53 protein-coding genes and 3 pseudogenes (1 of these 56 cut by a window edge) are annotated in these 55,393 nt (G+C 72.1%); 35 read left to right on the forward strand and 21 right to left on the reverse strand.

Features of this window, described 5'->3' with window-relative positions:
* The first annotated feature begins 676 nt into the window (after positions 1–676).
* A complete protein-coding gene (locus AB0M92_RS32850) occupies positions 677–826 on the forward strand; it encodes a hypothetical protein (RefSeq protein WP_366105998.1) in 150 nt (49 codons plus the stop codon).
* Between the two features lie 77 nt (positions 827–903).
* Positions 904–1,038, forward strand: a complete 135-nt coding sequence (locus AB0M92_RS32855) for a hypothetical protein (RefSeq protein ID WP_366105999.1) — start codon at positions 904–906, stop codon at positions 1,036–1,038.
* A gap of 23 nt (positions 1,039–1,061) precedes the next feature.
* Here the strand turns inward: AB0M92_RS32855 and AB0M92_RS32860 are convergent, their stop codons facing one another.
* Together AB0M92_RS32860 and AB0M92_RS32865 are read right to left on the reverse strand one after the other, a co-directional pair.
* Entirely contained in the window at positions 1,062–2,048 is a 987-nt protein-coding gene (locus AB0M92_RS32860; RefSeq protein WP_366106000.1) for a hypothetical protein, read from the reverse strand.
* Positions 2,049–2,089: 41 nt separating this feature from the next.
* Positions 2,090–3,325, reverse strand: a complete 1,236-nt coding sequence (locus AB0M92_RS32865) for a hypothetical protein (RefSeq protein ID WP_366106001.1) — start codon at positions 3,323–3,325, stop codon at positions 2,090–2,092.
* A gap of 261 nt (positions 3,326–3,586) precedes the next feature.
* Between AB0M92_RS32865 and AB0M92_RS32870 the strand changes: the two genes are divergently transcribed.
* Positions 3,587–3,808, forward strand: a complete 222-nt coding sequence (locus AB0M92_RS32870; RefSeq protein WP_366106002.1) for a hypothetical protein — start codon at positions 3,587–3,589, stop codon at positions 3,806–3,808.
* 591 nt (positions 3,809–4,399) lie between these two features.
* Here the strand turns inward: AB0M92_RS32870 and AB0M92_RS32875 are convergent.
* The 5 genes and pseudogenes from AB0M92_RS32875 to AB0M92_RS32895 all read right to left on the reverse strand — a co-directional run.
* Positions 4,400–4,945, reverse strand: a pseudogene (locus AB0M92_RS32875) (hypothetical protein); the annotation flags it as partial.
* Between the two features lie 262 nt (positions 4,946–5,207).
* A complete protein-coding gene (locus AB0M92_RS32880) occupies positions 5,208–5,633 on the reverse strand; it encodes a hypothetical protein (RefSeq protein WP_366106003.1) in 426 nt (141 codons plus the stop codon).
* 176 nt (positions 5,634–5,809) lie between these two features.
* Complete coding sequence (locus AB0M92_RS32885) at positions 5,810–6,331, reverse strand: peptidylprolyl isomerase (RefSeq protein ID WP_366106004.1); 522 nt, start codon at positions 6,329–6,331, stop codon at positions 5,810–5,812.
* A gap of 558 nt (positions 6,332–6,889) precedes the next feature.
* On the reverse strand, positions 6,890–7,282 hold the full coding sequence (locus AB0M92_RS32890; RefSeq protein WP_366106005.1) for a nuclear transport factor 2 family protein: 393 nt from the start codon (positions 7,280–7,282) through the stop codon (positions 6,890–6,892).
* Positions 7,283–7,336: 54 nt separating this feature from the next.
* On the reverse strand, positions 7,337–8,554 hold the full coding sequence (locus AB0M92_RS32895) for an alpha/beta fold hydrolase (protein WP_366106006.1): 1,218 nt from the start codon (positions 8,552–8,554) through the stop codon (positions 7,337–7,339).
* 91 nt (positions 8,555–8,645) lie between these two features.
* Between AB0M92_RS32895 and AB0M92_RS32900 the strand changes: the two genes are divergently transcribed.
* Entirely contained in the window at positions 8,646–9,263 is a 618-nt protein-coding gene (locus AB0M92_RS32900; protein WP_366106007.1) for a TetR/AcrR family transcriptional regulator, read from the forward strand.
* Positions 9,264–9,305: 42 nt separating this feature from the next.
* Here AB0M92_RS32900 and AB0M92_RS32905 read toward each other — a convergent pair.
* Together AB0M92_RS32905 and AB0M92_RS32910 are read right to left on the reverse strand one after the other, a co-directional pair.
* Positions 9,306–9,458: pseudogene (locus tag AB0M92_RS32905) on the reverse strand (cold shock domain-containing protein); the annotation flags it as partial.
* Positions 9,459–9,588: 130 nt separating this feature from the next.
* Entirely contained in the window at positions 9,589–10,542 is a 954-nt protein-coding gene (locus AB0M92_RS32910) for a hypothetical protein (RefSeq protein ID WP_366106008.1), read from the reverse strand.
* 129 nt (positions 10,543–10,671) lie between these two features.
* On the opposite strand from AB0M92_RS32910, the gene AB0M92_RS32915 reads away from it, so the two are divergent.
* Entirely contained in the window at positions 10,672–11,226 is a 555-nt protein-coding gene (locus tag AB0M92_RS32915; RefSeq protein ID WP_366106009.1) for a GNAT family N-acetyltransferase, read from the forward strand.
* Positions 11,223–12,017, forward strand: coding sequence for a methyltransferase domain-containing protein (locus tag AB0M92_RS32920; RefSeq protein WP_366106010.1), 795 nt, complete (start codon positions 11,223–11,225; stop codon positions 12,015–12,017). The genes AB0M92_RS32915 and AB0M92_RS32920 overlap by 4 nt, the downstream gene beginning before the upstream one ends.
* A gap of 52 nt (positions 12,018–12,069) precedes the next feature.
* Here AB0M92_RS32920 and AB0M92_RS32925 read toward each other — a convergent pair.
* A pseudogene (locus AB0M92_RS32925) lies at positions 12,070–12,450 on the reverse strand (response regulator); the annotation flags it as partial.
* Between the two features lie 927 nt (positions 12,451–13,377).
* On the opposite strand from AB0M92_RS32925, the gene AB0M92_RS32930 reads away from it, so the two are divergent.
* From AB0M92_RS32930 to AB0M92_RS32940, 3 genes are all read left to right on the forward strand, one after another.
* Positions 13,378–14,487, forward strand: a complete 1,110-nt coding sequence (locus AB0M92_RS32930; RefSeq protein ID WP_366106011.1) for a bifunctional DNA primase/polymerase — start codon at positions 13,378–13,380, stop codon at positions 14,485–14,487.
* Entirely contained in the window at positions 14,484–16,163 is a 1,680-nt protein-coding gene (locus AB0M92_RS32935) for a phage/plasmid primase, P4 family (protein WP_366106012.1), read from the forward strand. Before AB0M92_RS32930 ends, AB0M92_RS32935 begins: the two co-directional genes overlap by 4 nt.
* 183 nt (positions 16,164–16,346) lie before the next feature.
* Complete coding sequence (locus AB0M92_RS32940) at positions 16,347–16,724, forward strand: DUF6009 family protein (protein WP_030872546.1); 378 nt, start codon at positions 16,347–16,349, stop codon at positions 16,722–16,724.
* Positions 16,725–17,004: 280 nt separating this feature from the next.
* Here the strand turns inward: AB0M92_RS32940 and AB0M92_RS32945 are convergent, their stop codons facing one another.
* From AB0M92_RS32945 to AB0M92_RS32965, 5 genes are all read right to left on the reverse strand, one after another.
* Positions 17,005–17,559 (reverse strand): XRE family transcriptional regulator, encoded by a 555-nt coding sequence (locus AB0M92_RS32945; protein WP_366106013.1) that lies wholly within the window; start codon positions 17,557–17,559, stop codon positions 17,005–17,007.
* A gap of 6 nt (positions 17,560–17,565) precedes the next feature.
* Entirely contained in the window at positions 17,566–19,866 is a 2,301-nt protein-coding gene (locus AB0M92_RS32950; RefSeq protein ID WP_366106014.1) for a helix-turn-helix domain-containing protein, read from the reverse strand.
* Positions 19,867–20,002: 136 nt separating this feature from the next.
* Positions 20,003–20,965: a ParB/RepB/Spo0J family partition protein gene (locus AB0M92_RS32955; protein WP_366106015.1), complete on the reverse strand. Its 963-nt coding sequence runs from the start codon at positions 20,963–20,965 to the stop codon at positions 20,003–20,005.
* Complete coding sequence (locus AB0M92_RS32960; protein WP_366106016.1) at positions 20,962–22,233, reverse strand: ParA family protein; 1,272 nt, start codon at positions 22,231–22,233, stop codon at positions 20,962–20,964. Before AB0M92_RS32960 ends, AB0M92_RS32955 begins: the two co-directional genes overlap by 4 nt.
* A 180-nt stretch (positions 22,234–22,413) precedes the next feature.
* The gene (locus AB0M92_RS32965; RefSeq protein ID WP_366106017.1) at positions 22,414–23,097 is read right to left on the reverse strand and encodes a ScbR family autoregulator-binding transcription factor; all 684 of its coding nucleotides are present in this window, start codon (positions 23,095–23,097) and stop codon (positions 22,414–22,416) included.
* 276 nt (positions 23,098–23,373) lie between these two features.
* Here AB0M92_RS32965 and AB0M92_RS32970 point away from each other — a divergent pair, with 276 nt between their 5' ends.
* Positions 23,374–24,675 carry a cation:proton antiporter gene (locus tag AB0M92_RS32970; protein WP_366106018.1) on the forward strand — a complete coding sequence of 434 codons (1,302 nt, stop codon included), beginning with the start codon at positions 23,374–23,376 and terminating at the stop codon, positions 24,673–24,675.
* 251 nt (positions 24,676–24,926) lie between these two features.
* Entirely contained in the window at positions 24,927–25,433 is a 507-nt protein-coding gene (locus AB0M92_RS32975) for a DinB family protein (RefSeq protein ID WP_366106019.1), read from the forward strand.
* Between the two features lie 13 nt (positions 25,434–25,446).
* Here AB0M92_RS32975 and AB0M92_RS32980 read toward each other — a convergent pair whose 3' ends face one another.
* Complete coding sequence (locus AB0M92_RS32980; protein WP_366106020.1) at positions 25,447–25,998, reverse strand: flavoprotein; 552 nt, start codon at positions 25,996–25,998, stop codon at positions 25,447–25,449.
* Positions 25,999–26,228: 230 nt separating this feature from the next.
* Between AB0M92_RS32980 and AB0M92_RS32985 the strand changes: the two genes are divergently transcribed.
* From AB0M92_RS32985 to AB0M92_RS32995, 3 genes are all read left to right on the forward strand, one after another.
* The gene (locus tag AB0M92_RS32985; protein WP_366106021.1) at positions 26,229–26,444 is read left to right on the forward strand and encodes a DUF4287 domain-containing protein; all 216 of its coding nucleotides are present in this window, start codon (positions 26,229–26,231) and stop codon (positions 26,442–26,444) included.
* Between the two features lie 105 nt (positions 26,445–26,549).
* Positions 26,550–27,383, forward strand: a complete 834-nt coding sequence (locus AB0M92_RS32990; protein WP_366106022.1) for an NAD(P)H-binding protein — start codon at positions 26,550–26,552, stop codon at positions 27,381–27,383.
* A 34-nt stretch (positions 27,384–27,417) separates the two neighbouring features.
* Positions 27,418–28,455, forward strand: coding sequence for an AraC family transcriptional regulator (locus AB0M92_RS32995; RefSeq protein ID WP_366106023.1), 1,038 nt, complete (start codon positions 27,418–27,420; stop codon positions 28,453–28,455).
* On the opposite strand, the gene AB0M92_RS33000 is transcribed toward AB0M92_RS32995, so the two are convergent.
* A complete protein-coding gene (locus tag AB0M92_RS33000) occupies positions 28,452–28,928 on the reverse strand; it encodes a GNAT family N-acetyltransferase (RefSeq protein ID WP_366106024.1) in 477 nt (158 codons plus the stop codon). The genes AB0M92_RS32995 and AB0M92_RS33000 overlap by 4 nt on opposite strands.
* Before the next feature lie 156 nt (positions 28,929–29,084).
* Positions 29,085–29,579 (reverse strand): anthrone oxygenase family protein, encoded by a 495-nt coding sequence (locus AB0M92_RS33005; RefSeq protein ID WP_366106025.1) that lies wholly within the window; start codon positions 29,577–29,579, stop codon positions 29,085–29,087.
* Positions 29,580–29,737: 158 nt separating this feature from the next.
* Here AB0M92_RS33005 and gdhA point away from each other — a divergent pair, with 158 nt between their 5' ends.
* From gdhA to AB0M92_RS33055, 10 genes are all read left to right on the forward strand, one after another.
* Entirely contained in the window at positions 29,738–31,147 is a 1,410-nt protein-coding gene (gene gdhA, locus AB0M92_RS33010; RefSeq protein WP_366106026.1) for an NADP-specific glutamate dehydrogenase, read from the forward strand.
* A 128-nt stretch (positions 31,148–31,275) separates the two neighbouring features.
* Positions 31,276–32,628, forward strand: coding sequence for an AMP-binding protein (locus AB0M92_RS33015; RefSeq protein WP_366106064.1), 1,353 nt, complete (start codon positions 31,276–31,278; stop codon positions 32,626–32,628).
* A gap of 237 nt (positions 32,629–32,865) precedes the next feature.
* On the forward strand, positions 32,866–33,390 hold the full coding sequence (locus tag AB0M92_RS33020; protein WP_366106027.1) for a hypothetical protein: 525 nt from the start codon (positions 32,866–32,868) through the stop codon (positions 33,388–33,390).
* Between the two features lie 96 nt (positions 33,391–33,486).
* Positions 33,487–34,329, forward strand: coding sequence for a DUF4097 family beta strand repeat-containing protein (locus tag AB0M92_RS33025; RefSeq protein WP_366106028.1), 843 nt, complete (start codon positions 33,487–33,489; stop codon positions 34,327–34,329).
* 74 nt (positions 34,330–34,403) lie between these two features.
* Complete coding sequence (locus tag AB0M92_RS33030) at positions 34,404–35,390, forward strand: ATP-binding cassette domain-containing protein (RefSeq protein ID WP_366106029.1); 987 nt, start codon at positions 34,404–34,406, stop codon at positions 35,388–35,390.
* On the forward strand, positions 35,387–36,175 hold the full coding sequence (locus AB0M92_RS33035) for an ABC transporter permease (protein WP_366106030.1): 789 nt from the start codon (positions 35,387–35,389) through the stop codon (positions 36,173–36,175). Before AB0M92_RS33030 ends, AB0M92_RS33035 begins: the two co-directional genes overlap by 4 nt.
* A gap of 658 nt (positions 36,176–36,833) precedes the next feature.
* Entirely contained in the window at positions 36,834–37,859 is a 1,026-nt protein-coding gene (locus AB0M92_RS33040) for a bifunctional DNA primase/polymerase (RefSeq protein WP_366106065.1), read from the forward strand.
* Between the two features lie 215 nt (positions 37,860–38,074).
* Entirely contained in the window at positions 38,075–39,481 is a 1,407-nt protein-coding gene (locus AB0M92_RS33045; RefSeq protein WP_366106066.1) for a phage/plasmid primase, P4 family, read from the forward strand.
* On the forward strand, positions 39,478–39,867 hold the full coding sequence (locus tag AB0M92_RS33050) for a DUF6009 family protein (RefSeq protein ID WP_366106031.1): 390 nt from the start codon (positions 39,478–39,480) through the stop codon (positions 39,865–39,867). The genes AB0M92_RS33045 and AB0M92_RS33050 overlap by 4 nt, the downstream gene beginning before the upstream one ends.
* Positions 39,868–39,990: 123 nt before the next feature.
* The gene (locus tag AB0M92_RS33055) at positions 39,991–41,514 is read left to right on the forward strand and encodes an FAD-dependent monooxygenase (protein ID WP_366106032.1); all 1,524 of its coding nucleotides are present in this window, start codon (positions 39,991–39,993) and stop codon (positions 41,512–41,514) included.
* A gap of 107 nt (positions 41,515–41,621) precedes the next feature.
* On the opposite strand, the gene AB0M92_RS33060 is transcribed toward AB0M92_RS33055, so the two are convergent.
* Positions 41,622–42,290, reverse strand: coding sequence for a ScbR family autoregulator-binding transcription factor (locus AB0M92_RS33060; RefSeq protein ID WP_366106033.1), 669 nt, complete (start codon positions 42,288–42,290; stop codon positions 41,622–41,624).
* A gap of 125 nt (positions 42,291–42,415) precedes the next feature.
* Between AB0M92_RS33060 and AB0M92_RS33065 the strand changes: the two genes are divergently transcribed.
* Positions 42,416–43,258: an NAD(P)H-binding protein gene (locus AB0M92_RS33065; protein WP_366106034.1), complete on the forward strand. Its 843-nt coding sequence runs from the start codon at positions 42,416–42,418 to the stop codon at positions 43,256–43,258.
* A 39-nt stretch (positions 43,259–43,297) separates the two neighbouring features.
* Here the strand turns inward: AB0M92_RS33065 and AB0M92_RS33070 are convergent, their stop codons facing one another.
* Entirely contained in the window at positions 43,298–44,251 is a 954-nt protein-coding gene (locus AB0M92_RS33070) for a ScbA/BarX family gamma-butyrolactone biosynthesis protein (RefSeq protein ID WP_366106035.1), read from the reverse strand.
* Positions 44,252–44,732: 481 nt separating this feature from the next.
* On the opposite strand from AB0M92_RS33070, the gene AB0M92_RS33075 reads away from it, so the two are divergent.
* The 7 genes from AB0M92_RS33075 to AB0M92_RS33105 all read left to right on the forward strand — a co-directional run bounded on the left by AB0M92_RS33075 (position 44,733) and on the right by AB0M92_RS33105 (position 52,215).
* Positions 44,733–45,410 (forward strand): ScbR family autoregulator-binding transcription factor, encoded by a 678-nt coding sequence (locus tag AB0M92_RS33075; RefSeq protein WP_366106036.1) that lies wholly within the window; start codon positions 44,733–44,735, stop codon positions 45,408–45,410.
* A 318-nt stretch (positions 45,411–45,728) separates the two neighbouring features.
* On the forward strand, positions 45,729–46,577 hold the full coding sequence (locus AB0M92_RS33080) for an AfsR/SARP family transcriptional regulator (RefSeq protein ID WP_366106037.1): 849 nt from the start codon (positions 45,729–45,731) through the stop codon (positions 46,575–46,577).
* A 103-nt stretch (positions 46,578–46,680) separates the two neighbouring features.
* Entirely contained in the window at positions 46,681–47,400 is a 720-nt protein-coding gene (locus AB0M92_RS33085) for a ScbR family autoregulator-binding transcription factor (RefSeq protein WP_366106038.1), read from the forward strand.
* 100 nt (positions 47,401–47,500) lie between these two features.
* Positions 47,501–48,445: an acyl carrier protein gene (locus AB0M92_RS33090; protein WP_366106039.1), complete on the forward strand. Its 945-nt coding sequence runs from the start codon at positions 47,501–47,503 to the stop codon at positions 48,443–48,445.
* Positions 48,446–48,473: 28 nt separating this feature from the next.
* Positions 48,474–50,300 carry a polyketide synthase gene (locus AB0M92_RS33095; RefSeq protein WP_366106040.1) on the forward strand — a complete coding sequence of 609 codons (1,827 nt, stop codon included), beginning with the start codon at positions 48,474–48,476 and terminating at the stop codon, positions 50,298–50,300.
* The gene (locus AB0M92_RS33100; RefSeq protein ID WP_366106041.1) at positions 50,297–51,118 is read left to right on the forward strand and encodes a 4'-phosphopantetheinyl transferase superfamily protein; all 822 of its coding nucleotides are present in this window, start codon (positions 50,297–50,299) and stop codon (positions 51,116–51,118) included. The genes AB0M92_RS33095 and AB0M92_RS33100 overlap by 4 nt, the downstream gene beginning before the upstream one ends.
* A 188-nt stretch (positions 51,119–51,306) precedes the next feature.
* On the forward strand, positions 51,307–52,215 hold the full coding sequence (locus AB0M92_RS33105) for an MBL fold metallo-hydrolase (RefSeq protein ID WP_366106042.1): 909 nt from the start codon (positions 51,307–51,309) through the stop codon (positions 52,213–52,215).
* Here AB0M92_RS33105 and AB0M92_RS33110 read toward each other — a convergent pair.
* On the reverse strand, positions 52,141–53,118 hold the full coding sequence (locus AB0M92_RS33110) for an AfsR/SARP family transcriptional regulator (protein WP_366106043.1): 978 nt from the start codon (positions 53,116–53,118) through the stop codon (positions 52,141–52,143). The two genes, AB0M92_RS33105 and AB0M92_RS33110, sit on opposite strands and share 75 nt — an antisense overlap.
* 213 nt (positions 53,119–53,331) lie before the next feature.
* Between AB0M92_RS33110 and AB0M92_RS33115 the strand changes: the two genes are divergently transcribed.
* From AB0M92_RS33115 to AB0M92_RS33125, 3 genes are all read left to right on the forward strand, one after another.
* The gene (locus AB0M92_RS33115) at positions 53,332–54,153 is read left to right on the forward strand and encodes an AfsR/SARP family transcriptional regulator (RefSeq protein ID WP_366106044.1); all 822 of its coding nucleotides are present in this window, start codon (positions 53,332–53,334) and stop codon (positions 54,151–54,153) included.
* A 159-nt stretch (positions 54,154–54,312) separates the two neighbouring features.
* Positions 54,313–55,077 (forward strand): alpha/beta fold hydrolase, encoded by a 765-nt coding sequence (locus AB0M92_RS33120; RefSeq protein WP_366106045.1) that lies wholly within the window; start codon positions 54,313–54,315, stop codon positions 55,075–55,077.
* Positions 55,074–55,393, forward strand: the beginning of a protein-coding gene (locus AB0M92_RS33125) for a beta-ketoacyl-[acyl-carrier-protein] synthase family protein (RefSeq protein WP_366106046.1). Its footprint extends 946 nt past the window's final position; only the first 320 of its 1,266 coding nucleotides appear in the window; its start codon is at positions 55,074–55,076; its stop codon lies off the right edge, out of view. The genes AB0M92_RS33120 and AB0M92_RS33125 overlap by 4 nt, the downstream gene beginning before the upstream one ends.

The following is a 55,393-nucleotide window of genomic DNA, read 5'->3' on the forward strand; positions in this document are numbered from 1 at the left end:
CGATGCCCGGCCCTTCAAGTGGACCAAGACCGCCGACCAGATCCTCGACCGCATCTGCCGCTACTGCGACAGGATCTCCGAACCAGGTCACTAGGAGAGACAGGGAGCGCTTCGCGCTCCCGCAGCTCCCTTCGGGAGCTGACCCTCCGCTTCGCTACGGGTTCCTGAGCGCGCAGCGCTCAGGAGAGAACGGCCTCACTGCGCTCGGCCGAGGCGCCTTCGGCGCCTGCTCCTCCGCTTCGCTCTGGAGCAACGACCGCCTCGCTGTGCTCGGCGGGGCTCGGCTTCGCCGAGCCAGGGCTGGCCCTTCGGGCCGGTGTCCTGCGCTTCGCTCCGGACTGGTTCGGGGTTCCGCTTCGCTCCACCCCGAACGGCCTGCTTTGCAGGCCTGGGTGACCCCGTTTCACGGGGTTCGGGCCTACGGTCCGTTGGGCGGGTCTGCTCCGCTCCCCACCCGGGTCCTTTAGGCTCCGCCTCCAGGACCAGCCCGCTCCGCGGGCGGCTTCACCACCATCACGGCACACCTGCAGCAGCCCAGGCCTGCGGCCACCTGGCCGAGCCCGAAGCCATCGTCTTCAGCACCAACTTCGAGGGCGTCCTGAACGAACAGCCGCCCGAGACCAAGGCGGTCATCCGACTGACCGGCGCCGGATACGCGCCCACCGAAATCTCGGACATGTTGAAGATCAGCTACGGAGCCGTGCGCATGCGCAAGACCCGTTTCTGGGGTGTCCTGTACCAGGCTGCCCGGGACCGGCGGAGCTGGATCCCCAAGCAACTCCACACGAAGACCACCGCGGACAAGCCGCTGCGGGGTGCCGCGTGAGCGCGCCCACCACCCCTGTCCTGTCGAGCCCGACCGTCGGCGCCGCGGCGGAGGGGCCCTCCACGACCATGAAGGTCATGGCTATCCTCATCGCCCTCCTCTGCGGGGCGGTCGCCGCGCGGAGCCGCTTGGCGGCTTCCTCGTACCCGGCCGCGATCTCCTCGGCGACGTGGTCGGGCGCTCGATGCCTCGCCGGCGCCTGCCGGGGATGACTCTCGACATCCCCGGGCCCGGCTCAGCAGACCGGAACTGACCAGTCTGTATTGGTCGGAGGGCTCTGCCCGGGGGCGTCTCCGTTCATGAACGTGTTCGCCACCGCGTAGTAGCTGCCGTTCCACGGGGTGGTGGCGATCCGGTACCACCAGCCGTCCGGGTTCGCCGAGTCGATCTCGGGCGCGTACACCCGGCATTCCACGTCGACCCAGGTGTGGGCGGGGACTCGTTCACCGGGGCCTTTGGCGCCGTGCGCGTTCAGGAAGGTGGGCGAGCCGTGGCTGCCGCTCTGCTCGCGGACCGTGCGCTTGGCGGGCTGCGGCGGCTCGGCCGGGGCCGACTTGGCGGGTGTCGGCTCCGGAGCCTTGGCTGTGGGTGCCGCCGGCTGCGGTGCCGGAGACGGGGGCACCGGGGCCGGGGCGGGGGTGTTGGTGGGCTCCGGTTCGGGGTCGGGCGGGGCCGGGGGCAGGGGGTGGAGTTCGAGCAGTCGCTGGGTGGTGCACACCGGCGTGATGATCTGCTCGGAGACGGGGATGAGGGCGGAGTAGACGTATCCCTCCTCGCCGGGTTCGGGGCTGCCGGGAGCCTGGATGACGTAGAACCAGCGCTTGTGGTCGGACGGGTATCCGTCCGGGGCCATGCTGTCGGTCCAGCACCACATCTGCACCGGGGTGCCGTCGGGCACGGAGACGATGGTCGATTCGGGGCAGTCGTGGCTGCCGTACGGGTTCGGGCCCGGGCAGGGGCGGATCTTGACGGCGTCGCCGCGGCTGTCGGACTTCACCCGGCTCACCCCGGAGTTGCGGGTGACCTCCGGGTGGGGGTTGGCGCCCGGCTTGCCGGCCATCTCGACGTTGACGTCGCCGGCCGGGGCCGGAGCCCGGTCGGCGGCCGCGTAGCCGATGCCCGCGGCGGCGGCCGCGATCGCGGTCACCGCCGCGGCGCTGAGCGCGATCCTGCGCCGCTGCCGTGGGGGTGGGGGTGGGGTGGGGCGGGATTCGGGGAGCACGTGCGTTCCCTTCGCTGGTGGAGCTGTGCGGGAGCGAGCGGTCAGCAGGCGGGCAGGGAGTCCTTGCCGGTGTCGACGTAGATGGCAGGGATGTACTCGCCGGTGGACATGCGGTACCACAGGCCGTTGCGCTCGGCCGGGCCGTGGTAGTTGCCCAGCGGGACGGTGCGCCCCGGGACCTGGCACAGCACGACGATGTCCTGGCCGATGTCGTACCCGTGGCCCGTGGCCGACGCCCTGCCGGCGTCGGTGTCGGCGTAGATGGCGTAGACCTGTACGACCGTGGAGCCTCCGTTGTCGGACCAGGCGATGCGCGAGACGTACCGGCCGGGCTTCGAGTCGGTCGCCGGGTCCATGCCGGGCGGCTTCGGGCTCGGGGGTGAGATCTTCGGAGTCGGGGGTGCGGGAGTGGTGTTGCTGCCGCCTCCTGCGGCACCGGCCGTGGCGTAGCCGGGGTTCCCGCCGGTGCCGGGACTCGCGGCAATGTCGGTACCGCCCGCGCCCGCGCCGGTGGCGGAAGTCGCCGGTGTGGAGGCCGTGGCCTGCGAGCCCGGCGTGGCCGACGCCGAGGTGCCGGCGTGCGAGGGCGCCCCGGCGGAGTCCTTCGAGTCGCCGAAGCCCTGCAGGACCAGGAGCCCGCATCCGATGGCTACCACGCCGGCAACCGCCGCGGCTACGAGGGCGTGCTTACCCCTCCTCGCCGTAGCCGTAGCCGTAGCCGCATCCTCGGCCGTCTCGCCCGCGGTGGCCTCGATGGATTCCGTCTCTCCCGCTTCGTCCTCGGCCGCAGTGGGCACGGGAACGGAGACCGGCACGGACTCCGGCGTCGCATCGGGTCCGGGGTCCGGGGCGGGCTCGAAGACCAGCTCCGCCTCCGTCTTGGACCCGGGCCCGGGCTCGACCGCGAACGCTGGTGCTGGGTCCGGCTGCAGCTCCGGGAAGCGCGGGCCGGGGTCGCCTCCGCACAACCGGTAGGCCGCGGCCCAGTCGGCCACGATCGTGCTGGCGTTCTCATAACCCTGGTGGGCGAGGCAGATACGAACCACCAGCTCGACCTTGAGCCAGTCCGGCCGCGTGTCGGGCAGACGCGGGTCCAGCAGGGTGCTGAACGTGGACGCGCTCGAATACTCACGGAGGCCGGGGTTCTTCTTGGCTATGTCGCGGCTCAGCTTGGGCAGGTCCTCGAAGACCGGCCCTGCCTCCCGCAGCGTGCGCAGAGCCCTCCGGTAGTCTTTCCAGCCGCGCGCCGTCTCCAACTCTTCCCGCCAAGTGCCCATCAGTGCCGCCCCTTTCGCGACCGTGTCGAGCAACCAGCATCCCGTACACCCTGGATGTCGCGTTCAGTGGGCTATACACCCTGATGTCGATCTTGTGCATCTGGCGTGCATTTACTTCTCTGACCTGGGTGAACGGCCTGCACGGCAGGCCAGAAAAATACAAGAACGATCTTGCTCTCGAAGTGCACGGAACGGCGCGTTTGGCTGTGGTCAGGCCGTTTCGCACGGGGCGGCCAGGGGACCAGAGAGGACCAGCCACCGATGGCCGTCACCAACCCGCCCGCCACGGGCCCGACGAAGACCGAGAAGGTGATGGCGATCATCATCGCCATCCTCAGCGGGATCGTCGCCGCCCTCGTCGCCTACATGCTCACCCGCCACCTCGGCGGCACCCCGCTCATGGGCGTCGGCTTCTCCGGCGGCTCGTTCACCGCGACCCTCGGGATCGTCGGGACCATCGAGAAGGAGCTCGGCGTCCTCTGACCGCCCACGCATCCAGCGGCGCTCGGGACCCCGAACGGGGTCTTGAGCGCCGCTGTCTTTTCAGGCCCGGTCCCCGACAGCCCTCGCAGGGTCCGCCGGGGGCCGCCCGTCCATGGGCGATGGGTTCCCTTGCGTACGACCTTGGGGTCGTGGCTGCCCTTGCGGTCACGGTGGCGGCGTCGGAGCCGGTGACCACCGTGCCCAGGCTGCTGTCCCCCGCGCCCTGCTGGACCGTGAAGTTGAACCCGAGGCCTCCCGTCTCCAGGTAGGGCAGCAGGCCCACGTCCGGGTTGCGGATGGCCGCTTCCACGGACTGCGTGTAGAAGTCGGGCTTTCCGTCCGGGGCCTCCGGAGCGCCGGCCAGGGCCCCGCCTTCATTTCGGGATGCTTGCCCACCTCCTGGGCGAGCGCCTTGAACTGCGCGCTCACTGATCGCATGGTGGTCCACGGTGGCCGCGGACACCGGCGCGACACCAGCCACCTGAGGGACAACAGGACTGCCGACGACCCAGTGCCCCAGGCTGCGCAGACCAGACACTCGGACTCACAAACGGGGTAGGAGGCATCCCCCGCCAGGCCGTTTCCTTGGGATCACCTCGCTGACCAGATGAAGACGGCGGTGAGGTGGATGGTGGCGGTCTTGTCGTAGCGAGTGGCCAGGCCACTCCACTGCTTGAGCTTGTTGATGCACCGCTCGACGGTGTTCCGCTGTGTGCAGACCTCGCGGTCGAAGGCGGGCGGGCGGCCGCCGAGCCGGCCGAGCCGCTTGCGGTTCGCGGCCTGATCGGCCCGTTGCGGGAACGCCAGCGCGTCGCCAGCCTGGCCAGCGGCCGGCAGTGGGCGTCGGCAGCGAGGTGGATCTTTGTGATCAGTCCGCTGCGGGAGCGGCCGAGGACATCGTTGTGCGGCTCGCCGGCCAGGGTCCCCTTTTGACGGCCCCCGGTCGCGTGCTGGTGAGCACGGACGATCGTGGAGTCGACCGCGACGACCTACTCGAAGGTCGCCTTCGGCGTCAGCCTGGGCAAGCAGGGCAGTGAAGACCTTCTCCCCAGTTCCGCCGGCGGCCCACTTCCTCAGCCGGTTGTGGGCGCCCTTCCACGAACCGAAGCGCTCGGGCAGGTCCATCCACGGCGTCCCGGTGCGGTACTTGAGCGAAGCGGAACCACCCGAGTGCTTCCGGCTCCGCCTCCAGGGCCAGCCCGCTCCGCGGGCGTCAGCAACGGGGCCGCGCCCCCGGCCCTGGCAGCGGAAGCGCGGTCAGGGGGCGCGGACCTGCTCGGCTCGCGGGCGCTTCGTTTTGCGGGGGCTGGGCCTCACGCTCGTTCGGGGTGTCCGATTCGTTCCCGCTCCGCCCGGGAATGTCCGCCAAGAATCCGCCGACTGCCGTGGAGACCGGAGGTCAATTCACCTGGAGCCCGCTTCCGATATTGTAATTTCCGGAACTCGTGAGCTGAATCGCCTTGTTGAACACGGCCGCCGGGAGACCCTGGGTTTTCAGCGAGCATTTCTCATAATAGAAACCGTCCAACGGGGTGAGAGTGCAGTCCCAGGAATACCAGCCGGGCTTCAGATCGATGTCCCTCCCAGGATCGATGCAGCTCCAGCCCACCTGGCAGGTGAATACCTGCCAGTTGTACGACGCACCCATGAGGTTGATGTCCCGGTGGAGGGGTATCGAGTCCATTCCGGAATTCGGGTTGGCGGTGAGCCAGCGGACCACCTCCAGAGAGGCCGGTGCAGGCGCAGCCGTTGCCGGAGCCGCACCAAATGCCAGAACAGTCGCGCAGATTGCGGTAATGGAGCCGAGCCTGAATCGCTTGCCCATGTGCGGTAATCCCCCGTCAGATTTACGTGTAGGTGGCTGAGACATTAGCTCTGGCGTTCGATACTGTCCATCGTTCCATCGGCGCACGAGCTGCTTCATTTTGAGTTGTGGCTACACCTTGGAGGGCAGCGGTGCCACCCCGTCCCGCCCCCTGCAAGGCGCGCTCATCCAGGACGTCAATGTGGGCAGGGCCGGACGCGCAGCAGTTCGGTCCGCAGGGTAGGTGTGCCGTCGACCGGTGCGGGGTCCTCTGCGGTCGGCTCGATGCCTCCGGCGGCGACTTCGTCGAGTGTCGTCAGGCCCTCGGGGCCGACCGTGCCGAACACCGTGTAGTTCGGTCGCAGCGCGGAGTCTCCGTAAACGACGAAGAACTGTGAACCGTTCGTGTCCGGACCGGCGTTGGCCATCGCCAGCAGGCCTCGTCCGTAGAGGCGGCGCGCGCCGGTCGGATCGGTCGGTGCCGGCGGCAGGTCCACCGGGAGCTCGTCCTTGTACTTGTACCCGGGCCCGCCCTCACCGGTAGCGGTCGGGTCGCCGCACTGCAGGACCTTCAGCGTCGGATACGCCGTCAGACGGTGGCACACCGTACGGTCGTAGAACCCGTGCCGTGCCAGGTGCAGGAAACTCTGGACCGTGCACGGCGCCTTGGCCCGGTCCAAGCGCAGCGGGAGCGAGCCCTGGCTGGTCGGAACGGCCATGTCAACCGTGCCACGACTGGGGGTGCGGCGCGGGTCGGGCGGCAGCTGGACAGGGCGCGCCGGCGGCTCGTCGGGGGTCTGCGTGTACTGGCAAGGGCCGTGTGTGGTGCGCGGTGGAGCGCCGTCGGAAGCGGTGGCGACGCTCCCGCCGGACACGACTAACGCCACGGCCCCGAATGCGCTGATGAGTGCTCGGTTCATCTTGCACGCCCTCCCGATGATCTCCAGGTTTTGGAGCGGTCGCAGTCTAGGGCGTGCGGTGGTCCGCGGGAATGGTTGACGGCAGGAGGCTTGCGCGGCTGGTCCCGAGGTCTTGGCCCTGCAGCTGACGTCCGCGCTCGACGTCGCCACCTGGCGGTGTGGGCGCCCGCAAGCGCTTCCGCGGCACTCGGTCGAGCAGATCAGAGACCATCGTGGGTTTCCTGAGTCGCGGCGCCGCACTCCGCTTTCCAGCGCCGCCCGAAGAGCGGTCCGGCACCTGGGCCCGCAGGCACGCCGCCGTGACCCTCTTCGGCTGCCTGACGGGCCTCCGGTGGCTCCGGGGGCGGGGGGAGGGGGTCAGCGGGCGCTGCCCATGTTGCGGTCGGCTTCGGAGCCGCTGAGCAGCAGGGTGGTCTCCTCGATGCGGTGGAAGCGGCCGTCGGGGGCGAGGTCGGCGAAGACGTAGACCTCCATGGTGACCGTGGTGCCGTCGGTCTTGGTGATGCGGCAGGTGTGGCGGTCCGCGTACTTGGTGCCGTCGTAGAGCTCGTCGTGGACCTCCACCGTGCCGCCGGCGACTACGCCGCGCAGGTGGCTGATGTGGTCGAGGAACTCGGAGCGGTCGGCCCACTCGCCGTCCGTGCGCTGGCGGTACCCGGGGGTGAAGTGGCGCTCCGCGGCCTCCTCCAGGGTGATGTCCCGGTTGAAGAGCAGGTCGTTCAGGGCGGCTTCGATTCCGGTGCGGGTCATGGTCGTGGCTCCCTTGGGTGGGTTGGTGGGTGGGTTGGTGGGTGGGTTGGTGGGTCAGGCGGTGGCGAGGGTGTCGTCGAGCCAGTCGTAGATGCGGGCGAAGGCCAGGCGCATCGCGCCGGGGTGGCAGTGGGCGCCGGCGCCTTCCTCGGTGGTGAAGGGCATGAGGGTCTTGGGGCAGGTCAGGTGCTCGTAGAGCTGCTCGGGCTGGCCCTGGAAGAACTCGTCCTCGGCGGCGTCGCACACGAGGGTGGGGCACTGGATCTTTTCGGCGATGCCGTCGGCGAGGGTGTAGTCGAGGTAGGCGGCGTTGAAGGCCCGGGGGGTTTCGACGCCCATCACGTACATGCCGTGGTTGAACGCCCAGCGTGCGGTGGCGTTCTCGGCCATGAGCTGCTCGAAGCGTGCGTCGAGTTCGGGGGCGGAGTCGGCGCGCAGGAGCCGCTCGGCCTCGGCCCGGTCGCCGGGGATGTTGCGGGTGGAGACCTGGCCGAGGTCGTAGACGCCGTCGACGGCGATCAGGGCGGCGAGGCGGTGCTCGAAGGCCGCCGCCCTGGGGGCGAGTATGCCGCCCATGCTGCTGCCGAGGAGCGCGATGCGGCTGTTGTCGACCTCGGGGAGGGTTTCGACGAAGTCGATGACCGGGGTGATGACGTTCTCCCAGTCCGGGCGGAAGACCAGGCCCTGGCGGTGGCGGGGGCCGGGCTGTCCGGGGCCGTCGAAGGTCAGGACGGTGTACCCGCGCTCGACGGCGGCCAGCGCGCCGCTGAAGTGGAGTTCCTCGGCGGTGCCGTCGAAACCGCTGTGCATGATCAGGGTCGGGCGGGGCGTGCCGCTGTCGTCGGCCCGGTAGAGGTAGCCGGGGAGGGTGGTGTCCTCGTACGGGATGCGGACCGGCTCGATGCGGGGGGTGTGGAGCGCGGCCGCGGCCTGGAAGCAGGCGACGCTGCGGTCGTAGGCGTGGTCGTGGCGGGGGTCGCACGGGTGGCCGTGCTGGAAGAACTCCGCCGAGCGGTAGTAGTTCGAGGCGCGCAGGAAGCCGTCCCGGGCGCTGATGGTGTGGCCCGCGTCGAGGGCACGCCGGGCTTCGGCGGCGACCCGGTCGGCGGTCGCCATCCACTGCTCGTGCCAGCTGTCGTAGTCGCCTTCCTCGATGCGCTCGCTGGTGGTGACGACCTCGCCGAAGTCGGCGCCGCCGTAGGCGATGTGGCTCATCGAGCGCAGGGTCTCGTACCAGAACTGGGTGTTTTCGGGGAACAGCAGCGGCTTCATCGATCTCTCCTTAAGCACAGATCTGTGCGTACGAGAGGACTGTAGACCGCGCCGGCCCGATTAAGCAAATAATTGTGCTTACGATGTGGGGGTGACTTCGAAACAACCGGCCCAGCGCCTTCGCAAGAGCCCCGAGCAGGTCCGCGCGGCGGTGCATCAGGCCGTCATCGATCTGCTGTCCGACCCCGAGGGTGCGGACCTGACCATCCCCGCCGTCGCGCAGCGCGCCGGGGTGAACCACACCAGCGTCTACCGGCGCTGGGGCAGCAGGGAGGCGCTCCTGGCGGATGTGGTCGTCACCCGCCTCGAACGGGACTGGCCGCTGGCCGACACCGGCACCCTGCGCGGTGATCTGACGGCGTGGGTCGAGGGCGGCGTCGCGAGCATCCGCACCGCCGAGGGGAGGCTGCTGATCCGGGCCGTCGCCCTGTCCATGCCGGGGAGCGCATCGGCTCAGGGGGAGCGTGCGCAGCAGTTCGAGCGCCGCCTCGGCGCCATCGAGCGCATCCGTGACCGCGCCGTCGCGCGCGGAGAGGTGCCGCCGCCGCTCGACCAGATCCTCGACCAGCTCGTCGCGCCGCTCTACCTGCGGGCGATCTTCGGCATCGATCCGCCGGCCTCCGGCTATCCGGAGCTGCTCGTGGACCGTCTGCTGGGTGGCGCGGGCACGGGCGCGTCGCGGCCGGCGCACCCGGACGTCGGGCGTTGACGGGCCGGGTGCGCCGATCGTGGGCCCACGGTGAGGTGGGCGTCAGACGGCGTGGACCTGCTGGGCCTGCGGCCCCTTGTTCCCCTGCCCGATCTCGAACTCGACCCGCTGGCCCTCGTCCAGGGACCGGTAGCCGTTCCCCTGGATCTCGGAGTAGTGAAGAACCGCAGGCCGGGCCTCAACGGCAAGGAATCCCGGTGGGGAGGCCGGACCGCCGGTCGCCGTCCTGACCGGCGGGAGGACCGCCAGCGCCCGTGAGGCCCTCCTCGTCGCCGCGGCCCGGTGGCTCCTCGGCCAAAACGCCTGCCGCGGGCTGTGAACGAGCTCATGCGGCGCCGGGGTGGCGAAAGGGGTGGCCGGAGGGGGCTTCGGTGAGCCAGGTGCCATCGCCCAGGGGGACGAGTTCGTACGGGCTCCTGCGGACCTCGACGGCCAGCTCGCCCCCGACCTTGCCCGTGCGGACGTCGACGAGGTGGTGGCGGAACCACTCCTCCTGGGTGTCCGCGTCCTCGCCGCCCAGTGTGACCACGGCCGTGTCGGGGGTGAGGTAGCCGCCGGCCCATTCCACGAAGTCCGCCTCGGGGTCGTGGCCGAAGGCCTCCACGGGGAGGGTGAAGAGCAGCTCGCCGGTGGGGTGACGGTGGAAGGCGACGTCGTTCTGCCCGTGGTCGACGGTCATGAACTGCTCGCCGCCCGGAGCCATGGCGATGAGGCAGCGGTCGACCCACGGGTACGTGGTGAACTCCGGCCCGGCGCCGGCCGGGGCCGCAGCGCGGAAGACGACGGTGCCGTCCTGGCCCTCGCCCACGTCGAGGTACACGCTGCCGTCGGCCGGGTGCACGAGGTGGGTGCCGCCGTGGCCGGACGTCTCCAGTTCGTGGCGGGCGAGGACGGTCCCGCCGTCCGCGTCGTACGCGACCCACTGGTCCGACCGTCCGCGGCCCGCCATGACGTCCGGGCGGTAGACCCACACCGTACGGGCGTCCAGGGAGAGCGCACAGCCGGGACGGTGGCCGTAGGGGGTGTCCGAGTGCGGCTCGAAGGACGAGGTCCACGCCACGTCGCCGGCGGGGTTGAGGCCGACGATCTCGTTCAGGGTGGTGTACACCGCCCTGCGGAGGTCGGACGAGACCGCCGAGGACACCACCTCGTCACCGGCGCGCGGGCGGAACACGGCGGCGGGCGCCAGTTCGCCGAAGCCGGCGGAGGCCGGGTCGTAGGCGTGGATCCGGCCGTCGAGGTGGCGTGTGATGACCTGGGGAGTGCGCGGCGCCAGCATGCGGCGAGGCTAGCGGCCGGGGTGGGGTGGACGGCGGGTGGGTGGGCGGCGGGTGGGTGGGCGGCGGGTGTTGCTCGGCAGTCGTCAATCCTGTCGACATGCGGCGGGTGATGGCGTTCGCTGGGCGGTATGCCAGAGCTGCGTACCGATCGCCTTCTGCTCCGCCGGTGGCGGGAATCCGACCTCGGACCGTGGGCGGCGATGAACGCCGATCCCGAAGTCCGCGAGCACCTGGGGGCACCGCTGACCCGGGAGCGCAGCGATGCCTCGGTGGCGGCCATGACGGCCGCGTTCGACGCGCGGGGTTTCGGGTGGTGGGCGCTCGAAAGCCGGGAGAGCGGCGAGTTCGTCGGCCGCGCGGGCCTGGACGTCGTGGACCCGGGCATGCCGTTCACGGGGGTGGACGTGGGGTGGCGGCTGAGGCGTTCGGCGTGGGGGCACGGTTACGCCACCGAGGCCGGTCTGGCCTGTCTGGCCTTCGGTTTCGAGGCCCTCGGACTGCCGGAGATCATCGCGACGACGACCGCCGCCAACCTCCGTTCCCGGGCGGTGATGGCCCGGATCGGCATGACGCGGGATCCGGACGGCGACCACGAGGATCCGGGCGCGCCCGAGGGGCCGCTGCGCGGTTGTGTGCTGTACCGGATCTCGGGGCCGGGGCCTGCGGGGACAATCGCCCCATGACGCGTGACGACGGCTACCTTCTGGACAATGCGCAGGTCGAAGCCGGTGCGCGCTTCGACGCGCTGGGTGAGCTCTTCGATCCGACGACCTTCCGGCACGTCGAGCGGCTGGGGATCGCGGCGGGGTGGCGGTGCTGGGAGGTCGGGGCCGGAGGGCCCTCCGTGGTGTCGTGGCTCGCCGGTCGGGTCGGGCCGACGGGGCGGGTCGTGGCCACCGACATCGATACGTCCTGGGCCGCGCGGGCCGCGGGTGGCGTCGTCGAGGTGCTGCGGCACGACGTGGGCCGGGAGGAGCCGCCGGGGGGCGGGTTCGACCTGGTCCACGCGCGGTTGGTGCTGGTGCACGTGGCCGACCGGGAGCAGGCCCTGCGGGCGATGGTCGGCGCTCTGCGGCCCGGTGGGTGGTTGTTGGTGGAGGATGCGGATCCGGCCTCGCAGCCGTTGATCTGCTGGGACGAGTACGGTCCCGAGCAGGTGTTGGCCAACAGGCTGAGGGCCGGTTTCCGCTCGCTGCTGGCCGCTCGCGGTGCGGATCTCGCGTACGGGCGCAAGCTCCCCCGGCTGCTGCGGGGCGCGGGGCTGGCGGACGTCGCCGCGGACGCGTACTTCCCGGTGACCTCCCCGGCCTGCGATGTGCTGGAGGCGGCGACGGTCAGGCAGGTGCGCGGCCGGCTGGTCGAGGCGGGGCTCGCGACCGACGAGGAGATCGACCGGCATCTGGCGAGCGTCGGGTCCGGCCGCCTCGACCTCAGCACTTCCCCGATGGTCTCGGCGTGGGGCCGCCGCCCGTGAGCGGCTGAGGTCGCGCACCCTCTTCGGCCGGGGCGCCGTCCGTGGCGAGGGCCGGGTCGATGCGGCGGTGCCCGGCGTGGACCTGGCGGATGACGGCGGCCAGTTCGCGGGCGGAGACCGTCTTGAGGACGAAGCCCCTGGCTCCGTGGGCGAGGGCGCTCTCGACCTGGCCGGGCAGGGCGTGACCGGTGACGATCATGGTTTTGCAGGCCGGGAGGAGCTCCGTCAGCCGCTCGATCACCGCCAACCCGTCCTTGCCCGGCATCCGGAGGTCGAGTACGGCCACGTCCGGCCCGTGGTGCAGTGCCAGCTCGATCGCTTCGGGGCCGGTGGCGGCCTCGGCCACGATCTCCAGGTCCTCTTCGAGCGAGAGCAGCGCGGCGCACGCGGCTCGGATGAGGTGGTCGTCGTCGGCGAGGAGGACGCGGATCATCGGGTTCGCGGGCAGATTTTGCCCGGCCATGACGTTCATGACTAGATCTTTGAGTCCCTGTCCCGGTTCGGGCAGTGCGCGGGCTCACCGGTTCGCATGACGGATGTCATGGCACCCGGGCGGGCTTGCCGGTGCGCGGCAGCCGCCTTCGGCCGGTTGGGGCGCAAACGCGGGGTTTTCCGGCGTGGTCGAGGTGGCGGGTCCGGCCCCTCCCGGAACCTGGGGTGTGCGGGCCCTGCCCCCTCCCTCGGTACTCCCTCCCCCGACAGGTACTGAACGCCGGTGGATCGGCTTCGGTCCCTGTCCCTTCAGTCACTACATGAACCTGCAGGTCAGCGGGGTGCCGCCGGTGGTCCAGGGACTGAAGGGACCCAACTTTCCAGTTATGAGCCGGATATGAACTACCAGGCTTCTTATATGCCTGCGCGTATACACACACGCACGTAAAGAGCGGAAGTAGTGATTCTGAGTCCCTTCAGTCCCTGTTCGGTCAGGCGGAGGGCTCTGACCTGCATGTTTGCGGAGGGACTGAAAAGGGAGGGACTGAACGGGGGTCGAGGTGGTTCAGTACCTGTTCCGGGGGGACCTCCGTCGGCATGCCGTCCTCGTGTCGCGCTGGAGGGCGGCTGGAGGCATGAGGCGGGGCGCGGGGTAGCGCCGCGACACGCCCGGGGCGGCAGCGGATTCGAAGACGGAACTTTTCCGGACGAACCAGGGTAGAACTTCAGGGACTGAGGGACTGAAGGGACTGAATTCTCGATATGGCGATGCCTGCGACCCGAGGCCCGGTGGTCCCTGCGGTAATCTCCGCGATAGTGAATCTTCAGTCCCTCTGGTCCCTGAGGCGCAGGTCAGCCAGCCTGTACGTCAGGGACCGGGCCCGGGGACACGAATAGCCGCCCCCGACACCGCGTCAAGGAAGAGCCAGTGCTGGTCCAATCCGAGAACCCGCGCCCCGGCGCGACCGGAGGGACGGCCCTGGACGTGGCGGCCTGGCTGGCCTCACGGGGCTATCCGGTGCACCCCCTGGCGCCGGGGGCCAAGACGCCCGCCGCGAACTGCCGCGAGTGCACGGACCGTCGCCACTCCCCCGAGGCCTGTCCCTGTCATGCGCAGGGCCGTTGGTGCCACGGGTTCCACGCGGCCACCACCGACCTGGACACCCTGCGCGAATGGTGGCGCAGGGAGCCCGAGTTCGGCATCGGCGTGGCCTGTGGGGCCGCCGGACTCGTCGTCATCGACGTGGACGCCCATGCCGGCGAGCTGCCCGACCGGCAACGGCTGCTGCCGGGCATCCCCATCGACGACCGCGTCGACCTGACCGGACTGCAGAGCGGATTCGACACCTTGGCGCTCCTGGCCGCCCACCGGTCCCGGCCCGACCCGTGCGAGGACGCCTCGACGCTGAGGGTCCGTACGCCCTCGGGCGGGATGCACATCTGGTACCGGGCGCCCAAGGGCGGTCCTCGGCTGCGGTGTTCCAGCGGGTCGAGCTCCCGGGTGGCGCTCGCCTGGCAGGTCGACGTACGGGCCGAGGGGGGCTACATCGTGGCGCCGACGACCCGGACGGCGGCCGGTGTCTACCAGGCGCTGCCGGGGGCCCGGCAGCCGGCGCCCCTGCCGTTGTGGCTGACCGCCGAACTCGTCCGCACGGGGCACGGGGACTCCCACGTCTCCCCCGTCTTCACCGCGCCCTCCGCAGGCCCTTCAGGCGTCGGCGGAACCCGGGCGGGGCTTCCCCTGCCGGGGAAACCCCGGGAGGCCGGGAGGCGGCTGCTGAGCGGCCTTCTGGAGGAAGTCGGCTCCTGTGGGGCGAGCCCGTCCGGAACGGCCTTCAGCGAGAAGCTCAACCGCGCGGCGTTCACCGCGGGCGGCCTCGTCGCGGGCGGTCACCTCGACGCGGCCCAGGGGCGTTCGCTCCTGCTCGAAGCGGCGGACCGGGCGCGGCCCCACCAGTCGCGCCGCAACGTCCTCATCGTCGACTCAGGGCTGCGCGCCGGAAGCGATCGGCCGATCCACCCCAAGGAACGCACATGAGCAGCGCCAAGAGCACGGGGTTCAACGCCCAGGCGGCGGCGGAACAGCTCGCCGCGTTCGGCGCCGAGACGGCGGTGGGGCCGGACGTGTCCGCCGACCCTGTCGCGGGGGCCCCGGCGCAGCCCGCGGCCACGGCTTCCGCCGTGTTCGCCGCCGCGGCGGCGCGCGGCAAGCGCCGGCTGCCCGCCCAGCAGAACGCGGGTCCGGTCCCCGGGGGCGGGGGCGCCGCCGACTTCGTTCAGACCGGCCTGCTGCACAACCTCAGCGACCGCGGCAACGCCAAGCTGTTCGCGCACCTCCACCACGACCGGTTCCGGCACGTGGAGGGGCTCGGCTGGTACGTCTGGGACGAGTACCGCTGGAAGCGCACGGGTGGCGAGAAGGCCGCCATCTGGGCCGCGGGCGACATGGCGGAGGAACTGCCCGTCCACGACCCGCGCGGGATCTTCACCGACCGGGAGCTGGCCCAGCACCGCAAGCGCTCGATGTCCACCTCGGGCGTCAAGGCGATGCTCACCCAGGCGAAGGCCTCCCCCGAACTCGCCCTGGACCCGGACACCTTGGACGGCGACAAGTACGCGCTGTGCACTCCGGCGGGCGTCGTGGACCTTCGTACGGGTGACCTGCACAAGCCGGATCCCACGCGGGACCTGCACTCGCGGGCGACCCACCTGGCGCCCGAGGCGATGCCGACGCCCCGGTTCCACCGCTTCCTCGACGAGACCTTCGGGGACGACGAGAAGGGGCAGGAGATGATCAACTTTCTTCATCTCCTGCTCGGGTACTCCATCACCGGCGACGTCGGCGGGCAGGTCCTGCCCTTCCTCTACGGCGTCGGCGCGAACGGCAAGTCCGCCCTCCTGGACGTGGTCATCAAGATCCTCGGGGACTACGCGGACGTGGCGCCGCCCGGTTTCCTGATGGAGCGCGGCAAGTTCAACGAGCACTCCACCGAACTCACCGAGCTGCACGGGCGGCGCCTGTTCGTCTGCAGCGAGCTCAAGCCGCACGACAAGTTCGACGAGGCCCGCGTCAAACTGCTGACCGGTGGTGACCGGCTCAAGGCCCGGCGGATGCGGCAGGACTTCTTCAGCTTCGAGCCGACCCACAAGCTCTGGCTGCTCGGCAACCACCGTCCCGAGGTGGGCACCGGCGGACATGCGTTCTGGCGCCGGATCCGGCTCATCCCGTTCGAGAAGGTCGTCCCCGACCACCGGAAGATCGACAACCTGGCGGAGACGCTCGTACAGGAGGAGGGCGCAGGCATCCTCCACTGGATGATCCAGGGGGCCAAGGCCTACCTGGCCTCCAAGCCGGCGCTGACCGGGCCGAGCGTCGTGCGCAGCGCCACGCAGGCGTACGCGACGACCGAGGACCACATCGGGCGGTTCCTCGCCGAGTGCTGCACCACGGGTGGCGCCGACCTGCCCGATCCCCGCGACCTCAAGGTCGAGCAGGGAGCCCTGTACCGGGCGTACAGTGCCTGGTGCCTCGACGGCGAGGGGCTGCGGCCCGCGACCACGCGCGCGTTCGCGACACGCATCCGCGCCGAGGTCGGCGTCGCCTCGCCGAACGAGATGCTCCGTTCGAACGGGCAGAAGTTCTACCCCGGACTGGCTCTCCTGGCCGATGAGGAGCAGACTCCGCGCGAGGCGAACAGGGCAACCACGACGTGATCGGACGATGGGTGATGTCGCCCCGGGGTGGGCACGCCTACGATGGACAAGGACGATGAACAGATCCACCACCCGGCAGCGGCCAGCAGGGCCGTGTCGTATACCGGCATCGGCGCCGCCGCCCGCGGCGTGGAGGGACCAGGGGCCCCACCGGGCCCATGTGATCGAGGAGGGACCCAGGCCATGAGCTCGCTACTGACATCAAGCGATCTCGCCCACGAGGACAAAGTGGTGTGGCTGGAGGACCCCGAAGAGCTCGACTACGTGCGCCAGGCCCTGGACAAAACGCCCCGCCGCCGGGGCAAGCCGCGCTACCACCGCGACGGGCGCATGATCGGCTTCACCGAACTCGGCGACACCGCCGAGGCGGACCCGGACAGCGGTCTGCAGAAGCGGCGCGTCTTCTACCTGCTGCCGCACGACCGGGATGCCGAGCCGCACGGTCTGTACCGGGAGGGCGCGCCGGGCGAGGCCGTCGACCCGCGGACGATCGGGCCGCGGCAGGTGGGCAGGAAGACCGAGCGTTCGCAGCGGGGGCTGTCGGCGCCGACGGTCGCCTGACGTCCGGATTCCCGGCTGCGGGCTTCGGGCTCGGGCTTCGTTCGGGCTCCGGGTTTCCGGACTGCTCGTTTCCGTTTCTGTTTTCTGATTCCGTTTTTCAGTCCCTTGAGTCCCTCCGGTCCCTGTTCGGTCCTTGTTCAGGCCTCTGATCGGGGCCGGGACGGGCGGGGAAGCAGAGCTCGTGGCCTTCCGGATCGGCCAGCGGATCTCAGTCCCTTCAGTCCCTTCAGGCCCTTCGGGCGTCCCCCGGCCTCGGCGGTCGAGGCGGTCGCGGCGGCCCTCAGAAGGCGAAGTCGACGTAGTCGATGTCGGTGAACTCCACCAGCAGGCCGCCGGCGCGGGCGCCGTTGTCCTTGAAGTAGATCTCCTGGAGGCCTTCCGCGGCGATGGCGCGCAGCTGTGCCTCGCCGGCGCCGGCCTCCTGGGCGGCGAAGAGGCGGCCCGCGTACTCCGGCGGCAGGTGCTGGGTGATGCGGCGCATGCGGCCGTCGTCGGTGGTGCCGGGGGCGGCGGTGAAGCCGAAGCGGGCGCGGGTCTCGATGACCAGGCCCGTCGTCTGCGCGGCCTTCGTACGGGCGCGCTTGCGCACCAGGGGCTGCCAGCGGCGGCGTACCTCGGACTCCAGTCGGGCGGCCAGGGCCGGCTTGGGCTGCCTGAGCTGGTCCTTGACGTAGCGCTCGATCGTGCGCTGGGAGACGCCGAGCAGGCGGGCCGCCTCGCGCGTGGACTTGAGCTGCTTGACGAGGAAGCGCATGCGGGCACCGGCCGACCTGGGGAGGGGGCGGGTGAAGTGCTGTTCGTCGGCGCGGGTGAGGCTGTCGTCGATCTCGGGCATGTCCGGCTACTCTCCGTCGGCCGCGGCATCGTGGCCCTTGATGTGGCGGGCGGGGTTGAGTCCCTGGTCGAGCATCTCGACGGCCCACAGGAGGGACTGGGTGCCCTCGTGCTTGACCATGCCCGGGCTGACGCCGAGGCGGAAGCCGCCGGGGAGCGGCTTGCCCTCCGGGGTGCGGGGGAGGAAGTCGAGGGGGCCGGGGCCGTCGGACAGGTACACCGCGCAGTCGGAGAGGACGGCGATGGGGTGCAGGCCCGCGGCGGCGAGCTTGAGCATCTTGCGGTGCATGTTGACGCGGGCCGTGGAGATCACGGCGGCCCGGATGTCGGGGCGCCAGGTGGGGCGTTCGAGGGCCGGCCAGGCTTCGCCCGGGCGGTACGCGGCGCCCTGGGGGCGTTCGCGGAGCTTGCCGATGCCGCCCTTGACGGTGGACTTGATGGCGGAGAGGACCGGCTTCAGGACGGGGTCGGGATGCTCCTGGAGCTCGGCCATCGCAGCCAGGAACTCGGGCTCGGGGAGCCCGGAGGTGACGCCGAGGTCCGCCATGGTGGCCACGTACGCGTCGCGCAGGCGGGTGTACCAGGCGTCGAGGTACGGGCCGTGGTCCGGGCGGAGCCAGGCTTCGGTGGGGTGTACGGGGTGGCCGAGCTCCTGGGCGTAGGCGAGGGTCGGGGTCGCGTACCAGGCCGGCCCGGTGGGCCGGTGGCCGCCCGGGGTGAAGGGGCTGGGCAGGCGCGGGTCCAGTTCGAGGGAGGAGAGGTCCGCGAGCCAGCAGCCGGGGAGCTTCGGGTCGAAGCGGGGGGCGGGGGTGTGTACGGCGGGCCCGATGCCGACGGGGAGGCGGTTGGCGGCCGCGGCGAAGGCCATGTTCACGTCGATGCCGACGGCGTGGGTGCGGGCGCACTCGGCGTCGGTGAGGAGCTGGGGGTCGCGGATCCAGTCGTACGCCTCTTCGTCGAGGACCTGGTCCGGGGTGCGCTGGTGGGAGCGGGGGTAGAGGGCGGCGACGACCGGGTGCTCGTCGGGGGCCTCCGGGGGAGCCGGGTCGACGGGGCGGGTGAGGGAGCCGGGGACGGGGGCGGACTCCCAGACGTTGGTCTCGGGATTGCGGGCGGCGCGGGTGGGCGGGCGCAGGGCCGTCATGAGTTCGAGGCCGGAGACGGCGGTGGAGCCGCGGGGGGTGAGGACGCGGTTGGCGTACGTGGTGAGGAGCGCGGCGAGTTCCGGGGCGGGGAGCTCGGCGGTGTGTTCGCCCCAGGCGCGGGCGTCGAGGGCGCCCCAGGGGAGGACCGCGAGCTGGACGCACTGGCGGCCGGTGGTGGGGGAGGCCGGGCGGTAGATGCGGGGCCAGGGGCCGAAGCCGCGGCGGGTGAGCTGCCACTTGGCCTTGGCGAGGAGCTTGAGGGTGGGGTGGTTCTCGGGGAGGCGGAGGGTGCGGCGGTCTTCGAGGGCGGGGGGGAGGCCGAGGGCCTCGGCGGCGGCGGGGGTGAGGACGAGGAGGGGGTCGCCGTCCTTGCCGTTGCGGTGGAGGCGGGGGGAGCGGAGATCGGCTTCGGGGCCGAGGGCCCAGGCGATGAGGGTGGGGAGGTCGGTGCGGGCCTTGGGGGGGAGGGGGAGGAGGAGGCCGTGGGCGGCGTGGGCCTTGTCGGTGCCGTCCAGGACGACGAGGGGGCCGTTGCCTTCCAGGGGGGTGGGGTGGGGGGCGGGGCCCTGCGGGGGCGTGGCCTTGGTGGGGCGCGGCCGGGTGGGGGCCGGGGCGTTGACGGCGTTAACGGCGTTAACGGTCGGCAGGGCCGTCGGGGCCGGTGTGGCGGGCGGTTCCGCGGCCGCCTGGTCCGAGGGCGGAGGGTTAACGGCGTTAACGGTCGGCTCGGGCGGGGCCGGAGCGTTAACGGCGTTAACGGTCGGCGGGGCCGTCAGGGCCGGAGGTTCGGGCGATGTCGCGGTGGGCTGGTTCGGCGTGGGGGCGTTAACGGCGTTAACGGTCGGCTCGGCGGCGGTGGGGGCGTTAACGGCGTTAACGGTCGGGTCTGGCGGAGCCGGGGCGTTGCGGGGGTGGAGGGTGGAGAGGCCTTCCAGGAGGCGGGCGTAGGCGGCGCGTTTCGGGGCGCGGGGGGCCGTACGGCCGGTCTCCCAGGACGTGATCGTTTCGCGACGGACGGAGAGGGCCTTGGCGATCTGGTCCTGGCTGAGACCCGCGGCTTCGCGCAGGCGCTTGCGCTCGTCCGGGTGCGGGAGCGGGTCCTGGGAGGCTTCTTCCAGCAGGGCGTCGACCGCTGCGAAGAGGCTCTCTTGTTCGTCGGGCATTGGTGCTTACCTCCGGGTGCAGCCTAGGTGAACCGCACCGTTGAACGCACATGAAGCGCACGTGGGGGCGTTGACGGTATTAACGGCGTTAACGCCGTTAACGCCCCCGGCGTGGGGTGCTGCATCGGATGCCCGCTCAGAGGCGCTGCATCAGGAGTTCCGTGACGGCCTTGAGGTCGTCCGGGGTGAGGTGGGCCGTCAGGGCGTCCGCGATCGTTTCCGGGGAGTCCGTCGCGATCGTGATCCGGGGGGCGGCCGCGGGTGCGGGAGCGTTAACGCCGTTAACGGCGTTAACGGCGTTAACGGTCGGACGGGCCGGGGCCGGGGTCGGGGCCGGAGCGTTAACGGCGTTAACGGTCGGCGGGGGAGTGTGCGTGCGCTGGCGCGGCGGGTTGGGGGATTGCAAGGTGTCCTCGGCCGCCTCCTCCTGCTGCTCCTGGGGCAGCCGCCCGATCCGGCGGGCCGGCTCCACCTTGAGCTCTCCCGTGTCGACCATCTCCTGGAGGGCCGGGGTGAGGTTCAGGAGGGTCAGGCGCTGCGAAACCCAGGCCGCCGTCTTGCCCAGCCGCTTCGCGACCTGGGCCTGGGAGCCGTGGACGTCGACGAGCTCCTGGAGCGCGCGGGCCTGGTCCATGGGGGCGACGTCCACGCGGTGGACGTTCGCGATCAGGGCCGACTCCAGGATGTCCGCCGCGGAGGCGGAGAGGGCGTCGTTCACGTGGATGTGCATGGTCTTGAGGCCGGCCAGCTGGGCCGCGGCCAGGCGGCGGTTGCCGTCGATGACCACGTACGGGGCCCGGCCCAGGCCGTCGGTCTGGCCGGGGTGGGCCTCCATGAAGGCCATGCGGGTGGCGACCGCGAGGGGCTGGAGCTGGCCGCGTGAGATGAGGGACTGGGCCAGCTCGTCGAGCTCGGTGAGGTCCTCGCGGAGGTTGAACGGGTTGTGGGCGAGCGCCTCGATGGGGACCTCGGACGGCGCGGCCATGCCCGAGGTGGGGGCCCCGGTGGCCTCGGCGATCGCCGCGCGGCGGGGGCTGACGCCCACGGGCTGGGCCCGTGCGAAGGAAGCGGAGACTCCGAGTTTGTCGGCCTTGCTCATGAGATCTCCCTGGCGAGGGCGCGCAGCGCGATGGCCTGGTCGCCCTTGGGCGAGTAGACGAACAGGGGCTGCTTCACGCGGACCGCCTCGCGCTGTTCCTTGAGGTCGGGTACGACGGCGACGACGCGCGGATCCTTTATGTCCATCCAGGCCTGGAGCGACGAGGTCGCGATGTAGCCGCGGCGGCCGTCGTAGAGGTTGACGACGAGACCGAGGTAGTCGATGTCGAGGCTGAGGTCGTCGCGCAGGTCGTTGATCTGGGAGGTGAGGAGGTCGTACGCGTCGGCCGACGAGTCCTCCGCCTGTACGACGATCAGCGCGCCGGAGGCGCCCGGCTGCTCGGTGTCGCGGCGGCGCCCGTAGTAGATGGCGGCGTCCATGCTGAGGCCGAGGCTGGGCGGGCAGTCGATGAGGATGACGTCGTACTCGGACTCGACGGGGGACAGCGCCCGTTCGAGGGCGGCCTCGCGGGCGCGGACGGTGGAGAGGCGGACGTCGAGGAGGAAGGCGTCCGTGCAGGCGGGCAGGAGGTGGAGGCGGTTGCCGAAGCGCTGGTCCGGGACGGGGACGATCAGGTCGGCGAGCGGGCCCTTGGCCTCGCCGGCCATGTGACAGGTGAGGCTGTCGCCGCCGATGGGCAGCGGCTGCTGGCCGAGCTGCTTGGTGAGGTGGCCCTGGGGGTCGAAGTCGATGAGCAGGACGCGCATGCCGAGGCCCGGCAGGTCTTCGAGGTCCAGGGGGGAGGACGGCTCGGGGTGCTGCTGCTCCCCGCCGGCGGCGCCCTCCTCGGATGCGGCGCGGGCCAGCTGGCGGGCGATGCGGACCGGGTGGAGGCTGTCCGGGTCCTCGGCGAGGGCCTCGGCGGTGCCGGCGGTGATGGCGGTCTTGCCTACGCCGCCCTTCTGGTTGCACACGACGATGCGGCGTACGACGGAGGGCCGCTTGACCGTGGGCGCCGGGTTCATCTCCAGCCAGAGGCGGACGGCCTGGGCGAGCCCCTGGATGAGGGAGACGCCGCGGTCCTTGGAGCCGGCGCGGAAGGACTCCCACTGTCCGGCGGGCAGCCAGGTGGAGAACGATTCGGCGCCCGAGGTGTCGACGGGGGAGGGGGCGGAGGCGAGGGCGCTCCAGTGGGAGATCCCCTGGTGGACGGCGTCCTGGATGTCGACCCGCAGTTGGGCGGTGCGGATTTTCAACTCCTGGCGGAGCCACGGGGGGAGCTTGGAGACGACCTTCTCTCGGTCGCTCTGAGACGAGGGCGAAGTCATGAGAGGGACTTTACTAACGTTCGTGGGCCGATGTGCGCGCCACGCTTGGGTTTTGCTAACGAAATGGCGCCAGAGATGGCGCGATGGGCTCCGGGAACGCCACAGGGCGGCCTCGCACACGCCGTAGCGAGCACCCCCGTGGTTCACCACGGCGTGTGTGAGGCCGCCCTGTATACGCCGTCAGCCGACCGGTACCGCCACGGAGTCCGGGTCCGGGATGGTGGTCAGCGCGATTTCGGCCCGGCACGCGGGCGAGCCGGCCGGGTCGAAGTGGGGGAGGCGGTCGGCGGGGACGATGCCCGGGAGGATGAAGTTCCACAGGTCGACGACCCGCGTGTGCAGGTCGCCCCGACCGGTGCGGACGTGTGAGGTGACCTGGATCCCGGTGAACGAGCCGACGAGGAGCGTCGAGAGGTCGTACAGGTCCAGCGACGGAAGGACGTCGCCGCGGTCCTGGGCCGGCTTCAGACAGCCGAAGGCGGTGTCGATCCAGGCGTTGTACGGGGTGGGGTCGGGGTTGGTGAACGAGCCGAACTCGATGACGAGCCGGATGGCGGCCCGGATGCGGACGTTGGAGCGCAGTCCGTGGGCCATCTGGTGCGTCAGGTCGATGACCGTCTGGAGGCCGGGCTCCTCGATGGCGGGGACGCCTTCGGAGACCTGGAACTGCTCGTCCATCAGGGTGCGGGCGAGGGCTTCCTTGGACTGGAAGTGGAAGTAGAGCGCGCCCTTGGTGACCCCGGCGTGCTTGACCACGTCGCTGAGGCTGGCGGCGCCGAAGCCGAAGCGGTCGAAGGCGATGGCTGCGCCGTCGAGGATCGCTTGCCGGGTGATCTCGGCTCGTTCCTGCCGGGCCCTTGCCATGTGGGGATCTCCTGCTGTGTTGGCGCTCGCCGCTTGCTGGTTGCCCTCGGCGGTGTGCGGGCCCCGGGGCGACTGCTGCGACCAGGACTCGTACAAGGTTCAATCTAGTCGGGCGATGCCAAAGAAAACCAGTCGACAAGTACTTTTAAGTGGGACGCGACTGACGGTTCGTGGGAGCCGACGGCGTTAACGGCGTTAACGCCGTTAACGGTCGGACCCCTGGAAGTGTGGGGCGGTTCGTTGCCGCGGCGGGGGCTTCGGCGGAAGCCTGTGGTGGTGGGAGCGTCACGTGATCCGCTCGAAGCCGTGCTGGTGGCCGTGCCCGTGGTCGTCCTCGCGTGCGGCGTGGCCGCCGCGCTGATGCGCAGGCTCGGGCAGACGGCCGTGGTCGGGGAGATCCTGGTGGGGATCCTGCTCGGGCCCTCGTTGCTCGGGTGGATCTGGCCTGCGGGGAGCCGGTGGTTGCTGCCGGGCGAGGTCCTCCCGTACCTGGGGGTGCTGGGGAACCTGGGGCTGTTGGTCTTCATGTTCCTGGTCGGCCTGGAGCTTGACCCTCGGCTGCTGCGGGGGCGGGGGAGGGCCGTGGTGGTGGTGAGTCAGGCGAGTGTGTGGATCCCGCTGGGACTCGGGAGCCTGCTGGCGCCGGCGATGTACGGGACCCTGGCACCGGAAGGGGTCGGGCGCACCGAGTTCGTGCTGTTCGTCGCCGTGGCGATGAGCGTGACCGCCTTCCCCGTGCTGGCGCGGATCCTGAAGGACCAGGGGCTGTACGGAACGCCGGTGGGGGCGCTGGCGATGGCGTGCGCGGCGGTGGCGGACGTGGTGGCCTGGTGCCTGCTGGCGTTGGTGGTGGCCCTGGCTCAGCCGCGGGGGAGCGCGGACGGGGCCGTGGGAGGGGCCGGGTGGGGGATCGCCGGTACGGGGGTCCTGGCCGGGGTGTTCCTGGCGGGGATGTGGTGGGGGGTGCGGCCCTTGCTGGTGTGGGGTGTGAAGCGGTGGGCTCCCCCGGGGGAGCCCGGTGCCGGGATGGTGGTCGGTCTGTGCAGCGGGCTCTGCCTGTCGGCGTACGCGACCAACGCGATCGGGGTGCACGCGCTGTTCGGGGCGTTCGTGTTCGGGGCGGTGGTGCCGAGGACGGCGGTGGTCGAGGCGGCGGCGGAGCGGTTGCGGGCCTTCGCGGTACCGGTGCTGCTGCCGCTGTTCTTCGTCGGGAGCGGACTGAGGACGGACGTGGGGCTGCTCGGCGGCGGCTCCGCATGGCTGTGGGCGGTGGCGGTGCTGGTGGTCGCGGTCGCCGGGAAGTGGGGCGGCGGGGCGGGGGCCGCGCTGCTGGCGGGGCAGCCGGTACGGGACGCGGTGACGCTGGGGGCGCTGATGAACTGTCGGGGGGTGACGGAGCTGGTGGTGCTGAACGTGGGGCTCGGGCTCGGGGTGATCGGGCCGGAGCTGTTCACGGCGCTGGTGCTGATGGCTTTGGTGACGACGGCGGTGACGGGCCCCGTCGTGCGGGCCCTGTGGGGGCGGGAACGGGAGGGGGCCGGGGACGGTGCGGCCGCTCCGGTCGGTCTTCGGCGTTAACGGCGTTAACGCCGTTAACGGTTCCCGCCTCTGGGGGCGCCGGGCGTTAACGCCGTTAACGGTCCCGGCCCTCCGGGTCGCCGGGCGTTAACGCCGTTAATGATCCACTGGGTCGGTTCCCGTCGACGGCGCCGTGGTCTGCCGTTGGACGGGCCGGGGGGCGTTAACGGCGTTAACGGCGTTAACGCCGTCAACGGTCCGGGATGTGGAATGGGCGGCGGGGGGAGGCGGGCGGCTGTGATCATCGGGTGATGATCGATGAGCAGCGGACCCGGCCCGTGCTGGTGGGCGATGAGCGTGCCACCTTGACCAGCGTTCTCCAGCGGCAGCGGGACACCTTGATGATGAAGTGTGCGGGGCTGACCGACGAGCAGCTGCGGTGCAAGGCGGTCGTGCCGTCCGGGCTGAGTCTCATCGGGCTCGTGCGCCACCTGGCGGAGGTGGAGCGGGGGTGGTTCCGCAACGTCCTGAACGACGAGGACGTTCGCGGCTACTTCCCGAAGAACGCCGGCGGGGAGTGGACGGAGTTCCACGTCGAGGACGCCGACCCGGCGGAGGCGTTCAGGATCTGGGAGGCCACGTGCGCACGGTCCCGGGCGATCGTGGACGCCGCCGAGTCGCTCGACGTGACGGGGCGGTACGGCGACGAGAAGTACTCGCTGCACTACGTCCTGGCCCACATGATCGAGGAGTACGCCCGGCACAACGGGCACGCCGATCTGCTGCGCGAGGCGATCGACGGGGCGACCGGGGAGTAGCCGCCGCCGGGCCTCACGGGAGGTGCGGGGCGCTCGCGCCGTCCAGGGCGCTGAGGGCAGCCGGCCAGGGGAAGTGGGGCGGTGCGTCGGGGCCGGCCGGGCCGGGGACGAAGCCGCCCTCGCCGTAGAGGACGGAGACGCCGGCGCCGCGCAGGGTGGCCAGGGACTGGTCGAACTGCGGGTGGGCGGCGAGGGCGGCGTTCGTGCACGGCATGGTGACGACGGGGGTGCCCTTGCCGATCGCCTCGGCGGCGACGCCGACGGCGAAGCGGTCGGTGAGGCCGAGGGCCCAGGCGTTGAGGGAGTTGAAGGTGGCCGGGGCGAAGAGCACGGCGTCGGCCGGCGGCCATACGTCCGGCTCGCCGGGGAGTTTGTACTGCCAGCGCACCGGGTGCCCGGTCAGGGCTGCCAGGCCGTCGAGGCTTCCGGCGACCCAGTGCGCGGCGGTGGGCGTGAGGCCGAGACAGACGTCCCAGCCGCGGGACTGGGCGTCCTCGATCACGTGGGCCACGTCGAAGACGGGCGGGGCGGCGGAGCAGAGCAGGTAGAGAGTCCTGGGGGTCATACCGACATGTGATCACATTGCTTGATCTCGGCCCTAGTTGAGGGAACGTGATCGGCCGCTTTGGGCGGGTGTACCTCGTTTTCGGCCGACTTGGCGAGGGGTCGATGATGCAGCGCCCAGGTGGCCGGGGGTCTTCCGAGATTTCCGCGGGAGCAGCGATGAGTTCTGGGAGCGGTCGGCGTCTGCCTTCCACCAGAGAACGACGGTTCAGTACGGCAGGAGAAGCAGAGATGAGCGAGCCGGTGAAGGGCCCCGCCAGTTACTTCCCTTCGATCGAGAAGAAGTACGGGCGCCCCGTCACGGAGTGGAAGGACCTGATCCGGTCCTCGCCGCTGACCAAGCACATGGAGCTGGTCTCCTGGCTCAAGAGCGAGCACGCAGTGGGCCACGGGCACGCCAACGCCCTCGTCGCCCACACGCTGAAGGAGGATGCGGGGCCGGTCTGAGCGGGGCCGGGAGCCGGGCCGGTCTGAGCCGCGCGTGGACGCTCGCGCATGGAGTTGAGCCTCTCGGCGATGTCGCGTCTCGTCCGGGCGGGCTTGACTTGAGCCATGACACGGACAACGAACGACATCTCGCCCGCAGCCGCCCTCCTCATCGGTGGGAACGGCAAGACCGGTCGGCGCGTCGCGGAGAAGCTCCGCGCCCAGGGGCGCCCCGTGCGGATCGGCTCGCGCACCGGCGCTCCCGCCTTCGACTGGAACGTGCCCGGGACCTGGGGGCCCGCTCTGGAGGGCGTCGACCGGGTGTACGTCACCTACTACCCCGACCTCGGCTTTCCCGGGGCCGCCGAGCAGGTCGGGGCGTTCGCGGAGGTGGCCGTGGCCGCCGGGGCGCGCCGGCTGGTGCTGCTCTCCGGGCGGGGCGAGGCGGCCGCTCAGCGCGCCGAGGAGTGCCTGAAGGCGTCCGGGGCCGACTGGACGGTCGTCCGGGCCAGCTGGTTCAACCAGAACTTCGACGAGGACTTCTTCCTGGAGCCCGTACGGGCCGGGGAGCTCGCCCTGCCGACCGCGGACGCCGTGGAGGCCTTCGTGGACACCGACGACATCGCCGAGGTGGTGGTGGCCGCGCTGACCGACGACCGGCACGCCGGCCGGACGTACGAGCTGTCCGGGCCCCGGCTGATGAGCTTCGCCGACGTCGCCGCCGAGCTGTCGAAGGCGACGGGACGCGAGATCTCGTACGTGCCCGTCTCGGACGAGGAGTACCGGGGCGTGCTCCGCGAGGTCGGCCTGCCGCAGGAGTTCGCCGACCTGTTCACGCAGATCCTCGACGGGCGCAACGCGCACCTGGTGCACGGGGTGGAGGAGGTGCTGGGCCGGGAACCCAGGGACTTCGCCGACTACGCCCGTGAGGCGGCGGCGAGCGGTGTCTGGGAGGTTTGAGCTCCTGACGCGGGGGCGGGGAGAGGATGGGGCCATGGACACGCTGACCGGTCTCCTCGACGGCCCCAAGGCCCGGGGCGCATTCCTCCTCAAGGCCGTCTACAACCCGCCCTGGGCGGTACGGATCGAGGACCGGGCCCCGCTCTCGGTGGCCACCATGGTGCACGGGACGAGCTGGCTGCTCCCCGACGGCGGCGAGCCGGTGCTGATCGGCCCCGGGGACGTTGCCGTCGTACGGGGGCCCGCGCCCTACACGATCGCCGACTCCCCGCGGACGCCGGTGCAGGTCACCGTCGATGCGGACCAGCGGTGCAGCACCGCGGACGGCGAGGACGTCACCGACAGCATGGCGCTGGGTGTGCGCACGTGGGGAGCGGAGTACCAGGAGGCAGGGTCGGCGGTGATGCTGAGCGGCACCTACCAGGCGCCGAGCGAGATCGGTCGCCGGCTGCTGGCCGCGCTGCCGACGATCGTGGTCCGTCCGGCGGCGGACGCGGACGCCACGCTGATCGGGCTGCTGGCCTCGGAGATCTCCCGGGACGAGCCGGGCCAGGAACTGGTCCTGGACCGGCTGTTGGACCTCCTGCTGATCGGGGTGCTGCGCACGTGGCTCGCGGATCCCGGCTCGGGGGCCCCGGGCTGGTACCGGGCGCAGGGCGATCCGGTGGTCGGGCGGGCACTGCGGCTGCTGCACGAGAACGCGGCCCACGGCTGGACGGTGGCGGAACTCGCGCACAAGGCCGGGGTCTCGCGGGCCTCGCTGGCGCGGCGGTTCACGGAGCTGGTGGGGGAGCCGCCGATGGCGTACCTGACGGGGTGGCGGCTGGCGCTGGCGGCCGATCTGCTGCGGGAGCCGGACGCCACGGTGGCGACGGTGGCCCGGCGGGTGGGGTACGGATCGGCGTTCGCGCTGTCGACGGCCTTCAAGCGGGTACGGGGTGTCAGCCCGCAGGAGTTCCGTACGGGGGCGGGGGCGGGGGCGGGGGCGCGGGCGGGGGCGGGGGCCGCGCCGACGGCCCGGCCGGAGGCCGCCGGGCCCTCGCGCACGGTGGTGCTGCCGGGCGACCGCTAAGCCGACAGGTCCAGTACGCCGACGCTCTGGCCGCCGCTCAGCTCGCCGGTGAGGCGGAAGCCCAGGCCCAGGTAGAACGGCTCGGGCGTGCCGGGGCCGGGTTCCCACGTGACGTACGCGTGCTCGCAGCCGCGGCGGCGGAGCTCTGCGGTGACGGCCCGGACCGCGAAGCGGCCGTAGCCCTTGGCCTGGTGGGCGGCGGAGACGTTCAGGCGCCAGATGCCCGAGCGGATGTCGGTGGGGTCCCGCTCCGGGTTCCAGGCGATGTCGACGAAGGCCATGACGAAGCCGACGACCTCGTCGCCGTCGACGACCGCGCGCGGCCAGGCGACGTCCCCGTGGACGTAGGCCTCGGCGAGGGACTTGACCACGGGGGAGACGAGACGGGCCTGGTCGGGCCGCACCTGGACCGCGCACACCGCATCGAAGTTGGCTGCGGTGACCGGCTCCAGGCGGAGTGCGGGGCTGTTCATGGCCGCACCCTAACGGAGGGCCCGTCCCGCGCCGACGGCGGATGTTCCGAGAGGGGATCGACTGCCGTGGAACTGCGCAAGGCGGTCGAGGGGCCGCGCGGGCGCCCGTGCTGTACGGGCGGGCCACCGCCCGGTGACGAAGGCGCCGGGGCCGCGTCAGAGACGGCCGCTGAGGACCAGGGCCCAGGCCAGGCAGCCGAGGGCGATCGTGCACAGCAGCGTCCGCCAGTGGTTGGCCGGCACCCAGCGGGACTCGAAGGCCTGACGGACGGCGGCCGGGTCGGCGACGCGCTCGGCGGGACCGGCGCGGTCCAGCGCGTTGTTGAGCGGGATGTTGACCCGGCCCGTGACCGCGAGCTGGAGGACGTACGCGACGAGCGCGGCGATCAGCGGCGGCGCCACGGAGCCCGCGCCGGAGGCGAGGTGCAGGGCCAGCGCGAGGGCCGTCAGCACCAGGGAGCCGAGGAAGGCGGTCATGAACAGGCCGTTGACGATGGCGACGTTGACGCGCTGCATCACCTCGATGAGCGTACGGTCGTCCGAGCGCCGCAGCGCCGGCATCACGGACACGTCGAAGGCGAAGAACAGGCCCGCCGTCAGGCCCACGAGCACGGTCGCGGCGACGAGTACGGCGAGTCGTGCGGTGTCCACGCCCTGTTCCCCCTGCTGATCGGATCGGCCGCGCGCGGTCGTTCACGGGTCAGCCGATCGTAGGCGCACACGGGGCGTCCGGGGGGTGGACGGTGCTTCGGAAAAGTGCGCGTGTGCGTACAGACTCTGCTCGGAAGCGATCGGTACTCGCGGACCTGATGGCACCATGCACCTGCCGTCGTCTACGCACCCGTACTCCCAGGAGGACATACGTGAAGGACTCGAAGGACACGCTGGAAGCACTGCGGGCCGAGATCGAGCGCCGCAACCCCGCGCAGCCGGAGTTCCACCAGGCGGTGCGCGAGGTGCTGGAGACCCTCGCCCCCGTCTTCGCCGCGCGGCCCGAGTACGCGGATCCGGCGGTGGCGTTGGTGGAGCGGCTGACGGAGCCGGAGCGGCAGATCGTGTTCCGGGTGCCGTGGCAGGACGACCGCGGCCGGGTCCACGTCAACCGGGGCTTCCGCGTCGAGTTCAACAGCGCGCTGGGCCCGTACAAGGGCGGCCTGCGCTTCCACCCCTCCGTGGACATCGGCGTGGTGAAGTTCCTGGGCTTCGAGCAGATCTTCAAGAACGCGCTGACGGGGCTCGGCATCGGCGGCGGCAAGGGCGGCAGCGACTTCGACCCGCGCGGCCGCTCGGACTCCGAGGTCATGCGGTTCTGCCAGTCGTTCATGACCGAGCTGCACCGGCACATCGGCGAGCACACCGACGTGCCCGCGGGTGACATCGGCGTCGGCGGCCGCGAGATCGGCTACCTGTTCGGCCAGTACCGGCGCATCACCAACCGCTGGGAGGCGGGGGTGCTGACCGGCAAGGGCGCCGGCTGGGGCGGCTCCGCGATCCGGCCGCAGGCCACCGGCTACGGCAGCGTTCTGTTCGCCGCGGAGATGCTGAAGGTCAGGGGCGAGTCGCTGGACGGCCTCTCCGCGGTGGTCTCCGGTTCGGGCAACGTCGCCCTGTACACGATCGAGAAGCTCCAGCAGCTCGGCGCGAACCCGCTGACCTGCTCGGACTCCCAGGGCTACGTGATCGACGACAAGGGCATCGACCTCGCACTGCTGAAGCAGATCAAGGAGGTCGAGCGCGGCCGGGTGAGCGAGTACGCGCAGCGGCGCGGCTCCTCGGCGCGGTACGTGCAGGGCGGGCGGGTCTGGGACGTCCCGGCGGACGTGGCGTTCCCGTCCGCCACGCAGAACGAACTGGACGGCCAGGACGCCCGTACGCTCATCGCGAGCGGGGTCAAGGCGGTCTCCGAGGGTGCCAACATGCCGACCACGCCGCAGGCCGTACGGCTGTTGCAGGAGGCCGGGGTCGCGTTCGGGCCCGGCAAGGCCGCCAACGCGGGCGGAGTCGCCGTCAGCGCGCTGGAGATGAGCCAGAACGCGGCGCGCACCGCGTGGAGCGCGGAGCGCGTCGAGGACGAGCTCGCGGGCATCATGCGGTCGATCCACGCCGTCGCGCACGAGACCGCCGAGCGGTACGGGGCCCCGGGCGACTACGTGACGGGCGCCAACATCGCGGGCTTCGAGCGGGTCGCCGACGCGATGCTCGCCCAGGGCGTCATCTGACCGACCGCGGGAACGCGGGCCGGGGTCCGGGGCTCGCGCCCCGGGCCCCGTCGCTCGACCCCCGGTGGAGGTGGCGGGCCGTAGCCTGGGGCCGAGCTGCCGGAGTGAACACCGAGGGGGACGTGAGCGTGCTGACGGCGTTGGACGGGGTCTACGGGGACAGGGCGGACGCGGTCTGCGTCGCGGGGCGCAGCGCCTCGTACGAGGAACTGCTCGGCGCGGCGCGGGCGGTGGCCGCCGACGTGGCCGGCGCGAAGGCCTTCGCGATGACGGCGACGGCCTCCCTGGAGACCGTCGCGGCCGCGGTCGGAGGGCTGCTGGCCGGGGTGCCGTTCGTACCGCTGCCGCCCGACGCCGGGCCCGCCGAGCGGGAGCACATCCTGCGGGACTCCGGGGCGGAGGTGGTGGAGGTGGACTTCGCCCGGCGTTCCGACCGGACCGGGCCGGCCGCCGCTCCCGAGGACCCGGCGCTGGTCCTGTACACCTCCGGGACCACGGGCGCGCCCAAGGGCGTGGTGCTGACCGGCGCGGCCCTCGCCGCCGACCTGGACGCGCTGGCCGGAGCCTGGCAGTGGAGCGCCGAGGACACCCTCGTGCACGGGCTGCCGCTCTTCCACGTGCACGGACTCGTCCTCGGCGTGCTCGGGGCGCTGCGCACCGGCAGCCGCCTCGTGCACACCGGGCGGCCGACGCCGCAGGCGTACGCGCGGGCCGGCGGGAGCCTGTACTTCGGGGTGCCGACCGTGTGGTCCCGCATCGCCGCGGACCCGGAGGCCGCGGGCGCCCTGTCGGGGGCGCGGCTGCTGGTCTCGGGCAGCGCGGCGCTGCCGGCGCCGGTGTTCCGGGACCTGGAGCGGCTGACCGGGCTGCGGCCGGTGGAGCGGTACGGGATGACGGAGACGCTGATCACCGTCAGCGGCCGGGCGGGCGGCGAGGTACGGCCCGGTACGGTCGGCACCCCGCTGCCGGGTATCCGTACGCGCATCGCGGCCGAGCCGGGCGCCGGGATCGGGGAACTCCAGCTGACCGGGCCGACGCTCTTCGCGGGGTACCTGGGCCGGCCGGAGGCGACGGCGGCCGCGTACACCGAGGACGGGTGGTTCCGTACGGGCGACATCGCGGCCGTGGACGAGGCGGACGGGGTGCACCGGATCGTGGGGCGGGCTTCGGTCGACATGATCAAGACGGGCGGGTACCGGGTCGGCGCCGGGGAGATCGAGAACGCGCTGCTGGACCATCCCGCGGTGAGCGAGGCGGCGGTGGTGGGGGTCCCGGACGCGGATCTGGGGCAGCGGATCGTGGCGTTCGTGGTGGCGCAGGGGGTGACGGGGGAGGAGCTCACGGACTTCGTCGCCGCGCACCTGTCCGTGCACAAGCGGCCGCGGGAGGTGCGGTTCGTGGCGGCGGTGCCGCGCAATGCGATGGGCAAGCCGCAGAAGAAGCTGTTGCTGACGGGGGAGTACGGGCCGCAGGCGGGCTGAAGGATGCGGGTGGTGCCAAGCGGCGCCATGCGGTGCCACGCGGCGCCATGTGGCGCCACGTGACGCCGTGCGGTGCCACATGGGGCCTTCGGGGGCGTGTTAGTAGGGACTGTGACCTCGAAGCCTCGGTGAGTTCCTTGATGTTTGTGCAGGTGGGAGGCTGTTAGGAGGGTCCGGCGCCACATGTGGTGCCATCAAGGCTTGCGTGTGGCGCCATTGTGGTGCCATCATTGAGCCATGGACCTCACGCCCTATGTCGACAACCTTCGCCGCGAGCTCGCGGTGGCCGCCGAAGCCGGCGGGGAAGAAGCGCGCAGCCTGGCCGACCGGCTCACGGCTCCTCTGGAGTCGGCGACCCGGCTGACCATGCTCAACGTGCTTTCCGCCGCGATGGACGAGATCACCCGCGAGCTCGCGCCCGGTTCGGTCGACGTACGGCTGCGCGGCCTGGACCCGGACTTCGTGGTGACGCTGCCGCCCACCGAGGGCGGCGCCCCCGCCTCGCCGGCGGCGCCCTTCGAGCCGCTCCCGGCCCCCGTCGCGGCCGACGGCGACGAGGGCAGCACCGCCCGCGTCAACCTACGCCTGCCGGCCCACCTCAAGGCGCGCGCCGAGGAGGCCGCGAACCGCGAGGGCCTGTCGGTCAACGCCTGGCTGGTGCGAGCCGTGTCGGCCGCCGTCGACGGCGGCGGCGGCGCCCGGCCGCGCCCGGCGGAGAAGACCCGGAGCGTCGGACAGAGCATCACCGGCTGGGTCCGCTAGCCCTCCGTCCGGAACGCCTCACCACGTCACCACACGTCACCACTCGTCACAGCAAGTCACCAGTTCACCCCACAGACCCAAGAGGACGGGACAGCCATGCCTTCTTTCGACACTCCCGAACCGATCTCGGCCACGGCGCGCGTGGAGGCCGGTTCCATCCAGTTCGTCGCCGGTGAGCGCACCGACACCGTCGTAGAGGTGCGCCCCCGCGAACCGAAGAAGGACCTGGACGTGCGGACGGCCGAGCAGACCGAGGTCTCCTGCTCGGGCGGCGTACTGACCGTCCGGACGCCCAAGTCCAACATGTTCGGCCGCACCGGCGTCGTCGACGTGACCGTCGAACTGCCCACGGGCTCGCGCATCGACATGACCGGCTCCTGGACCCAGGTGTTCGGCGAGGGCCGGCTCGGCGAGGTCCGCGTGCAGACCTCGTCCGGTGACGTCCGCCTCGACGTCACCGGCCCGCTGCACCTGAAGGCCTCGCACGGGTCCATCACCGTCGACCGGGTCGAGGGATCCGCCGAGATCACCACCAGCTCCGGCAGCCTGCGCGTGGGCCTCGTCGACGGGCCTGCCGTCCTGAAGAACTCGCACGGCACGACGACCGTCGGCGCGGCGATCGGCGAGCTGCGGGTGAGCGGGGCCAACGGGGACATCGAGATCCGGCGGGCCGAGGACTCGGTCACCGCCACCACCGCCCACGGCGCGCTGCGCGTCGGCGAAGTGGTCCGCGGAACGGTCCACTTGGAGACCTCGTACGGAGCCATCGAGGTCGGCGTCCGCGAGGGCACGGCCGCCTGGCTCGACGTCAGCTCCACCTCCGGCCAGGTCCGCAACGGGCTCACCCCGTCCGAGAGCCCGGAGGGTGGCGAGGAGACGGTCCAGGTCCGCGCCCGTACCCGGCACGGCAACATCGACGTCCGCCGCGCCAAGGCCTGAGCACCGGACACACCGCCCGCCCCCTTCAGTCTTCCCGAGCCTTCGAAATGGAGGGCGTCATGCCTTCTTCTGTCATGCCCACGCCAAGGCAGGCCGACGGTCACGCGTCGCCCGCCGCCGTCTCCACCACCGGTCTGCGCAAGTCGTACGGTGACAAGACCGTGCTCGACGGAGTCGACCTGCACATCCCGGCCGGGTCCGTGTTCGCGTTGCTGGGGCCCAACGGAGCCGGCAAGACCACCGTCGTGAAGATCCTGTCGACGCTCATCTCCGCCGACGGCGGGCAGGCCCGGGTCGCGGGCCACGACATCGCCACGGCACCGGACGGGGTGCGCGCCGCGATCGGCGTCACCGGGCAGTTCTCCGCCGTCGACGGGCTCATCACCGGCGAGGAGAACATGCTCCTCATGGCGGACCTGCACCACCTCTCCCGCAGCGAGGGGCGGCGCGTGGCCGCCGAGCTGCTGCAGCGCTTCGACCTGGTGGAGGCGGCGAAGAAGCCGGCGTCCACGTACTCCGGCGGCATGAAGCGCCGCCTCGACATCGCCATGACGCTGGTGGGCGACCCGCGGATCATCTTCCTCGACGAGCCGACCACCGGCCTCGACCCGCGCAGCCGCCACAACATGTGGCAGATCATCCGCGAGCTGGTCACCGGCGGCGTCACCGTCTTCCTCACCACGCAGTACCTGGAGGAAGCGGACGAGCTCGCCGACCGGATCGCCGTGCTCAACGAGGGCAGGATCGCGGCCGAGGGCACCGCGGAGGAGCTCAAGCGGCTGATCCCCGGCGGACACGTCCGGCTCCGCTTCTCCGACCCGGCCGCCTACCGGAACGCCGCCCTCGCACTGCGCGAGGTCACCCGGGACGACGAGGCGCTGTCGCTGCAGGTTCCCAGCGACGGCAGCCAGCGCGAGCTGCGCTCCCTCCTGGACTGGCTCGACGCTGCCGGCGTCGAGGCGGACGAGCTGACCGTGCACACCCCCGACCTCGACGACGTGTTCTTCGCCCTGACCGGCGGCGGCACGAAGACCACCCAGACCAAGGAGACCTCCCGATGAGCTCGCTCGCCCTCGCCGTCCGCGACTCGTCCACGATGTTGCGCCGCAACCTCCTGCACGCACGGCGCTATCCGTCCATGACGCTGAACCTGCTGCTGACGCCGATCATGCTGCTGCTGCTCTTCGTCTACGTCTTCGGCGACGTGATGAGCGCCGGCATGGGCGGCGGCGCCGACCGCTCCGCGTACATCGCCTACCTGGTCCCGGGCCTCCTGCTGATGACCGTCGGTTCCACCACCATCGGCACCGCCGTGTCCGTCTCCAACGACATGACCGAGGGCATCATCGCCCGCTTCCGCACGATGGCGATCCACCGCGGCTCGGTGCTCGTCGGGCACGTCGTCGGCAGCGTGTTGCAGTCCGTCGTCAGCGTGGTCCTGGTGGGGGCCGTGGGCGTGGCCATCGGCTTCCGCTCCGTGGACGCCACGGCCCTGGAATGGCTCGCGGCCTTCGGGCTGCTGACGATGTTCGCCCTTGCGCTCACCTGGATCGCGGTCGGGATGGGCATGGTCAGCCCGAACGCCGAGGCGGCCAGCAACAACGCGATGCCGCTGATCTTCCTCCCGCTCATCTCCAGCGCGTTCGTCCCGGTGGACGCGATGCCGGGCTGGTTCCGGCCGATCGCCGAGTACCAACCGTTCACCCCGGCCATCGAGACCCTGCGCGGGCTGCTGCTCGGCACCGAGATCGGCGTCAACGGGTGGCTGGCGCTCGGCTGGTGCCTCGCGCTCTGCCTGCTCGGCCACTTCTGGTCGAAGGCGGTCTTCGACCGGGACCCGAAGTAGCCGGGAGACCGCCCGGCCCGCCCCGGGGCGGCGTACTCCGACACCACGTCGGCGTGCGCCGCCCCTTCGCGTCGTTCCAGTCGCTGCTCGCTTCCCGCTGGAGCCGGACTCCGGAAACGCTCAAGAAGGCCCGGAGCGCGCGGGGCGGAGGGCAGCGACTGAAGAAAAGCGACTGAGCGACTCTTGGGTCGCTCTCAGAGCGAAAGAGAAAGCACAGGTCAGAGGGTGTTACCGGGGAAAACAGCGACTGAAGCGACTCAAGGTCCGGGTATATGGAGACATTGGCGTGCGCGTACGCATGCGCGTGTGCGCGTCATATATAGGGGTCTTGAGTCGCTTCAGTCGCTGTTTTGCCTTGCGCAAGGCTGTGACCTGGTGTTCTGTGAGCGACTCAACGAGCGACCGAACGAGACTGAGTCGCTGTGCGTTCAGTCGCTCGGTCGCTGGGGCTCCGCTGGGGCTCCTCACGGAGACGTACACGTGTTCTGGCTCATATGCCTCTCGTCTCCCGGTGGTTTCGCTAATCTGTTGTCGGGCGTTGAGTCGCTTCAGTCGCTGATGGGGGAAGTGAATGGCAGCTGAGCTGCGGGTTTCGCGCAGCGACCCAAGGCAGTTCACGAGAGCTGCCGCGGTCGTGTCGCAGCCTCTGACGACTGCCATGTGGTGCGCGCGCCAGGGGTGGCCGGTTCACCCCCTTGCTCCGGGCCGCAAGACGCCCGTGGGCAACTGCGAGGCGTGCCGCGTTCCGGGCCACGACCGCGGTGCCTGCGACTGCCTGCGGGCGGGCCGCTGGTGCCACGGGTTCCACGCCGCCACCCTCGACTGCGACCGGATCCGCCAGTGGTGGGGCGCGCGCCCCGACCTCGGGGTCGGCGTCGCCACCGGTCCGGCGGGCCTCGTCGTCATCGACGTCGACGCGCACGCCCGCGAACTGCCGGGCCGCGAGCGGCTGCTGCCGGGCATCCCCATCGCCGACACCGTCGACCTGACCGGGCTGGCCAACGGGTTCCACACCCTGGGCGTGCTGGCCGCCTTACGCGGGGCCACGAGCCCCGCGGACGACGAGACGACCCTGCGCGTACGGACCCCCTCGGGGGGCCTGCACGTCTGGTACCGCAACGAGGGCGGCCTGCGCTGGCAGTGCTCCGCCGGGTCGGCCGGCGGCCGGGCGCTGGCCTGGCAGGTCGACGTACGGGCCCACGGCGGGTACATCGTGGCTCCGGGGACCGTGACCCCCGCCGGGGTCTACCGGCCGCTGGGAGCCGTCCGCGGGCCCGCGCCGCTGCCGGGCTGGCTCGCGGACGAACTGGAGCGCACCGGGCACCTGCCCCCCGAGGCCCTTCCCGGGCCCCGCCCCGTCCCGCCCCGGGCCCGGCAGGCCGTCATCGCGGCGGGCGGGGGACGAGCGGCGTCGGACCGGGTGCTCGCGGGAGTGCTGGCCGAGGTGGCCGGCTGCGCGGCGATACCCGAAGGGGCCGCGTTCTCCGAGAAGTTGAACCGCGCCGCCTACACCGCCGGGGGACTCGTCGCCGCCGGGCACCTCGCCGAGGCCGAGGCCCTGCGGGCCCTGGAGGACGCGGCCGAGCTGGCCCGCCCCGGGCAGGAGGGCCGCTGCCGGGCCATCATCCGCGGCGGGCTGAGCGCGGGCCTGGCACGCCCGCTGGCCCTCCGAGGCCGCGTGTGAGGCCGCATGTGAGGCCGGAGAACGACAGCGTGCTGACCGGTTTCGACGAACGGCCCGGTTTCGACGTGCAGGCCGTCGCGGCGCAGATCCTCGCACAGCCCGTACCGGCGCCCCGCGGCTCCCAGGAGTGCCTGGAGTCCTCCGAGTACGCGCCCGGCCGGGAGACGGCCGACAGCGGCCCCGCGGAGGTCCTGGAGCCCTTGGACGCCCTGGCGGTGGCCGGGGCGGGCGGCGAGGCGACGGCCGACGGACTGCTGCCCGACACGCTCACCGACCGCGGCAACGCCAAACTGTTCGTCAAGCTCTACCGCAACGACTACCGGCACGTCCCGGGCATCGGCTGGTTCCGCTGGGACGGTACGCGCTGGCAGATCGACGAGGACGACACCGTCATGTGGTCCGCGGGCGACCTGGCCGAGTCCATCGCGACCACCGACCCGCGCGGCGTCCATCCCGCGGCCGCGCTCCAGCAGCACCGCCGCCGCGCGCTCAGCACCAGCGGGATGAACGCCATGCTCACCCAGGCGAAGTCCGCCCCGGGCATGGTGCTCAACGCGGCCCGCCTGGACGCCGATCCGTACGCCCTGTGCACGCCGGCCGGTGTCGTGGACCTGCGGACCGGGCACATCCGCCCGGCCGAGCCCACGAAGGACTTCCACTCCCGCTCCACCTCGGCGGCCCCGCGGCAGATGTCCACGCCCCGCTGGAACCGCTTCCTGACCGACACCTTCGGCGAGGGGCCGGAGGGCGCGGAGATGATCGGCTTCCTCCAGCTGCTGCTCGGCTACTCCGTCACCGGGGACGTCGGCGCCCAGGTCATGCCGTTCCTGTTCGGCTCCGGCAAGAACGGCAAATCCGTCCTGCTGGACGTCCTGATGAAGCTGCTCGGGGACTACGCGGACGCCGCTCCCCCCGGGTTCCTGATGTCGCGCCCGTACGAGGGGCACCCGACCGACCTCGCCGAACTCCACGGCCGCCGCGTCATCGTGTGCAGCGAGGTCAAGCCGGGCGACCGCTTCGACGAGGCCCGGGTCAAACTGCTCACCGGCGGCGACCGCATCAAGGCGCGCCGGATGCGGCAGGACTTCTTCAGCTTCGAGCCCACCCACAAGATGTGGCTGCTGGGCAACCACCGGCCCGAGGTCGGCACCGGCGGGTTCGCGTTCTGGCGGCGCATGCGGCTGATCCCGTTCGAGCGGGTGGTCTCCGACGACCGCAAGATAGACAACCTGGCGGACGTGCTCGTCACCCAGGAGGGCCCGGGCATCCTCAACTGGCTCATCGACGGCGCCCGCCGCTACCTCGGCGGCGACCGCGACCTCACGGGCCCGGAGCGGGTCCGCATCGCGACCACGGCGTACGCGGAGACCGAGGACCACACCGGGCGCTTCATCGGCGAGACCTGCCGGCTGGAGGCCGATCTGCGGGCGGAACAGGCACAGCTCTACGCGGCCTACAGGGGCTGGTGCCAGACTGAGGGCGCTCCGGCGATCTCGTCCCGGGCCTTCGCGGCGCGGGTGCGCGAATCGGTGGGACTGGCGTCGCCGAAGGAAATGATCCTGTCCAACCAGCGCAAGTACTACCCGGGCATCGGCCTGCTCGCGGACGAGGAGACAGTGTGAGCGCCCTCATCGCAGAAGACGAGATCGTCCACGAGGTGGACCTCGTCTGGCTGGAGGACATCAGCCGGCTCGACTACGTCCGCCAGAGCCTGGACCGGCTGCCGACGCGGCGCGGACGGCCCGCCTACCACCGCGACGGGCGGATGGTCGGGTACGCGCTGCTGGGGCCGAAGGCGAAGCCCTCCCGCTCCTCCGGGACGTTCCGGAGGCGGGTGTTCTGGCTGCTGCCGCACGACCGGGACACCGCCCCGGAGGGGCTGTACGCGACCGGGGCGCCGGCTGAGGCCGTGGACGCCCGGACGCTGGCGCCGGGCAACAAGGGGCACAAGACGGAGCGTTCGGAGGGCGGCCCGATGTCCTCGGCTGTGCGCGGGCTGCTTCCGTAAGCGGGGCGGCTTGTCCCCACCCACCCACCCACCTACCGGTAGAAGCGCTTCCTCCTTGGAAAAAAAACGGGACACCCGGTATATTTCCGGGCCCGAGGGGTCGTCAACGGGGAGGCAGCCGCTGTGCAGGGGGAACGTGGGATGCGGGCGCAGGTCGCGGTGGTGGGCGGCGGCCCCGTGGGGATGCTCGTGGCGGCCGAGCTGGCCGCGTTCGGAGTCGACACGGTGCTCCTCGAATCCCGGTCGGGGGTGTCCGACCGGCCCAAGGCGACCACGCTGCACGCCCGGGCCGTGCAGTGCCTGGCCCGGCGCGGCCACCTGCCCGCACCCGCCGCCCCGCACGCCCCCTTCCGGGGCGGCCGGGCCGGGAGCCCCTTCCACTTCGCCGGGCTGCCCGGCCTGTTCATCACCGCTCCCGAGACCGAGCCGGAGCCGATCCTCAAGTGCCCCCAGGCGCGGCTGGAGCGGGAGTTCGAGGAGCGGGCGCGGGCCGCGGGCGCTCGGATCCTGCGCGAGCACCGGGTCACCGGGATGGTCCGGGAGGCGGACGGGGTGCGGATCGAGGCCGAGGGGCCGCGCGGTCCGGTCGCGTACGGGGTGGGGTACGTGGTGGGGGCGGACGGTGCGCGCAGTACGGTCCGCGAGCTCGCGGGCATCGGCTCCGAGACCCATCCGGCCACCATTTCCGCCCTGATGGGCGCGGTCCGGCTCGCCGAACCGGACGCGCTGCCCGCGGGCTGGCACCGGACCCCGCGCGGCTGGATCGTGGCCAAGGGCGACGCCGGGGGCAGGACGCACGTACGGACGCTCAACTGCGCCGGGGCGTTCGCCGACCGGCACCTGCCGCCCACGCTGGAGGAACTGCGCGCGGAGGTGTCCTGGATCGCCGGACGGGAGATCGCGATGGACGAGCCGCGCTGGCTCGGCCGGTTCAGCGATTTCGCCCGGCTGGCCCGGACCTTCCGCGAGGGGCGGGTCTTCCTGGTGGGGGACGCGGCGCACGTGCACTTCCCGATCGGCGGGCAGGGCCTGAGCACCGGGGTCCTCGACGCCCTCAACCTGGCCTGGAAGCTCGCGCTCGCGGTGCGCGGGGAGGCGGGCCCGGAGCTGCTCGGCACGTACGACGCCGAGCGCAGGCCGGTCGCGCGGCGGGTCATCGAGAACACCCGGGCCCAGCTCGCGCTGATGCGGCCGGGGCCCGAGCTCGACGCCCTGCGCGGGGTGTTCTCGGGGCTGCTGGCGCAGGAGGGCGCCCAGGGGCACCTCGGCGGGCTCATCAGTGCGCAGGACACGGTGCTGCCGGCGGTGCTCCCGGCGCAGCCCGGGCGTTCCTGCCCGAGCGCGGGAACGTTTCTGCACAATGCCGTACTGACCACCTCGACCGGCGAGACGGACGTCATCCGACTGCTCCAGGGCGGCCGGCCGCTGCTGCTGCTCCTCGGGGACAAGGGAGCGGTCCACCGCGAAGAGGCGCGCGGCTGGGAGTCGATCGTGCGCGTGGTGCGCGCCCGGCCCACGCCCGACGTGCCGTACGAGGCCCTGCTGGTGCGCCCCGACGGGTACATCGCGTGGGCACCGGGAGGCGCGGGCCTGGGCGCCGCGCTGTCGGTGTACTTCGCCGTGGGCGCCCGTACGGGGTGCGCGTGACGCGGCGAGGGCCGGGACGCGGGCTCCCGTACGGGCGCCCACGGCCGCGGGCGCAGCCCCGGGCCTGGCGGTGCCGCCGTCCCGGCCCGGGGGACGGCGGGCGCGGCTCAGCCGGCGGCCGCGAGCTCCAGCGCGTCCGCCGCCTCGCGGGCCTCGGCGTAGACCGCGGCTCCGCGGGGCTCGGCGAGGTCGAGGGAGGCGAGGACGGAGGAGACGGCGATGCTGGGCAGCAGGTGGCGCACCAGCGCGGAGGTCCGGGCCGCCAGGTCCCGGTAGTCGCAGATGGCCTGGGACATGGACTGGATGCCGGCGAACGTTCCCACGAGCACGTCGGCGGTCTCTTCGGGGACGACGTGGGGCAGCAGCTCGCCCTGCTCCTGGGCCTTCTGGAGCGTGACGGTGACGACCTCGGCCCAGCGTACGAACGGGCCGCTGCGGTCGAGGCCCTGTGCCAGCTGGTCCATGGTCAGCCGTACCCCGGCGCGGACCATGGGGTCGGTCTGCAGGCGGTAGGCGTGGAGCATCACCATGTCCACGATCTCCTGCATCTTGGAGGCCCGGTCGGGGACGAGGATCCGCTGGTCCTGTTCGCCGAGGACCCCCTGGGCCAGGTCGTCCTTGGACTGGAAGTGGAAGTACAGGGCGCCCTTGGTCACCCCGGCCTCGGTGAGGATCTGGGAGATCGTGGCGGCTTGGTAGCCGTTCTCCTCGAAGACCTTGGCCGCCGCGGAAAGGATCGCCTGCCGTGTGCGGATGGCCCGGACTTGCTCAGCCACGTTGCCTCCTCCCTCCTCTGTTCATGGGGCATGTAAAAAAACCGCCCAGTTCGTATCTTACAGCGGGTGACGGGCCTCGGCTGGTGGCCGGGGGCGGGAAAATGTCAGGTCAGGGAGGGAAGGTCATGATTCTGGTCACGGGGGCCACGGGGACGGTCGGACGCGAGGTGGTGCGGAGAATGCCCTCCGACCTGCGGTTTCGCGTGATGTGTAGAAATCCGGAACGGATTGTGAGCCTCCGCGCGCAAGCGGAGGCCGTCCACGGCGACTACCGGGACCGGGCGTCGCTCGTACGGGCCTTGCACGGTGTGAGCGCGGCCTTCCTGGTGACCGCGGAGATCGGCGGCGACGAGGATGCGCGGTTCGTCCGGGCCGCGCGGTCGGCCGGCGTGCGGCACGTCGTGAAGCTGTCCGCCGCGGCCGTGGAGGACCCGGGGGCCGACGATCTGATCACCCGGTGGCAGCGTGGGAACGAGGAGCTGCTGCGCGGCTCGGGGATGGAATGGACGCTGCTGCGCCCGCGCTCGTTCATGTCCAACAGCCTGTCCTGGGCCGCGACGGTGCGCGCGGAGCGGATGGTACGGGCGCTGTGCGGGACGTCGGGCAACGCGTGCGTGGATCCGCGCGACATCGCGGACGTGGCGGTACGGGCCCTCACCGGGGACGGGCACGCCGGGCGTTCGTACACGCTGACCGGGCCGCGGGCGATCACCGCGGTCGAGCAGACCGAGCAGCTCGCGCAATTGCTGGGACGTCCGCTGACCTTCGAGGAGCTGGGCCCGGAGCGGGCGCGCACGGCGTTGCGGGGGAGGTACGCGCACGATCTCGTCGAGGCGCTGCTGGAGAGCGCAGAGCGCCAGCGCGCGGGGGCGAAGGCCCGGGTGGACGGGACGGTGCCCGCGTTGCTCGGCCGTCCTGCCGGTTCCTTCCGCGCGTGGGCGAGGGATCACCTGGGTGCTTTCGTGTGAGGGCGCCGCGCGGTGTCGACGGCGCCGGCTCCCGGGCCGTCAGAACTCGTACGGCGCCGCGGACACGGTGGAGCTGAAGACGGGACTGCCGTTCTGGTGACCGGTGACCACGACGGCGGCCCGGCCCTCGGGTACGGCTTCACGGGGCAGCGTGTGCGCCTCGATGACACACGGGGCATCCAGTTCCGCGTACCGCTCGAAGGAGCTGTCCATACCGAGCGGAAGGAAAGCGGAATCTCCCAGCACCGCGGAGGCCGCCTGTCGGGCGGCTTCGAGCAGCACCATGCCCGGTACGTGGTCCACGGGGTGGTCGAACAGCACCGGGTGGCGGGTGTCCGCCCGCAGGAACCAGCGGTTCGGCTGATCGGTGGGGGAGAGGACGACGTCCATGGGCGAGACGCGTCCCACGCTCTGCGGGGCGGCGGGCGCGGTGAGCGGCAGGCGGCGCTCCTCGCCGCTCAGGGCGCGGTCGCCGCGCAGCCGCTCGTAGACGGTGGGCGCGATGCACGTGTACGAGGCGGCCGCGGTCGCCGCCAGTTCGCCGTCGCGGCGCAGGACGGCCTCGTAGCGCAGTCCGGCCAGCCGGCTGCCGCGCCGCCGTACGTCGGTGCAGGTGACCTCGATGTCGATGGAGGCGGGGGCACTGCCCACGACGAGCTGCTCGGGCCGCACCGCGATGCTGAGGTCGCGCATCAGGAACTGGTGGCCGAACGGGACGCCGAACTCGGCGTGGCCGAGGAGGGCGCCGACCTGGCGAAAGGTCTCCACGGCCATGAGGGGGTCATGGTGGGTGCCGTGGACGGGTATGAAAAAGCTGTGGCTGCGCGGCCATTGGGCGGTGACGGTGAAGTGGGTGTCGTCCTGGCGTTCCCAGTCGGTGAGCATGACCTCGGCGACGGCGGCCCGGTGCACTAATTCCTTGGGCACGGTCGTGGTCCACGTGGAGAGGACTGCGGGCCGGTTCACCGAGGCCCACGGGGCCCGTCGCGTCATTTCTCTGTCGAAGCCAGTCAGTTCGACTTGAAAGGTACTCGCAGACATTGCTCCCCCTGGGCTCCGCTGGCGAGAAGGGCTTGTTGCCTCTGGCGGGAAAGATACATACCAACCGGTTTAATTTCTAGCGGTATCTGACCATCCGCTCGTGCAAACTACGGATGATTTCCTTCCGAATAAAACGTTTCCGCTGGTCAGGTCGGCTCTTTCGGACCCCGTTCCACTCTGGTCGGGCCGCCCGGGGCCCTTGCGGGGTCCCGGTGGGTCGAGTCCGGCCTAAGTGATCCTCAAGTCCGCTGATCGACGGTGTCCGAATGCCTTCGGTCACGCGGCGTGTTCTTCCCTCCACTCCGGGCTGACGTTATGCCGTGTGATCCCTCTTCTCAAAAACCGCACAGACGGTTTGTTATAGTGGGGTCCGGAGTGAACGGCCGCCTCGCGATGCTCCGGAGCAAGCAGTCGCCCGCCCGCCTTCGCGGGCGTGGCACCCCTCGCAGTGACGGAGCAGTCGATGGTCAAACAGGAACGCGCGGCGCGCACGCGCGAAACCCTGATCCGGTCCGCAGCCGAGACCTTCGATCGGGACGGCTTCTCGGTGGCCTCGCTGACCGCGATCAGTTCGCTGGCCGGGGTGAGCAACGGGGCGCTGCACTTCCACTTCCCGAGCAAGGCCGCGCTGGCGAACGCGGTGGAGGAGGCGGCGCTGGCCCGGCTGCTCGCGCTCACGGGGGAGGCGCAGGACGATGCGCCGCCGGCCGGGGCGAGTCGCGTGCAGCTCCTCGTCGACGTCACCCACGGGCTCGCCGGGGCGCTGCGCGCCGACCCGGTGCTGCGGGCCGGGTTCGCGCTGAGCGGTGAGCTGTCCCGCCCGCGCCGGGGCGATCTGCGCGAACGCTGGCGCCGCTGGGTCGAGGACACGCTCCAGCTGGCCGAGCTGGAAGGGGAGTTGCGCCCCGAGGCGGCGGCCGGGGACGTGGTGACCGCCGTGGTCGCGGCGACCGTGGGCTTCGAGGTGCTCGCCGTACGGGACGGGGCGTGGCTGTCGGCGGCAACGGTGACCCGGTTCTGGCGGCTGCTGCTGCCGACGCTCGTACCGGCGGACCGGCTCGCGGGTTTCGAGGCCGCCGGCGCGAACCGGCGGCCGGACGGTGGCTCGTAGTCCCGGTCCCTGTGGTCCCTCTCCCGTTTCCCGGCCCTTCGCGCAACGAGCGCGGAGGGCCGGGTGCGTTTGTTCACCCTGTCCGTACCTGGACTTCGCGGTCTGTTTTGCCACATCCAGGGCTGTTCTGGAGAGGGTGCGGAGTGAGGCTGCAGCGGTCTCCGATCCTGACGATCCGACAAAATCCCAGTTCAGGGGCGTACTTCAAGCACCGATTGGCTGAAGCATGAACAAAACAGCGCGGTCGGTTTCGTATTGACAAACCGCCGGTCCTGTTTTTTACTGGCGAAGGCTCATCCACGGACAGGGGAGTACGGCGTGGACATCGAAGTACTGGGCACACTGGCGGTGCGGGAACGCGGAACCTCCGTTACGCCGACCGCCCCGAAGCCGCGACAGGTGCTGGCGCTGCTGGCGCTCCATGCCGACCAGGTGGTCCCGGTGTCGGCTCTGATAGAGGAACTGTGGCAGGGGGCGCCGCCGCGCAGCGCACGGACCACGCTCCAGACCTACGTCCTGCAGCTGCGGGCCCTCATCGCCACGGCCCTGGAACAGGGCGAGGGCGAGGGGGAGGGCGAAGCCGCCCCCGCGGGGCGGCGCACCGCCAAGGACGTGCTCGTCACGCTGCCCGGCGGCTACCTGCTCAACAGCGGCGGCGGCACCAGCGACGTCCGCGAGTTCGACCGGCTCGCCGGCATGGGCTACCGGGCGATGGACGCGGGTGACTTCCCGGGCGCGGCCCGGCTGCTGCGCGAGGCGCTGTCGCTGTGGTCCGGACCCGCCTTCGCCGACGTACACGGCGGAATCCAGCTGGACATGGAGACGCGGCGGCTGGAGGAGACCCGGCTCTGCGCGCTCGACCAGCGCATCGAGGCCGATCTGCGGATCGGGCGGCACCGCGAGCTGCTGGCCGAACTCACCGTGCTGGCCAGCCGCTACCGCACCCACGAGAACCTGCACGGCCAGTTCATGCTGGCCCTGCACCGCTCCGGCCGGCGCGGCGAGGCCCTCGACGTCTACCAGCGGCTGCGCGCCACGCTCGTACGCGAGCTCGGGCTGGAGCCGTCGGCCGCCCTGCGCCGGCTGCAGCGCTCGATCCTCATGGCCAGTCCGGAGACGCCGGTGGTGGCGGAGACCAACAGCGAGCGACTCGTACGCGTGGGCTGAGATGGCCACCGCACGCGACACCCAGACCGAGACGGGGAGCGCGGCCGGGCCCGGGGCCCGGGGCCGGGGGCGCGCCCGGACCGCGGGCCGAGGGGGCAGCGCCGTGCAGGAGAGGTCGGAGCGGACCCGCAGGAAGCTGGTGCACGCGGGCGCCGAGATGTTCCACCGCAACGGCTACGCGAACGCGACGCTCCTGGAGATCGCCGCGTCCGCCGGAGTGACGAAGGGGGCGCTGTACTTCCACTTCGCCTCCAAGGACGAACTGGCCGAGGCGGTCCTGCTGCGGGGCCGCGAGCTGCTGCGCGAATCGGTGCGCGAACTGCGCGCGTCCGGCAGCTCCCCGCTCCAGACGCTGGTCGACACGACGCACTGGCTCGCGCTCAACCTGCGCGAGGAGCCGGCGATCCCGGCCGGCTTCCGCATCACCAAGGAGTGCGCGGGACTGCCCGCGCTCACCACCGACTTCCACCGGATCTGGCTCGCGGAGGTCTGCGGGCTGCTGCGCGAGGCCCGGGACGCGGGCGAACTGCGCGCCGAGGGCCGCTGGGAGAGCGTCGAATCCCTGGTCGCCGCGGCGGCCTGCGGCATCGAGACGCTGGCGGCGACGGGCATGCCGTACGCCGAGCTGCAGCGCCGGGTGTCGGGGCTGTGGTCGCTGCTGCTGCCGAGCCTGGTTCCGCAGGGCGCGGAACGGGAGTTCCGGGTCGGGATGCCGGATCCCGATACGGCGCCCGGGCGGGTGGGGGACGTACGGGACGACGACGCCCCGCAGGAGCGTGTCGACCACTTGTCCCGTCCGGTGCTCTCGGGCGGCGGCGCGTGACCGCGGGCGGGACCGTTCCCGTGACCGTGACATGACTCGTGACGTGACTCGTGACGTGACTCGTGACCGTGTGCCACCCGATGGCTTGGAGGAGCCTGCGATGACGATGGAACATCCCGCGGACGTACTGACCGACCTCATCGGAGTGCTCGGCGATGTCCTGCGGGTCAAGCCGGAGAAGATCGACCCCGAGCAGACCTTCCAGTCCATGGGGCTCGACTCCCTGCTGGTCGTGGAATTCGTCGCCGTCGTCAACACCCGGTACGGGCTGCGCGTGCGCGCGACCGACCTGTACGACTTCCCGACCCCGGTGTCCTTCGCGCGCGAGGTCGCGCGGGCGGCGGGCACGGCGGGCGCGGCGGCGCCGGTCCACGCGGCCGCGTCGCCGGCCCCCGTCGCGGTGGCGGCCGCGGCGGTGGGGTACGCAGCGCCGGTGGCGGCCCCCGCGGCCGCCGCCCCCGCCCCCTCCGCCCCCTCCGCCGCCCGGCAGTCGCCCGCGGCCGCCGCGGCGACCCGGATCGCCGAGGTGCTGCGCGAGCAGCTCGCGGGGATCCTGTGCTGCGACCCCTGGGACATCAACACCACGGCGGCGTTCAACGTGCTCGGGGTGGACTCCATGGTGGGTGCGGAGTTCATCGCGGTCGTCAACCGGAGCTTCGGCCTGCGGGAGCGGTCCGTCCTGCTGTACGAGCACCCCAACCTGGCCGCCATGGCCGCGTACATCGCGACGCGGACGGGGGCGGCGGCGCAGGCGGTCCAGGAGGCGCAGGCCGCGCAGGCCGCGCACACCGCGCAGGACTTCGCCCCGGCCCCGCGGACGCCGGAGCCGGCGTACCGGCCGGCCGCTGCCGGCGCCGCCTCCGCAGTTCCCGCAGTTCCCGCAGTTCCAGCAGTCCCCGTGGTCCCCGCAGTTCCCGCAGTCGCCGATCAGGTGCCGGCCACGCGGCCGCTTCCCGCGGGCGACCTCGATGTCCTGCTCGACGCGATCCGCGACGACCGGCTCACCGTGGACGAGGCCCTCGTACTGCTCGGCCGTCGCGGCTGAAGCCGAATCCCAGAAGGAGCACGTCCAGATGGACGAGAAGGAAGTCCTGACCCGGTTCAAGAACGGCCATCTGGACCGGGCCCAGGTCGCCGCGCTGCTGACCGGCGCCGGCACCGGGGCGGGACCCGTCGTCCTCACACCGGCGCAGTCGTCCGCCGCCGCCGACGAGCCGGGATCAGGAGGGCGGGCCGGGCGGGCCGGCGTCGAGGCCATCGCCGTCGTCGGGATGGCCGGGCGCTATCCGGGGGCGCCCGACCTGGCCGCGTTCTGGCGGCAGGCGCGCGAGGGGCACGACAGCGCCTCGACCCCGCCGGCCGGCCGGCCCGGCGAGGAGGTCGGCCACTACCTGGAGCGCGTACAGGACTTCGACCCGGAGTTCTTCGGGATCGATGCGCACGAGGCCGCCCTGATGGACCCCCAGGAGCGGCTGTTCCTCGAAACCGCGTGGGAGGCCCTGGAAGACGCCGGCTGCACCGGCGGCCGCCTCGACGCCCTGACCGCCGCCGACGGGACCCCGCGCAGCGTCGGGGTGTTCACCGGCACCGGTCCCGGTGACTACGCGCTGCTCGCCGCCCGGACGTGGAGCCGCGAGCGGCCCCGTCCGATGCCCCGGGGCGGACAGTGGAGCCTGCCCAACCGGCTCTCGGCCCTGCTCGGCCTCACCGGCCCCAGCCAGTCGGTGGACACCGCCGAGTCCTCGGTGCTCGTCGCCCTCCACCTCGCGGTGGCCGCACTGCACCGCGGGGAGTGCGCCGCCGCACTCGTCGGCGGCGCGCGGCTGCTGCTGCACCCTTCCAGCCGGTACCCCGGCGCGGGCGAGGGCGTCGGCGCGCTGCTGCTCAAGCCGTTGGCGCGGGCCCTGGCCGACGGGGACGGCATCCACTGCCTGGTCCGCGGCAGCGCGGTCGGCCACACCGCACCCGACCCCACGTCGCCCGGTCCGGGCCGCGGATCCCGGTCCGCGGGCGCTCGTACCCAGGGCGCGGTCGGGCGCATGCCGGCGAACGCCCCGGCGGACCGGGTGGCGCGGGAGGCGTTGCGGGTCGCCGGTGCGGTCGGTGCGGACGGCGTCGTCCGTGAGGATGCCGGGGCCGTGCGCGCGCTCGTGGGGGAGGCCGGGGCCGCCACCGGGATGGCCGCCGTGACGCGGGCCGTGTTGCAGCTGGGGCACCGGGTCCTGGCCCCCGGGGCGGGGCGCGACGCGGAGCGGCCCTGGGAGGGCGAGGGGCACGGGCCGCGGCGGATCTGCGTCGGGGTGCGGGGGTCCGGGGGCGCGGACGCCGAGGTCGTGCTGGAGGAGTACCTGCCGGCGGTGGCCGAGTCGCCCGCCGTCGCGGAGCGGGCCGGGGCGGGTCCCGAGCTGTTCTTGTTGTCCGCCCCGACCCCCGCCCATTTGGCGGCCACCGCGCGGCGGTTCGCCGCTCTGCTGGGCGGGACCGGGACCGGGACCGGGCCCGTGCCCGCGCTCGACCGGCTCGCGCGCGGTCTGCGGACCGGGCGGGCCGCCATGGACTGCCGGTTCGCGGCCGTCGTCGGGGACTGCGGCGAACTGCTGCGGGCCCTGGAGGAGTTCGTACGGGACGGGGCGCCCTGCGCCGATCTGCGGGGCGGCGGGGCCGACCCGCTGGGGCTGGGGGCCGTACCGGAGACGGACGGGTACCTCGCCGCGCTGTGGCAGGCCGGGCATCTGCACCAGCTGCGCGGGCTGTGGTTGTCCGGGCTGGACGTGGACTGGGCCGCGCTGGAGCCGGCCGGGGGCGGGGCGGCCGGCGGCGGGGTGGCCGGAGTGCCGCTGCCCGCGTCCGCGTTCCTGCGCGTACCGCTGTGGCTGGGCGGCGAGGAGGGGCCGGCATGACGACGCTGCCGATCGACCCGGCGGGGCCGGGGGAGAACGAGCCGGCCCCGGTCAACCTGTGGTTCTGCCCCAACGAGGACCTGGCGCCGGGGATCGCCGCGACCTTGGCCTCGTACTGGCTGGACGAGAACGAGCAGGAGGTGGCGGGGCGCTTCCTGTTCGAACGCGACCGCCGGCAGTACCTCGTCGCGCACGCGCTGGTGCGGCGGGTGCTCGCGCTGGAGACCGGTATTCCGGAGGCCGAGGCGATCATCTGGCGGTCCTCGCGCGGGCGGCCGTTCCTGCAGACGCCGGCCGGGGGGCTGCCGCGGGGGGCCGACGCACTGGACTTCAACCTCTCGCACGCCAACGCGTACAACCTGCTGGGGGTCGCGCGGGGGCTGCGGATCGGCGTGGACGTGGAGCGGCTGGACCGGGGCGAACGCGGGCTGGACAACATCATCGCGACGTTCTCCGGGGAGGAGCAGGACTGGATCGCCGGCGCTGCGCCGGGGCGGCCGCGGGACCGGCGGGCGCTGAGGCTGTGGACGCTGAAGGAGGCCTACTCGAAGGCGCGGGGACTGGGCCTGGGGCTGCCGTTCGACTCCTTCGCGTTCACTCTGGCCGAGGACCGCGGAGTGCGCTCGTTCCGGCCGCCGGCGGATGACTCGGCGCAGCGGTGGCGGTTCCTGGAGGTGGAGCCGGTGCCGGAGGTGCTGGCGGCCGTGGCGGTCGAGGTCGACGCCGCGCGCGCCCCGGCGGTCCACCTCCACCACGGTTTCCCCTGGGGCCGCGCGGCCCCCCGCCGCCTGGTCCTCCCGGCCCCCGCGGGGGTCTGACCTCTTCTCGGCCGGCAAAAGCGGAACAGGGATATCGGAAATCTGCCGGACGGGGGTGGACCGGTGGGTTTCCGAGGCGGTTTCCGAGGTCTCCCGGGCAGTGGGGAGATCGGGAATCCAGAGGAAATCGAGTGGGGCGGGAGAGGATTTCCGGTCCGGGGATTTTCGGTAATGACGAGGGGTGCGGCGTGGGTCGGGAGAGTGGCGTTCTTGAGGTGGCCGACGGGGTCCACGCCTATGTGCAGCCCGAGGGCGGGTGGTGCCTGAACAATGCGGGGATCATCAGCCACGGCGGGTCCAGTGCGCTCGTCGACACCGCCGCCACCGAGGAACGGGCCCGCCGACTGAGGAAGGCCGCGGTGCGGGTGGCGGGGCGGGCGCCCCGGGCGCTCGTCAACACGCATTTCCACGGGGACCACACCTATGGGAACCACCTGTTTCCCGAGGCGCTCACCATCGGGCACGAGCGGACCCGGGCCATGGTCCGGGCCGCCGGGCTGCACATGGCCGGGCTGTGGCCCGACGTGTGCTGGGGGGACATCGAGGTCCGGCCGCCCGAGCTGACCTTCCGGGACCGGACGACGCTGCACGTGGGGGACGTCCGGGCCGAGCTCATCCACATCGGGCCGGCCGCCCACACCACCGACGACACCGTCGTCTGGCTGCCCGATCAGGGGGTGCTGTTCACCGGCGACCTCGTCATGAACGGGGTCACCCCGTTCTGCGTCATGGGGTCGGTCGCGGGGAGCCTGCGGGCCCTGGAGCGGCTGCGGGGGCTGGGGGCCACCACCGTCGTTCCGGGTCACGGGCCGGTCGCGGGGCCCGAGGTGTTCGACGTCAACGAGGGCTACCTGCGCTGGGTGCAGGGGCTCGCCCGGGAGGGTCTCGCGGCCGGGGTCGGGCCGCTGGAGCTGGCCCGTGGCACCGACCTCGGGCCGTACGGTGAACTGCTCGACACCGAGCGGCTGCTGCCCAACCTCCACCGCGGCTACGTGGAGGCGCAGGGCCGGCTGCCCGAGGGGTCACCCCTCGACGTCGGCGCCCTGTTCGAGGAGATGACCGCCTTCCACGGCCGGCCTCTCGCCTGCCACGCCTGAAGTCAGGCCGTTCAGGCGGCGGATCAGGCCCTGCTGCTCGCGCGCCAGGGCCTCGATCCGCACTCCCAGGCGGGCTATGGCGCTGCCCAGCTCGTACAGCGAGGCGTCCGGGTCAGGTGTCGACAGGGACGGGGCGTGGTGGAGGATCGCCTCCATGCGCCCGCGCAGGGCGGGGCCGGGTTCCACTCCGAGTTCGTCCACCAGGCGGCGGCGGGCGCGCTCGTACGTTCCGAGGGCCTCGGCCTGGCGGCCGCAGCGGTACAGGGCCAGCATCTGGAGGTCGTAGAGCCGCTCGCGCACCGGGTGGCGGGCCGTCAGCCGTTCCAGCTCCCGGGCGGCCTCGGCGTGGCGGCCGCTGCGCAGGTGGGCTTCGTACAGGGTCTCCAGCGTGGTCAGCCGCAGTTCCTCCAACCGCTCGGCCTCCCTCGTGCACAGGGGGCCCTGCCCGCTGCCCGCCAGGGCCGGGCCCCGCCACAGGGCCAGGGCGTCACCGAGGAGTTCCGCCGCCCGAACCGGATCGGCGGCCAGCGTTGCGCGTCCCTTCGAGGAGAGGTCCTGGAAGCGGTGGGCGTCCGTGCGCGCTTCGGGGCGGCCCAGGGTGTAGCCCGTCGCGTGGGTGGAGATCCCGTCCTGGCCGGCAGCTCGCTGCAGCAGTCGGCGCAGGCGGGCCACGTGGGCGTGCAGGGCGTTGGCCGCGCTCGCCGGCGGGCGGTCGCCCCACAGTTCGTGGATCAGCCGCTCGGCGGGCAGCACCTGGCCCGCCCGCACCACCAGGGCGCCGAGCAGCGCCCGCTGTTTGGCGCCGGAAGGCGCGACATGCGTTCCCGTGCGGCGGTCGAGCACCTCCACCGGGCCCAGGATGCGGAAGTCCATTTCCCCAGTGCCGTCCATGGTGTCGTCCACGGGTCCCGCGCCCCCTCCCGGCGGTAATGAAACAGGTGCCGGATTCAATCCATTGAGCGGAATCTAGCAGCTGATTTTCGGCCTGCAACCGTCTGAAGCGGAGGGCTGCTCGACACCTGCTCAAGAATTCTGGGACGGCACACCGGGCACCGCTACCGTGCCGGAGTCGAAGGCTGAAAATCGATGGGAACTCGACGAAATGCGGAGGACACCGTGAAGATTCAGGTTCTGGGTCCGTTGAGTGCCGAGGTCAACGGGGGCTCGATTGTTCCGACGGCGGGGAAGCCGCGCCAGATCCTGGCGCTGCTCGCGCTCTATCCGGGGCGGGTGATGCCCGTGCAGACCCTCATGGAGGAGATCTGGGGCACCGACCTCCCGCAGAGCGCGCTCACGACGCTGCAGACGTACATCCTGCAGCTGCGCCGGAGACTCGGCACGGCCATGGGGCCGGGCGTCCCGGGCAGCGCCAAGGACGTGCTCGCGACCCGGCACGGCGGCTACCTGTTGCAGATACCGCCGGACGCCGTGGACGTCCACGCCTACGAGACCCTCGTGGTCGGCGGACAGCACGCCTACGAGGACGGGGACGACGAGCGCGCGGCCGAGATGCTGCGCAAGGCGCTCGGACTGTGGAACGGCCCGGCGCTGGTCGACGTACGCGTGGGACCGATCCTGGAGATCGAGGTCATGCGGCTGGAGGAGAGCCGGCTCGTGACGGTCGAGCGGCGCATCGACGCCGACCTGCGGCTCGGCCGCCACGTCGAGGTCATCGCCGAGCTGACCGAGCTGATCGCCCGGCACCCCCAGCACGAGGGACTGCACTCGCAGGCCATGGTCGCGCTGTACCGCTCCGGCCGCCAGGCCACCGCCCTGGACGTCTACCGCAGGCTGCGCAACCGCCTGATCGACGAACTCGGAGTGGAGCCGTCCCCGCAGCTGCAGCGCCTGCACCAGGCGATGCTGACGGTGGATCCGGCGCTGGACGTGGTGTCGGGACCGCGCAGGGGCTCCACTTTCGACCTCTACGCCGCCTAGGCCCGTCCGTCCGCTCCCCTCCCCGGTCCCTCTGGTCCCTCTGGTCCCTCCAGTCCCTCCCAGTACCTTCCACGGCGGTCGTACACACCGATTCGAGCCGGTCTCAAGCGCGGTCGGTGAGTGTCGAGGCCTACGCGGTGGGGTTCCTGGGAGGTGGCGATGGGCGACGGACGGGCCGTACGGCTGCACTGTTTCGCACATGCGGGGGCCGGAGTGTCCTCGTTCTACCGGTGGGACAAGCTCGCCGGGAGCGGAGTGAGGACCACGCCCTGGCTGCTGCCCGGGCGAGACGAACGGCGCCGCGAGGTCCGGCTGACCACCCGCGACGAGCTCCTGTCCGATCTCAAGCCGCTCTTCGAGCAGATCGCCGACGAGCCCGGCGCCCCCTACGTCCTCTACGGGCACAGCCTCGGCGCGACGGTCGCCCTCACGGTCGCCCATGCCGCGCTGGAGTACGGGCTGCCGCTGCCCGCGCTGCTGGCCGTCGGGGCCAGCCCGCCGCCGGACCTGCCGGCCGCCCTCGCGAACTCCGCCGAGCTGCCGGACGAGGAACTCCTGCGCGTCCTGGACCGGTTCGACGCGCTGCCGCCCGGCGTGGAGCCCGGAGACGTGTGGTTCCGCTCCGTCTTCCCCGTGCTCCGCGCCGACCTGCGCCTCGCCCGCCACCTGCGGGCCGCCGCCGTCGCGCCGACCGCGCCCGGCCCCGTGCCCGTACCGCTGCTCGCGGTCACCGGGACCGAGGACCCCCTCGTCGGCCCCGAGGCCGCCGCGGGCTGGCAGCGCTGGACCACCGGCCGGCTCGTACGGCGGACCGTGCCCGGCGGCCACTTCTTCGTCCGGGGCGGCGAACTGCCCCGGATGCTCGGCCGGGCCGCCCGCATCGTGCTGCGCCAACACCACACAGAACAGGGGGACGGCTCATGAGACGCGTCGTCATCACGGGCATCGGGGTCGTGGCCCCGGGCCGCCCGGGAACCAAGGAATTCTGGTCGCTGCTGACCGACGGCCGTACTGCCACGCGCGCCATCACCCTCTTCGACGCCTCCGGGTTCCGCTCCCGGATCGCCGCCGAGGCCGACTTCGACCCGCAGGAGTCCGGGCTCACCGCCAAGCAGGCCGGCCGCCTGGACCGCGCCGCCCAGTTCGCCGTCGTCAGCGCCCGCGAGGCCCTCGCGGACAGCGGCCTGGCCGGCTCGTACGACGCCACGCGCACCGGGGTCACCCTCGGCAGCGCGCTCGG

This window comes from Streptomyces sp. NPDC051582, assembly GCF_040681715.1.
In the GTDB taxonomy this organism is placed as follows: Bacteria; Actinomycetota; Actinomycetes; order Streptomycetales; family Streptomycetaceae; genus Streptomyces.

What these genes read in the sequence shown, in the direction of transcription:
- AB0M92_RS32850 (WP_366105998.1), top strand. Translation starts at nt 677, where the DNA reads ATGTTGAAGATCAGCTACGGAGCCGTGCGCATGCGCAAGACCCGTTTC.
- AB0M92_RS32855 (WP_366105999.1), top strand. Translation starts at nt 904, where the DNA reads ATGGCTATCCTCATCGCCCTCCTCTGCGGGGCGGTCGCCGCGCGGAGC.
- AB0M92_RS32865 (WP_366106001.1), bottom strand. Translation starts at nt 3,325, where the DNA reads ATGGGCACTTGGCGGGAAGAGTTGGAGACGGCGCGCGGCTGGAAAGAC.
- AB0M92_RS32870 (WP_366106002.1), top strand. Translation starts at nt 3,587, where the DNA reads ATGGCCGTCACCAACCCGCCCGCCACGGGCCCGACGAAGACCGAGAAG.
- AB0M92_RS32880 (WP_366106003.1), bottom strand. Translation starts at nt 5,633, where the DNA reads ATGGGCAAGCGATTCAGGCTCGGCTCCATTACCGCAATCTGCGCGACT.
- AB0M92_RS32885 (WP_366106004.1), bottom strand. Translation starts at nt 6,331, where the DNA reads ATGGCCGTTCCGACCAGCCAGGGCTCGCTCCCGCTGCGCTTGGACCGG.
- AB0M92_RS32890 (WP_366106005.1), bottom strand. Translation starts at nt 7,282, where the DNA reads ATGACCCGCACCGGAATCGAAGCCGCCCTGAACGACCTGCTCTTCAAC.
- AB0M92_RS32895 (WP_366106006.1), bottom strand. Translation starts at nt 8,554, where the DNA reads ATGAAGCCGCTGCTGTTCCCCGAAAACACCCAGTTCTGGTACGAGACC.
- AB0M92_RS32910 (WP_366106008.1), bottom strand. Translation starts at nt 10,542, where the DNA reads ATGCTGGCGCCGCGCACTCCCCAGGTCATCACACGCCACCTCGACGGC.
- AB0M92_RS32915 (WP_366106009.1), top strand. Translation starts at nt 10,672, where the DNA reads ATGCCAGAGCTGCGTACCGATCGCCTTCTGCTCCGCCGGTGGCGGGAA.
- AB0M92_RS32920 (WP_366106010.1), top strand. Translation starts at nt 11,223, where the DNA reads ATGACGCGTGACGACGGCTACCTTCTGGACAATGCGCAGGTCGAAGCC.
- AB0M92_RS32935 (WP_366106012.1), top strand. Translation starts at nt 14,484, where the DNA reads ATGAGCAGCGCCAAGAGCACGGGGTTCAACGCCCAGGCGGCGGCGGAA.
- AB0M92_RS32940 (WP_030872546.1), top strand. Translation starts at nt 16,347, where the DNA reads ATGAGCTCGCTACTGACATCAAGCGATCTCGCCCACGAGGACAAAGTG.
- AB0M92_RS32945 (WP_366106013.1), bottom strand. Translation starts at nt 17,559, where the DNA reads ATGCCCGAGATCGACGACAGCCTCACCCGCGCCGACGAACAGCACTTC.
- AB0M92_RS32950 (WP_366106014.1), bottom strand. Translation starts at nt 19,866, where the DNA reads ATGCCCGACGAACAAGAGAGCCTCTTCGCAGCGGTCGACGCCCTGCTG.
- AB0M92_RS32955 (WP_366106015.1), bottom strand. Translation starts at nt 20,965, where the DNA reads ATGAGCAAGGCCGACAAACTCGGAGTCTCCGCTTCCTTCGCACGGGCC.
- AB0M92_RS32960 (WP_366106016.1), bottom strand. Translation starts at nt 22,233, where the DNA reads ATGACTTCGCCCTCGTCTCAGAGCGACCGAGAGAAGGTCGTCTCCAAG.
- AB0M92_RS32965 (WP_366106017.1), bottom strand. Translation starts at nt 23,097, where the DNA reads ATGGCAAGGGCCCGGCAGGAACGAGCCGAGATCACCCGGCAAGCGATC.
- AB0M92_RS32975 (WP_366106019.1), top strand. Translation starts at nt 24,927, where the DNA reads ATGATCGATGAGCAGCGGACCCGGCCCGTGCTGGTGGGCGATGAGCGT.
- AB0M92_RS32980 (WP_366106020.1), bottom strand. Translation starts at nt 25,998, where the DNA reads ATGACCCCCAGGACTCTCTACCTGCTCTGCTCCGCCGCCCCGCCCGTC.
- AB0M92_RS32985 (WP_366106021.1), top strand. Translation starts at nt 26,229, where the DNA reads ATGAGCGAGCCGGTGAAGGGCCCCGCCAGTTACTTCCCTTCGATCGAG.
- AB0M92_RS32990 (WP_366106022.1), top strand. Translation starts at nt 26,550, where the DNA reads ATGACACGGACAACGAACGACATCTCGCCCGCAGCCGCCCTCCTCATC.
- AB0M92_RS32995 (WP_366106023.1), top strand. Translation starts at nt 27,418, where the DNA reads ATGGACACGCTGACCGGTCTCCTCGACGGCCCCAAGGCCCGGGGCGCA.
- AB0M92_RS33000 (WP_366106024.1), bottom strand. Translation starts at nt 28,928, where the DNA reads ATGAACAGCCCCGCACTCCGCCTGGAGCCGGTCACCGCAGCCAACTTC.
- gdhA (WP_366106026.1), top strand. Translation starts at nt 29,738, where the DNA reads ATGGCACCATGCACCTGCCGTCGTCTACGCACCCGTACTCCCAGGAGG.
- AB0M92_RS33020 (WP_366106027.1), top strand. Translation starts at nt 32,866, where the DNA reads ATGGACCTCACGCCCTATGTCGACAACCTTCGCCGCGAGCTCGCGGTG.
- AB0M92_RS33025 (WP_366106028.1), top strand. Translation starts at nt 33,487, where the DNA reads ATGCCTTCTTTCGACACTCCCGAACCGATCTCGGCCACGGCGCGCGTG.
- AB0M92_RS33030 (WP_366106029.1), top strand. Translation starts at nt 34,404, where the DNA reads ATGCCCACGCCAAGGCAGGCCGACGGTCACGCGTCGCCCGCCGCCGTC.
- AB0M92_RS33035 (WP_366106030.1), top strand. Translation starts at nt 35,387, where the DNA reads ATGAGCTCGCTCGCCCTCGCCGTCCGCGACTCGTCCACGATGTTGCGC.
- AB0M92_RS33040 (WP_366106065.1), top strand. Translation starts at nt 36,834, where the DNA reads ATGTGGTGCGCGCGCCAGGGGTGGCCGGTTCACCCCCTTGCTCCGGGC.
- AB0M92_RS33065 (WP_366106034.1), top strand. Translation starts at nt 42,416, where the DNA reads ATGATTCTGGTCACGGGGGCCACGGGGACGGTCGGACGCGAGGTGGTG.
- AB0M92_RS33070 (WP_366106035.1), bottom strand. Translation starts at nt 44,251, where the DNA reads ATGACGCGACGGGCCCCGTGGGCCTCGGTGAACCGGCCCGCAGTCCTC.
- AB0M92_RS33090 (WP_366106039.1), top strand. Translation starts at nt 47,501, where the DNA reads ATGACGATGGAACATCCCGCGGACGTACTGACCGACCTCATCGGAGTG.
- AB0M92_RS33095 (WP_366106040.1), top strand. Translation starts at nt 48,474, where the DNA reads ATGGACGAGAAGGAAGTCCTGACCCGGTTCAAGAACGGCCATCTGGAC.
- AB0M92_RS33100 (WP_366106041.1), top strand. Translation starts at nt 50,297, where the DNA reads ATGACGACGCTGCCGATCGACCCGGCGGGGCCGGGGGAGAACGAGCCG.
- AB0M92_RS33120 (WP_366106045.1), top strand. Translation starts at nt 54,313, where the DNA reads ATGGGCGACGGACGGGCCGTACGGCTGCACTGTTTCGCACATGCGGGG.